The sequence below is a fragment of the Streptomyces sp. NPDC048442 genome (assembly GCF_040651475.1).
Classification (GTDB): Bacteria; Actinomycetota; Actinomycetes; order Streptomycetales; family Streptomycetaceae; genus Streptomyces.
Window position 1 is genome coordinate 1 of sequence record NZ_JBEZKB010000007.1, and the last position, 57,671, is coordinate 57,671.

Here is a 57,671-nt window from a genome sequence, read left to right on the forward strand (position 1 = left end):
GCAGGGGGGACCCTGTGGGAGAGTAGGACGCCGCCGAACAATTATTGTGGGATTGCCCCGCACCAGGAAACTGGTGCGGGGCTTTTCTGCGTTCACGGGCCTTTCTCCTATGAGCTCGTCACAGGATCTTGCTGAACGGCCCCGGTCGGGCGCGAGTGTTGTGACGACGGGGAGCAGGAGTACCCCGAGCATGTGCGGGCCGCCGGCGCGGAAACATCCCCGCGTGCGCGGGGATGGACCCGACCAGATCGGAAAGGCGTACGAGGTGTCCAACTGCTCCCCGCGCACGCGGGGATGGACCCACTCCCCAGGCGGCGGGATAGCGCTCCTCGTCCTGTCTCCCCGCCACGCGGGAATGGGGACCAGCTTTACGCTGCCCGAGGCCGTGGAGAGCGTCTGCTGTCCGCGCACGCGGGGGCCCTCCCGCGTGTGGAGGCTGCTGCGTGTCCCGGACAGCGTGGTCTTCGCGTATTAGGGAGAAGGCGGGGCGCGTGGTCCCTGCGGATGTGAAGTGCGACGGGGGAGCCTGATCGGAGCGGTGTTCCTTGGTGTTCCATGGGAACACCAAGGTCAAGGGCGGTGTGTCAGCACTCGATGACGTTCACCGCGAGCCCGCCCCGGGCTGTTTCCTTGTACTTGACCTTCATGTCTGCGCCGGTCTCCTTCATGGTCTTGATGACCTTGTCGAGGGAGACCTTGTGGTTGCCGTCGCCGCGCATTGCCATCTTCGCGGCGGTGACGGCCTTGACGCCCGCCATGCCGTTGCGTTCGATGCACGGGATCTGGACGAGGCCGCCGACCGGGTCGCAGGTGAGGCCGAGGTTGTGTTCCATGCCGATCTCGGCGGCGTTCTCGACCTGTTCCGGGGTGCCGCCGAGGACCTCGGCGAGGGCGCCGGCGGCCATCGAGCAGGCGGAGCCGACCTCGCCCTGGCAGCCGACCTCGGCGCCGGAGATGGAGGCGTTCTCCTTGAAGAGCATGCCGATGGCGCCCGCGGCGAGGAGGAAGCGGACGACGCCGTCCTCGTCGGCGTTCGGCACGAAGTTCATGTAGAAGTGCAGGACGGCGGGGATGATGCCGGCCGCGCCGTTGGTGGGGGCGGTGACCACTCGGCCGCCGGCGGCGTTCTCCTCGTTGACGGCCATCGCGTAGAGGGTGACCCACTCCATGGCGTGTGCCTTGGGGTCGCCGTCGGCGCGCAGCTGGCGGGCCGAATTGGCGGCGCGGCGGCGGACCTTGAGGCCGCCGGGGAGGATGCCCTCGCGGGACATGCCGCGCGAGACGCAGGCCTGCATGACGCGCCAGATTTCGAGGAGGCCCTCGCGGATTTCCTCTTCGGTGCGCCAGGACTTCTCGTTCTCCAGCATGAGGGAGGAGATGGAGAGGCCGGTTTCGCGGGCGAGGCGCAGCAGTTCGTCGCCGGTGCGGAAGGGGTACTTGAGGGCCGTGTCGTCGGGGACGATCGGGTTCTCGCCCGCCACCGCGTCCTCGTCGACGACGAAGCCGCCGCCCACGGAGTAGTAGGTCTTCTCCAGGAGGGGCGCGCCCTGGGCGTCGTACGCGAAGAGGGTCATTCCGTTCGCGTGGTAGGGGAGGGAGCGGCGGCGGTGGAGGATGAGCTGGTTGGGTTCGTCGAAGTCGATCTCGTGGGCGGAGCCGATCTCCGTGCCCAGCAGGCGCAGGCGCCGGGTGGCGCGTATGCGCTCGACCTCGGCGTCGGCGGTCTCGACGTTGACGGTGCGCGGCGAGTGGCCCTCCAGGCCGAGCAGGACGGCCTTCGGGGTGCCGTGGCCGTGGCCGGTGGCGCCGAGCGAGCCGAAGAGCTCCGCCCGTACGGAAGTGGTCTGGGCGAGCAGGCCGTCCTTCTTGAGGCGTCCCACGAACATCCGGGCGGCCCGCATCGGGCCCACCGTGTGGGAGCTGGACGGGCCGATGCCGATCGAGAACAGGTCGAAGACCGAGATGGCCACAGCAAAAACTCCTCAGAAGGGTGGCGGACGCCGTTGTCCGTCGGGCAGAACAAGTGCGACAGATCAGGTGCGGGGGTGCCTCCTGCCGCGGGCCAGGTGAAAAAGAGGCCCGGGGCACGGGGCGGGGCACCGCACTCACTGTCCAGTGTGCGCGATGCCCCGTTTTTACGTATTGCTGGATTTGGAACTGCAGGTGAAGCCTACGGAACTACTTCAGTCCGGGGTAAAGCGGGTGCTTGTCGGCGAGCGCCGAGACGCGGGCCGACAGGTCCTTGACGTCGTACGAGGGCTTCAGGGCCTCCGCGATGATGTCGGCGACCTCGGTGAAGTCCTCGGCCTGGAAGCCACGGGTGGCCAGGGCCGGGGTGCCGATGCGGAGACCGGAGGTCACCATCGGCGGGCGCGGGTCGTTCGGGATGGCGTTGCGGTTGACCGTGATGCCGACCTCGTGGAGGCGGTCCTCGGCCTGCTGGCCGTCCAGCTCCGAGTTGCGCAGGTCGACGAGGACCAGGTGGACGTCCGTACCGCCGGAGAGGACGGAGACGCCGTGCTCGGTGACGTCGGACTGCACCAGGCGCTCGGCGAGGATGCGGGCGCCGTCCAGGGTGCGCTGCTGGCGCTCCTTGAACTCCTCGGAGGCCGCGACCTTGAAGGAGACGGCCTTGGCCGCGATGACGTGCTCCAGCGGGCCGCCCTGCTGACCGGGGAAGACCGCGGAGTTGATCTTCTTGGCCAGTTCGGCCGTGGAGAGGATCACGCCGCCGCGGGGGCCGCCGAGGGTCTTGTGCGTGGTGGTGGTGACCACGTGGGCGTGCGGGACCGGGTTGGGGTGCAGCCCGGCCGCGACGAGGCCCGCGAAGTGCGCCATGTCGACCATGAGGTACGCGCCGACCTCGTCCGCGATCTTGCGGAAGGCGGCGAAGTCCAGCTGGCGCGGGTAGGCGGACCAGCCGGCCACGATCAGCTTCGGCTGGGTCTCCCTGGCGAGGCGGGCGACCTCTTCCATGTCCACGACGCCGGTCTCGTCGACGTGGTACGGGACCACGTGGTAGAGCCTGCCGGAGAAGTTGATCTTCATGCCGTGGGTCAGGTGACCGCCGTGGGCCAGGCTGAGACCCATGATCGTGTCGCCCGGCTTGATCAGCGCGTGCATCGCCGCGGCGTTGGCCTGCGCGCCCGAGTGCGGCTGGACGTTCGCGTGCTCGGCACCGAACAGCGCCTTGATGCGGTCGATCGCGATCTGCTCGACGACATCGACGTGCTCGCAGCCGCCGTAGTAGCGGCGGCCCGGGTAGCCCTCGGCGTACTTGTTGGTGAGGACCGAGCCCTGGGCCTCCATGACCGCGACCGGAGCGAAGTTCTCCGAGGCGATCATTTCGAGGGTGGACTGCTGGCGGTGGAGCTCGGCGTCGACGGCTGCGGCGACGTCCGGGTCCAGCTCGTGGAGGGAGGAGTTGAGAAGCGACATCAGGCGAGTCCCTAGGGGGTTCAGGCGTTGTCAGTTGCCGGAGAGCGCGGAGTACTCGTCGGCGGAGAGCAGGTCGGCCGGCTCCTCCGTGACGCGCACCTTGAACAGCCAGCCGCCCTCGAAGGGGGCGGAGTTCACCAGCGAGGGGTCGTCCACGACGTCCTGGTTGGCCGCGACGACCTCACCGGTCACCGGGGAGTACAGGTCGCTGACGGACTTGGTCGACTCCAGCTCGCCACAGGTCTCGCCCGCGGTCACCGTGTCGCCGACCTCGGGGAGCTGGGCGTAGACGACGTCACCGAGCGCGTTGGCCGCGTACTCGGTGATGCCGACCGTCGCCACGTTCTCGGACGTCGCGAGCCACTCGTGCTCCTTGCTGTACCGCAGCTGCTGGGGGTTGCTCATGACTGAATTCTCCTGGATGCGGGGGAGTGCTGATGAACCGGGTCTTGAGAGGTGAGACAGAGGTACGCCGCCAAGCTTGCGGCGTTCGTCACTTCTGGCGCTTGTAGAACGGCAGGGCGACGACCTCGTACGGCTCGTGGCTGCCGCGGATGTCGACACCGACGCCCGCCGTGCCGGGGGCCGCGAAGGCCGCGTCGACGTACGCCATCGCGATCGGCTTGCCGAGCGTGGGGGAGGGTGCACCCGAGGTGACCTCGCCGACGACCTGACCGTCGACGACGACCTCGTAGCCGGAGCGCGGGACGCGGCGGCCCTCGGCGATCAGGCCGACGAGCTTGCGCGGCGGGGCGCTCTCGGCGCGTGCGGCGGCCGCCTCCAGGGACGTACGACCGACGAAGTCTGCTTCGTGGGAGGACTTCTCGAACTTGACGACCCTCCCGAGGCCGGCGTCGAAGGGGGTGAGCTTCGTCGTCAGCTCGTTGCCGTACAGCGGCATGCCCGCCTCCAGGCGCAGCGTGTCGCGGCAGGACAGGCCGCACGGGATGAGGCCGACGCCCGCGCCCGCCTCGGTCAGCGCCTGCCAGAGCTGCTCCGCGTGCTGCGGCTCGACGAACAGCTCGAAGCCGTCCTCGCCGGTGTAGCCGGTACGGGCGATCAGCGCCGGGACTCCGGCGACGGTGCCGGGCAGGCCCGCGTAGTACTTGAGGCCGTCCAGGTCGGCGTCCGTGACGGACTTGAGGATGCCGGGGGACTCGGGGCCCTGCACGGCGATCAGGGCGTACGCGTCGCGGTCGTCCCGTACGACGGCGTCGAAGCCCTCGGCGCGGGCGAGCAGTGCGTCCAGGACGACCTGGGCGTTGCCTGCGTTGGCGACCACCATGTACTCGGTTTCGGCGAGGCGGTAGACGATCAGGTCGTCGACGATGCCGCCGTCCTCCTGGCAGATCATCGTGTACCTGGCGCGGCCGAGGCCGACGGTGCCGATGTTGCCGACGAGGGCGAAGTTGAGGAGGTCGACGGCCTGCGGGCCGCTCACCGTGATCTCGCCCATGTGGGAGAGGTCGAAGAGCCCCGCCCTGGTGCGTACGGCGTTGTGCTCGTCGCGCTCCGACGCGTACCGCAGCGGCATGTCCCAGCCCGCGAAGTCGGTCATGGTCGCGCCGAGCGAGCGATGCAGGGCATCGAGGGCGGTCAGACGGGGTGCGTTGCTCATGACGAAAGACTCCCAGGGCATGACGACGGGGACTGTCCTCCCCATCTGTCATCGGAACCTGAGAGGTTCGCCGGGGCAACTGCGACCGGCTTGCACCTTGGGTGGGACCACCATCCGTGACGGGTGGTGATCCGCTTTTCAGATCTGCCTCGCCCGCGCGGTACGGGGCCTGAGAGATTCAAGGGAGGAGCTTGCTCCTTCGGCGTCCGGGACACTGCTGCCCCGGACTCTCCCGCGCGGATTCATGCGGCCGTTGTGAAGTTTGGGTGTGCGCAGGGGGTGCCTGGCGCGGACATCATTGCACGCCCCCTCCGGTCGGCAAATCGCTTGTCCCGCATTACCTTCTCTTTACACTTCTTGGGCAAGGGTGAGTCGTACCCACAGGGGGAGGGGTGAGGACGTTGCAGCAGTCCAGTGCATGTGCCGCTACGGCAGGCGTGGGGGCGAAGCCAGGCGTGAGGGCGGTGAGGCCCGTGCCGGTGCCGGTCGTGCGCGATCTGCGGGAGCGGGCGGGGCGGAGCCCGCGTCTGCTGATGTTCGCCGCGGGAGATGTGGTGGTGGTGTCCGGGTTGCCGGGCAGCGGGAAGTCCACCCTGATCCGCAGGGCGGTGGCGGGGGTCCGCACGATCGACTCGCAGGACGTGCGCGAGCGGTGGGAGCGGAGAATGCCGCGCGCACTGCCGTACGCCCTCTACCGCCCGCTGGTGCGGATCGCCCACTACGCCGGGCTGCGGCGGGCGCTGCGCTCGGGCGAGAGCGTGGTCGTGCACGACTGCGGTACGCAGGCGTGGGTGCGGCGCTGGCTGGCGCGCGAGGCGCGCAGGCGCGGGCGCGGGCTGCGGCTGGTGCTGCTCGACGTGACGCCGGAGGTGGCCAGGGACGGCCAGCGCGAGCGCGGACGCGGAGTCTCCGGTTACGCCTTCGCACGGCACCGGCGGGCCGTCGGCACGCTGGTCCGCGAGGCGGAGGGCGAGCGGCTGCCCGCCGGGTGCGCCTCGGCGGTGCTCCTGGACCGGGAGGCGGCCGGGGTGCTGCGGGAGATCGGCTTCGAGGCGGGCTGATCCGCGCCGGCCGGGTGTGCGGGCCCTCGCTGCCCGGGAAGCGGCCCGGCGATAGGGTCGTTGCGCAGGGTGGGAGCAGCGAGAAGGAGCGGGGTCCGTGGACATTCCGGAGACGACGGGGCAGTACGACGCGGAAGGCGTGGGCCCGGTCGCGGGCCAGGGCTCCGGCCACGGCGCGGGGCAGGGGCTGGGGCACGGTGCGGGCCAGGGGTTGGGTCACGGGCCGGGCCAGGGGCTGGGTCACGGTGCGGGCCAGGAGCTGGGGCACGGCGTAGGCCAGGAGCTCGGTCGCGGCGCGGGCCAGGAGCTGGGTCACGGCGGCGGCCAGGAGTTGGGTCACGGTGCCGGTCAGGAGCTGGGCCACGGCGCGGGCCAGGAGCTTGGTCTCGGGGCCGGGGCCGGGTGGCCGGGGAATGAGCTCGAAGAGGTGCTGGCCGCTTCCCTCGGCAGTCCCGGCACGGGCGCCCGCCTCGTCGAGACGATCGGCCGCAGCCCCCTGTGGATCCCGCTTCCGAACGGCGGCAGCCCCGGCCAGGGGCCGCTCGACCTGCCCACCACGGAGATCGACGGCCAGGCGTACGTCCCCGTCTTCAGCTCCGAGCAGCAGTTCCTGCAGTGCGTGGGCAGCCACATGTCCTTCGCCGTCGCGCCCGCCGTGGAGTTCGCCCGCGGGCTGCCGCCGCAGCTGGGCATCGTCGTGAACCCGGGCGGCAACGTCGGCGCACCGCTGCCGCCGCCCGCCGTCGCCGAGCTGTGCCGCACCGGCCGCTCCCCGCTGGACGGGCCCGCGAGCGGCGGTCGGGTGCGGCTGTTCGAGCCGGACTGGCAGGAGGAGCCGGTCGACTTCCTCGCCGCCGCCGCGGGCGAGTTCCAGCAGAGCGGCGTGGTCGTCACCGCCCGCCGTGCGCTGGCCAGCATCGAGGGCGACGACCCGGTGCTGTTCGTCGGCGTACAGCTGTCGTCGTGGGAGGGCGCGGACCGCAACGCGCCGATGGACGCGCTCGGCCGGGCGCTCGGCCGCGAGTCGGTTCCGTGGCCGGTGCACCTGCTGCTGCTCGACATGGCGCAGCAGGACCCCGTGGCCGACTGGATGCTGGAGCGCGTACGGCCCTTCTACCAACGCGAACACTGAGATCCGCCCACGGGAACCACGGGAACCACAGGGGCACCCGGGATCCGGCCACGGGAACACGGAACCCCGGTCCTTCGGGGAGACTGTCGAAACCGACACCGACGCGGTGTCACCAGTGCCGCTTAAGCTGGTTGGATGACCTCGCCACACGGGGGCGGATTGGTCGACTCGGTGGACTCGGTGGATCGAAGAGGGGCGGGACCCAGGGTGAGCGCGTCAGGCACCGCGGCGGCCGGACAGGTCGAGCACATGCTGCGCCAGGTGACGCCCGGACGGTTCGACGCGTACGAGGCACTGCTGCACGCCCTCGCGGACGGCCGGCTGTGGATGCTGCTGTGGCACGGCACCGCCGGATCCCCCGACGCCCAGTACGGGAACATGGAGGTCGACGGCTTCGGCTACGCGCCGTGCGTGACCTCCGCGCAGGAGCTCGCCGCGAGCGGCTGGAACCGGGCGTACGAAGTGGGCACCGGCGTCGACCTGGCCCGCGCCCTCTACCCCGACCGCTGGGGCATCTGGCTGAACCCGCACGCCCCGGGCGGCGGCGTCGGCATCCCCTGGCTCGATCTGCGGCGCATCGCCACAGGTCTGGGCCGGATGCCCGCGGGCCCGCTGCGGATGTCCGAACCGGCGCTGGAAATTCCGCAGTTCTACGCCCAGCTGTCCCAGAACGCCCATCGCACCCCGGCCGTCCGCGCGCTCAGCCGTGCCTGGGTGCAGCCGGCGCTGGGCGCTCCGTACCTCGCCATCGGTCTCGACCTGTACGACACCAGCCGGCAGTCGGTCGAGGCGGTGCGGGCGATGATGCAGCAGTCCATCGGTGTCGTCCCCGACGGGCTGCCGGTGTCCACGGTCGCGATGACCGACGAGCACGACCCGGTCGGCATGTGGCTGCGCGCCAATGCCCGCCCGTTCTACGACCGCGATGCGCACGCGCCCGCACCGACCGGTGCGCCGGGATACGGCTACCCCCCGTCACGCGCGTACTGACACGCCTGCCCGCACTCACACACCTGCCCACACCGACGCGCCCGCGCGCCCGCGCAGGTGCACCCGAGCGTGCATCGGCAGGCCTGCCTCGCGCTGAGCAAATGCCTCTCTCCGGCACAATTCCCCTGTCTGCGTGCCGAGTTCGCGGGGTATGAGCGGGCCGTGCGGGTCTCGGTAAGGGTATGTCCCAATTTAGAGGCTATGAAGGCCAGTTGGGGCGTACTGCTGGACCTTGCTCCCCATTGCCCCCTGTTCGGCACTCGTTAAGCCCCGTCCGGATACCGGAACACCCCTGAAAGCGTCACGTTTGCGCATCCTTTGGCCGGGGGGTCTGGCGGGGTGCGGCTCCGGCATTGAAGACTCCCCGAATCAAGGGGCGTTCGCCCTGTGTTCGACAAGCTCCAAGCCGCCACAGCGGCGGGCAAGGGCCGACCACCGTCGGCCGAGAGGGGTCCCCACCACGATGACGGCACCATTGCACGACACCTCGCCGGACGCGGACAAGGCCGCTGCCGCCGACGTCGCCGCCGATGTTGCAAGGAAGTCGGTCGAGGGGCGATCGCTGCGCCAGATCGCCTGGACCAGACTCAAGCGCGACAAACTCGCGTTGGCCGGCGGCGTGGTCGTCGTTCTCCTGGTGCTGACGGCCATCTTCGCTCCGTTGATCGTGAGCGTGCTCGGCCACCCGCCCGAGGAATTCCACCAGGACCGGATCGACCCGCTGTTCGGCGTCGCGAAGGGCGTGGAGGACAGCGTCTTCGGCGGCTTCAGCTCGGACTTCCTGCTCGGTCTCGAACCGGGCAACGGCCGCGACGTGTTCAGCCGCGTCGTCTACGGCGCCCGGATCTCACTCCTGGTGGCCTTCCTCGCCGCGATGGTGGCCGTCGTCATCGGCACGGTGCTGGGCATCATCGCCGGTTACTTCGGCGGCTGGATCGACGCGGTCATCAGCCGTGTGATGGACATGCTGCTGGCCTTCCCGCAGCTGCTCTTCATCATCTCGCTGGTGTCGGTGCTGCCGGGCAACCTGCTCGGAATGACGGGCAGTTCGGTCCGCATCTTCATCCTGATCATGGTCATCGGCTTCTTCGGCTGGCCGTACATCGGACGTATCGTGCGAGGCCAGACGCTGTCGCTGCGCGAGAAGGAGTACGTCGAGGCCTCACGCAGCCTCGGTGCCGGTCGTGCGTACATCCTGTTCAAGGAACTGCTGCCCAACCTGGTGGCGCCGATCACCGTCTACACGACGCTGATGATCCCCACCAACATCCTCACCGAGGCGGCACTCTCCTTCCTGAACGCCGGGGTGAAGCCGCCGACCGCGTCCTGGGGGCAGATGCTCGACAAGGCCGTGGACACCTACCAGAGCGACCCGATGTTCATGATCGTGCCCGGTCTGGCGATCTTCATCACGGTGCTCGCCTTCAATCTCTTCGGTGACGGGGTGCGCGACGCGCTCGACCCGAAGGGCACCCGTTGATCACGGGGCCCGTGGCCCGCTCGGGCCGCACCTCTTCCGTATCGCCCCTGCCACAACGGCCAGGCGGCTCCCCGCAGGTTCCCGGGCTTCGTGCCGGTAACCGCACTCTTCCGGAGGTTGCAGAACCCATGAACACCCAACGTTCGTCGGCGAGGATCAGGCAGGTCGCCGGAGCAGCGCTCGTAGTGACCGCCCTCATGACCACCGCGGCGTGCGGTGGTGGCGGTGGCAAGGGCGGCGAGGGCAGTGGCAAGCCGGGCAAGGGCGCGGGCTTCAACGCCGCGACCGCGGCAGTCGCCAACGCTTCGACGAAGAAGGGCGGCACGCTCAAGTTCATCGGCAAGCAGGACTTCGACTCGACCGACCCGACGCGTCAGTACTACGGCTTCACGTGGGACCTCGCCCGCTTCTACTCCCGCCAGCTGGTCTCGTACGCGCCCAAGCCGGGTGCGGCGGGCGCCGAGCTGGTGCCCGACCTCGCCAAGGCGAACGGCAAGATCTCCAACGGGGGCAAGACCTACACGTACGAGCTGCGTGACGGGATCACCTGGCAGGACGGCTCGCCGATCACCTCCAAGGACATCAAGTACGGCATCGAGCGCGTGTGGGCCGACAAGGTCCTGCCCGGCGGTCCGATCTACCTCCAGAAGGCCCTTGACCCCAAGAAGGAGTACAAGGGTCCCTACGAGGACAAGGACCCGGAGAAGCTCGGTCTGAAGGCGATCCAGACGCCCGACGACAAGACCATCGTCTTCAACCTGGCGACGCCCAACGTCGACTTCGAGCAGATGCTGGCGATGCCGGCCGGCTCCCCGGTGAAGCGCGAGAAGGACACGGGCGCCAAGTACCAGCTGATGCCGTTCTCCTCGGGCCCGTACAAGTTCGAGTCGTACACGCCCAAGCAGGGCGCGGTGCTGGTGCGCAACGACAAGTGGAAGAAGGAGTCGGACCCGATCCGGCCGGCCCTTCCCGACAAGGTCACCATCACGGTCAACACCAACTTGGAAGCGATCGACAAGCTTCTGATGAAGGGTGACTACGACATCGACATGAACGGCACGGGCATGACCCAGGCCGGTCGTACCGAGGCGCTCAAGAAGTACAAGGACAACCTGGACAACATCCAGACCTCCTTCACGCGCTACGTCGACTTCACCCCGGTGGCGCCGATGAACAACGTGCACTGCCGCAAGGCCGTCATGTACGCGACCGACTACAAGTCGCTCCAGGACGTGCGCGGCGGCGAAGAGGCCGGCGGCCCCCTCGCCACCAACATGCTGCCGACCACCATCAAGGGCTCGGACGACTACGACCCGTACGGCGTCAAGACCCGCGCGGGCAAGCCGGACGTGGCCAAGGCCAAGGAAGAGCTGAAGCTCTGCAACAAGCCGGACGGCTTCAGCACCGTCGTCAGCGCCCGCAGCAACAACCCGGGTGAGAAGGAGACCGCCGAGGCGCTTCAGCAGGCCCTCAGCAAGGTCAACATCAAGCTTGAGGTCGACACGATCGACGGCGCCGAGTCGTCGTCCATCACCGGCTCGCCCGACCAGGTCAAGAAGCGCGGCTACGGCATGATCATGACCGGCTGGGGTCCCGACTTCCCGACCGGCCAGGGCTTCTCGCAGCCGCTGATCGACGGCCGTTTCATCACGCCCAACGGTAACTACAACGGTTCCGAGACGAACGACCCGAAGATCAACAAGCTCTTCGACGACGCGCTCAAGGCGACCGACCCGGCCAAGGCCGCGGAGTACTACAAGGGCATCAACCACGCGACCGCCGACATCGCCGCCCAGATGCCGTTCCTGTACGAGAAGAACTTCTCGTGGCGCAGCTCGCGGGTGACGAACGTCTACTCCTCCGTCGCCTTCAACGGCCGCTTCGACTACGTCTCCCTCGGCGTCGTCAAGTAACGCCGCACCAGGACACGCTGACCCCCACCATCGCCAACCCGCCAAGCCCGAAGGGCAGGTGAGGGCCGCAGGCAGTGGCCGGGAGATTCCGTAATCCGGACTCTCCCGGCCACCGCCGGGCCGCGCACAGTGCTTGCTTACGTCATCCGGCGCTTGTTCGCCGTCGCCATGATGCTGCTGGTCGTCACACTGACGACCTTCGTCATCTTCTTCGTTCTCCCGAAATGGGCGGGGCAGGACATCGCGCTCCTGTTCGTCGGAAAGAACACCGATCCCGCGTCCGTCGAGGGCATCCGGGAGAAGCTGGGTCTCGCCGACCCGGTCCTCGTGCAGTTCTGGAACTTCGTCCAGGCGCTGTTCGTCGGCCGGGACTACTCCAGCGGCGTGGACGTCACGCACTGCGCGGCCCCCTGCTTCGGCTACTCCTTCCGTACCGAGCAGGAGGTGTGGCCGCAGCTCACCGCGGCCATGCCGGTCACGCTCTCCCTCGCGGGCGGCGCGTGCCTGCTGTGGGTCACCGGCGGCGTCGCCGCAGGAGTGATCTCCGCGCTGCGCCGGGGCACCATCTGGGACCGTACGGCGATGACCGTCGCCCTCGCCGGTGTCTCCCTCCCCATCTACTTCACCGGTCTGCTTTCGCTGGCCGTCTTCAGCTTCCAACTGGAATGGATCGAGGGAGAGTTCACGCCCTTCTCCGACGATCCGGCGCTGTGGTTCCAGAGCCTGCTGCTGCCCTGGATCACCCTCGCCTTCCTGTACGCCGCCATGTACGCCCGGCTCACCAGGGCGACCATGCTGGAGATCCTCGGCGAGGACTACATCCGTACCGCCAGGGCCAAGGGACTCACCGAGCGGGCCGTCATCGGCAAGCACGCGATGCGCTCCACCTGGACCCCGGTGATCACCCTCCTCGGCCTGGACCTCGGCGCCCTGCTCGGCGGCGCGATCCTGACCGAGAGCACGTACAACCTGCCGGGTCTCGGACGGCTCGCGGTCGACGCGATCACCCAGAAGGACCTGCCGATCATCCTCGGCGTCACGCTGATCGCGGCGATCTTCATCTGCGTCGCCAACCTCCTCGTGGACATGCTGTACGCCGTGATCGACCCGCGAGTGAGGCTCGGATGACCGACTTCGACAAGTCCGGCAAGGCCGGCAAGGCCGAGAAGGCAAGCAAGGCCGAGAAGGCCGGCGCGACCGCCAAGGCCGGCGCGACCGCCAAGGCTGAAAAGGCCGGCACCCCCGTCGCCGGAACGACGTCCGAGGCCGCCGTGGGCGTGCCCCAGGCCGTCGGCTCCGCGCCCTCCACCTCCTTCCTGGAGGTACGGGACCTGCGCGTGCACTTCCCCACCGACGACGGCGTGGTCAAGTCCGTCGACGGCCTCAGCTTCCAGCTGGAGAAGGGGCAGACCCTCGGCATCGTCGGCGAGTCGGGATCCGGCAAGTCGGTCACCTCGCTCGGCATCATGGGACTGCACACCACGGGCCAGTACGGTCGCAGCAAGGCCCGCGTCACCGGCGAGATCTGGTTCGACGGGCAGGAACTGCTCGGCGCCGACCCGGACGAGGTGCGCAAGCTCCGCGGTCGTGAGATGGCGATGATCTTCCAGGACCCGCTGTCCGCGATGCACCCGTACTACACCGTCGGCAAGCAGATCGTGGAGGCCTACCGGGTCCACCACAAGGTCGACAAGAAGACCGCGCGCAAGCGGGCCATCGAGATGCTCGACCTGGTCGGCATCCCGCAGCCGGACAAGCGGGTGGACTCCTACCCGCACGAGTTCTCCGGCGGAATGCGCCAGCGCGCGATGATCGCGATGTCGCTGGTCAACAACCCCAACCTGCTGATCGCCGACGAGCCGACGACCGCCCTGGACGTCACTGTCCAGGCGCAGATCCTCGACCTGATCCGCGACCTGCAGAAGGAGTTCGGCTCGGCGGTCATCATGATCACGCACGACCTGGGCGTCGTCGCGGAGATGGCCGACCAGCTCCTGGTGATGTACGGCGGGCGCTGCGTCGAGCGGGGCAGCGCGCACGAGGTCTTCTACGAGCCGCAGCACCCGTACACCTGGGGCCTGCTGGGTTCGATGCCGCGCATCGACCGCGAGCAGACGGAACGGCTCATCCCGGTCAAGGGCCAGCCGCCGTCGCTGATCAACATCCCGGACGGCTGTGCCTTCAACCCGCGCTGCCCGTACGCCGACGTGCCCAAGGACAACGTCACCCGGACCGTGCGGCCGGAGCTGCAGCAGGTCAACAGCGGTCACTACTCGGCCTGCCACCTCTCGGCCGAGCAGCGGAGCCGGATCTGGACCGAAGAGATTGCGCCGAAGCTGTGAGCGATGAAGCTGTGAGCGAGAACGAAGTGAAGACGCAGGAGCAGCCGCCGTCCGCCGCCGCGCCCAAGGGCGAGCCGCTGCTCAGGGTCGAGAACCTGGTCAAGCACTTCCCGATCAAGTCGGGGCTGATGCAGCGTCAGACCGGCGCGGTCAAGGCCGTCGACGGGCTGTCCTTCGAGGTGTTCCCCGGCGAGACCCTGGGTGTCGTCGGCGAGTCCGGCTGCGGCAAGTCGACCATGGGCCGGCTGATCACCCGGCTCCTTGAGCCGACCGGCGGCAAGATCGAGTTCCAGGGCCATGACGTCACGCACATGTCGACGGGGAAGATGCGTCCGCTCCGCCGCGACGTGCAGATGATCTTCCAGGACCCGTACTCCTCGCTGAACCCGCGGCACACGATCGGCACGATCGTCAGCGCGCCGTTCAAGCTCCAGGGCATCAAGCCCGAGGGCGGGATCAAGAAGGAAGTGCAGCGGCTGATGTCGCTCGTGGGCCTCAACCCCGAGCACTACAACCGTTACCCGCACGAGTTCTCCGGCGGCCAGCGCCAGCGCATCGGCATCGCCCGCGCGCTCGCGCTCAGCCCCAAGCTGGTGGTCGCGGACGAGCCGGTCTCGGCCCTCGACGTGTCGATCCAGGCCCAGGTGGTCAACCTGCTGGACGACCTCCAGCAGGAGATGGGCCTGACGTACGTGATCATCGCGCACGACCTGTCGGTCATCCGGCACGTCTCCGACCGGATCGCGGTGATGTACCTCGGCAAGATCGTCGAGCTGGCGGACCGCAACTCGCTCTACAAGGCGCCGATGCATCCGTACACCAAGGCGCTCATGTCGGCGGTGCCGGTGCCCGACCCGAAGCGGCGCGGCGTCAAGAGCGAGCGCATCCTGCTCAAGGGCGACGTGCCCTCGCCGATCTCGCCGCCGAGCGGCTGCCGGTTCCACACCCGGTGCTGGAAGGCGACGGAGATCTGCCTGACGCAGGACCCGCCGTTGCTCGAACTGAAGCCGGGGCAGCAGGTGGCCTGCCACCACCCGGAGAACGCGGCGGACCAGGCGCCGGGCGAGCAGATAGTGGCGGAGGCGAAGGACGCGGTGAAGGTCGTGGACGTCGCCAAGGACGCCTGATTTCAAGGGAGTTGAGCCGTTGGAATCCGGACGTACGGGTTCCAACCGGCCGGTAGGGCACGGCTTGGTAAAGTCATGTACATGTCGGCCGCATCCCGGAACGGGAGAGTGCAGAGTCAGCGCGTCTGCTTCAACTGAGCAATGCGTTCGAAGGGAAGACTCATGGCACTCTCCCGTTCGGCACGACTGGCGGCCGTCGCACTCGCGGCCTCCTCCTTCTGTCTGGTCGCCGCGGCCCCCGGTCCGAAACCCGGCTCGCCCGGGGTGGACGATCCGTACTTCCCCAACCTCGGCAACGGCGGTTTCGACGTCCGGCACTACGACCTGGGCCTCGACTACAACCCCGACACCGACCGGCTCGACGGCCGCGCCACGATCACCGCGAAGGCACTGAAGAACCTCTCGTCCTTCCATCTCGACCTGCAGAAGCTCACCGTCGACTCGATCTCGGTGAACGGCAGACGCGCCGACTTCAGCCGCAAGGGCGACGACATCCGCATCACGCCGCGCCACTGGCTGGAGAAGGGCGACAAATTCACCGTCGAGGTGAAGTACGGCGGTGTCCCCGAGGCGCTGTCGGGGCCCATAGTCTTCGGCTCCGACTACGGCTGGATGAAGACGACCGACGGCGTCTTCGTCGCCTGCGAGCCGAACGCCGCCTCCACCTGGTTCCCGGGCAGCGACCACCCCTCCGACAAGGCGACCTTCGACATCAGGATCAAGGCGCCCAAGGGACTCAAGGGCGTCTCCAACGGCCGGCTGGTGTCCACCGACACCCAGGGCGACAAGACCACCACCCACTGGCGCACCACCAAGCCCATGGCGACCTATCTGGCCACCGCCACCATCGGCAAGTTCGACGTCAAGCAGGGCGTCACCCCCGGCGGCACCCCGATCTACGTCGCCATCGACCCCGTACTGCAGAACAGCAGCAACGTCGACGTGTACGGGCTGACCGCCGAGGTCACCGACTACTGGTCCAAGCTCTTCGGCCCGTACCCCTTCGAGGAGACGGGCGCGATCGTCGACGACATGCCGCAGGCCGGGTTCTCCCTGGAGACCCAGACCAAGCCGGTCTACTCGGCGGTCCGCAGCGAGGGCACCATCGCGCACGAGCTGGCCCACCAGTGGTTCGGCGACTCGGTCTCGGTCGAGGAGTGGCAGAACATCTGGCTCAACGAGGGCTTCGCGACGTACAGCCAGTGGCTGTGGGAGGAGCACAAGGGCCGCGGCAACGCCCACGACCTGATGCGCGCCGGGTACAACGCACGGCCCGCCGAATCGCCCTTCTGGCAGACGGTGGTCGGTGACCCGCAGCGCGACACGATGTTCGCCTCGGCGGTCTACCAGCGGGGTGCGATGACGCTCCAGGTGCTGCGCGAGAAGATCGGCGACAAGGCGTTCTTCAAGCTGCTGCGCACCTGGGTGGACGACTACAAGTACGCCAACGCGACCACCGGGGAGTTCATCAAGTACGCGGAGCGGATCTCGGGGCAGCAGCTCGACGGGCTGTTCCAGACTTGGCTGTTCACGAAGGGCAAGCCCGCGCTGTAGGTCCGCGGGGGAGCCATGCCCCTGCGGGGAGGCCGGCCGGTGCCCGCCGGTAGGTAAGAATGTCGGGTGCTCCTGGAACTCTTCAGCCCCTCCGTCCAACATGTGCTCGACCTCGTCGGGATCTTCGTCTTCGCGATCTCCGGCGCGCTGCTCGCCGTCCGCAAGAACTTCGACGTCTTCGGCATGGCGGTTCTCGCGGAGGTCACGGCGCTGGGCGGGGGGCTGTTCCGCGACCTCATCATCGGCGCGGTGCCGCCCGCCGCCTTCAGCGACCTCGGGTACTTCATCACCCCGCTGGTGGCGACGGTGCTGGTGTTCTTCCTGCACCCCGAGGTCGAGCGGATCCAGCTCGGCGTGAACGTCTTCGACGCGGCGGGGCTCGGACTGTTCTGTGTGAGCGGCACGGCCAAGGCGTACGACTACGGGCTCGGCCTGACCGCCTCCGCGACGCTCGGCCTCGCCTCGGCGGTCGGCGGCGGCGTGCTCCGCGACGTACTGGCGAACGAAGTGCCGTCGCTGCTGCGGTGGGACCGGGACCTGTACGCGGTGCCCGCGATCGTCGGGGCGGCGATGGTCGCGCTGTGCATCCGCTTCGACGTGCTGAACCCCTACACGAGTGCGCTCGCGGTGATCACCGCGTTCTCGCTGCGGCTGCTGGCGCTGAAGTTCCACTGGCGGGCGCCGCGGGCGTGGCACCGGTCGTCGGTGAAGGCGGATGAGCCGGATCAGGTGGGGTGAGGTTGCGTGCGGGGGCAGGGTGAGGTCGCGTACGGAGGCTGGAGTGAGGTTTCGTACGGGGGCAGGGTGAGGTTCCGTACGGGAAAAGCTACCGCTTAGTAATGGGTGCGGTGTAGCGTGCGAGCCATGGCACAGACAACCATCGGGTCCACCCCGGTAACCATCGGGGACAGCGAGTTCGACCGTGACACGGCGGTCGTACGGCGCGAGGGCGAGCCCGGCGTGTACGACGCGGAGCTCTCCGCCGGCTGGACGATCTTCGACGCCGTCAACGGCGGCTACCTCCTGGCGGTCATCGGCCGCGCGCTCTCCGACGCCCTGGCGCACCCGGACCCGTTCACACTCTCCGCGTACTACTTCACGCCGTCCCGGCCAGGACCCGCCGTGGTCCGCACCGAGGCCGTGCGCACCGGCCGCACTCTCTCCTCGGGCCAGGCCTCCCTCTTCCAGTACGACGAGGAGGGCCGGGAGGTCGAGCGGATCCGTGTCCTCGCCTCCTACGGCGACCTCGACTCCCTCTCCGACGACGTGCGTACGACGGCGAGGCCGCCCGTCATCCCGCCGCGCGAGCAGTGCTTCGGCGCCTCCGACGGGCCCGCCCCGAAGATCCCGGGCAACTCCATCACCGACCGGCTCGACCTCAAGCTGGACCCGGCGACGATCGGCTGGGCGGTCGGCGCACCGTCGGGCAGGGGTGAGATGCGTGCCTGGTTCGGTCTTGCGGACGGCCGCGACGCCGATCCGCTGTCGCTGCTGCTCGCCGTCGACGCACTGCCCCCGACCAGCTTCGAGCTGGGCATCAAGGGCTGGACGCCGACCGTCGAACTGACCACCCATGTGCGCTGCCGCCCGGCGCCGGGACCGGTGCGCGTCTCCATCGTCACCCGCAATCTGGCGGGCGGCTTCCTGGAGGAGGACGCGGAGGTCTGGGACAGCGCGGACCGGCTCGTCGCACAGTCGCGGCAGTTGGCGCGGGCGCCGCGTCCGTATGCGTTTCCTTGATGTCTCCCTGTCTCCCTGGTACGGAGTCGGTTCCGCAGGTCAGCGGCGCCGGCTCCGTCCCGCGCTCCAGCCGGAGCCGATGCCCGCCACGTGCAGGGCGAGGAGGGCGAGACCGAGCAGCATGAGGCTGGTCGGCATGAAGATCTCGTTCGCCGAAATGTCGGCCGCGTTGATGATGAACGCGATGACGAAGAGCACGGCTCCTGCGATTGCCAGCATCTGAAGTCCCCTTCCGTACCTGCCAGTTGACTGGCCGAGTGACCCCTTACGGGATCCTTATGTGCCGGGTGCCCGCTCGCGGGGCGGTCATGCGGGAGAGGCTGGCCGCAGTGGAGTCCGACCGAGTGGCGGGTGGGCAACTGGCCGGTGGGCATTGTGCGGGTGCGTCATGGCTGATCGCGCAGTTCCCCGCGCCCCTAACGTCAGCCTCCTTGGGCAGCGGGGCCGCCCCCGGGGGGCAGTGGGGTCTCCCCTGCTCGAGCGAAGCCGAGAGCTTGGCGGGGGTCCCTCCCTGCTCGAGCGAAGCCGAGAGCTTGGGGGCGGGTGGGCAAGGGGGCGGCCCCCCTGCGGAGCCCCGCCCGCCGACCGCACGCCCCCCGCCCCGGTAGGGCCTTGCCGCCCCGTAGGACCCCGCCGCCCCGCCGCCCGCCCGAGGGCCTCGTACAATCGCCCCACCATGGCTTACCTCGACCACGCCGCGACCACGCCCATGCTGCCGGAGGCGGTCGAGGCGATGACCGCCCAGTTGACCGTCACCGGCAACGCCTCCTCCCTGCACGCCGCCGGGCGCCGAGCCCGTCGTACCGTCGAAGAGGGTCGCGAGGCCCTCGCCGCGTCCCTCGGGGCGCGCCCCAGCGAGGTGGTCTTCACCGCCGGCGGCACCGAGGCCGACAACCTCGCCGTCAAGGGGCTGTACTGGGCGCGCCGGGCCGCAGACCCGCGCCGTACCCGCGTACTGGCCAGCCCCGTCGAGCACCACGCGGTGCTCGACGCCGTCGACTGGCTCGCCACCCACGAGGGCGCCCGCGTCGAGTACCTCGCCGTCGACCCGTACGGGCGCGTGCACCCGGACACCCTCCGCGAAGCGATCTCGCGCGACCCGGGTGACGTCGCCCTCGCCACCGTCATGTGGGCGAACAACGAGATCGGGACCGTCATGCCGGTCCGTGAACTCGCCGATGTGGCAGCGGAGTTCGACGTTCCGCTGCATGCGGACGCCGTCCAGGCGTACGGCCAGCTCGATGTGGACTTCGCGGCCTCCGGACTCGCCGCGATGACCGTCTCCGGGCACAAGATCGGTGGTCCCTACGGCATCGGCGCCCTGCTCCTCGGCCGCCAGTACACCCCCGTTCCCGTCCTGCACGGCGGCGGCCAGGAGCGGCATGTGCGCTCCGGCACCCTCGACGTGCCCGCGATCGCGTCCTTCGCGGTGGCGGGCGTGCTCGCCGCGGAACGCCGTGCGGATTTCGTACGTACGGTCGGCGGACTGCGCGACGATCTGGTGAAGGCGGTACAGGGCGCCGTGCCCGACGCCGTCCTCGGCGGAGACCCGGCCCCCGGCGGGCGGCTTCCCGCCAACGCGCACTTCACCTTCCCCGGCTGCGAGGGCGATTCGCTGCTGCTGCTGCTCGATGCCCAGGGCATCGAGTGCTCCACGGGGTCCGCCTGCACGGCGGGCGTGGCCCAGCCCAGCCATGTCCTGCTCGCCACCGGCACCGATCCCGACCTGGCACGCGGCACCCTGCGGTTCACCCTGGGGCACACGTCCACGGCGGCGGACGTGGCGGCGGTGGCCACCGCGATCGGCCCGGCCGTGCAGCGGGCCCGTACCGCAGGACTGACTTGAGAGTCAGTAAGAAAGCGGCTTGCGGACGGCTCGCGGACAGGGCGAGACCTGCGGCGAAAGCTGAAGCGGAGGGTGACTCTGCTTTGTGTAACCCTGGTCACGCTCAACCCTGAGGGCCCAGAATCGCTCTTTATACTTGAGACCTCTGAAGCCCTCAGAAGTCGCAGAAGTCCGCGCCGCACATTTGGGCCGCACGACGACCCATGGAGTTCACGTTGAAGGCGACCCTCCGTTCCCGCATCACCGCGAGGATCGGGCGCATGTACTTTGCCAGGATCCAGAAGCACGGCATCAGCTCCTCGCTGATATCACGGCTTCCCGAGAACCTGCTCCTCCCCATGCGCCGAGACGGTCTCGACCCGGTGGCCAAGCTGGCCGCCAGGCAGGCGCAGTCGCCGATCTACCAGGTGCCGCTGCCCTTCGGCATGGACGCCTGGGTCGTGACGGGGTACGACGAGGTGAAGGCCGTACTCGGCTCCACCGACGGCTTCAGCAGCGACTTCACCAACATCGCGGGCAACGCGGGCGTGGTCGCCGAGCACAACCCGGGCGGCCTCGGCTTCAGCGATCCGCCGGTCCACACCCACCTGCGCCGGATACTCACCCCGGAATTCACGATGCGCAGGCTGCGGCGGCTCACCCCGCGCATCGAGGTGCTCATCGAGGAGCAGCTCGACGCGATGGAGGCCGCGGGCGCCGCCGGCGACCCCGTCGACCTCGTGCAGCACTTCGCGCTGCCGATACCCTCGCTCACCATCTGCGAACTGCTCGGCGTGCCCTACGAGGACCGCCACGACTTCCAGCAGCTGGCGATGGAGCGCTTCGACCTGTTCGGCGGTGCGACGGCTCCCTTCGGCGCGATGTCGGAGTCGCTCTCGTACTTCCGCGACGTGGTGAAGAAGCAGCGGGAGAACCCGGGCGACGGCCTCATCGGCATGATCATCCGGGACCACGGCGACACCGTCGGCGACGAGGAGCTGGCCGGTCTCGCCGACGGCGTCCTCACCGGCGGCTTCGAGACCACCGCGAGCATGCTGGCGCTGGGCTCGCTGCTCCTCCTGCAGAACCCCGAGGCCTTCGCACGGCTGAAGGACGACGACGCGGCGGCGACGCCCTTCGTGGAGGAGGCGCTGCGCTACCTCACCGTCGTGCAGGTGGCCTTCCCGCGGTTCGCCCGGGAGGACACCGAGATAGCCGGTGTGCGGATTCCCAAGGGGGACCTGGTGCTGTGCTCCCTGGCGGGGGGCAACCGGGATGTCTCGTACACCCCGGACAAGGGGGGCTTTGATCCGGACCGGAAGGCTTCAGGACACCTGGCCTTCGGGTACGGGATCCATCGGTGCATCGGCGCGGAGCTGGCGCGGATGGAGCTGCGGGCGGCTTATCCGGCGCTTGTGCGACGTTTCCCGGGGATGAGGTTGGCGGTTGGGGCGGAGGAGCTGGACTTCCGCAAGCTTTCGATTGTTTACGGGGTGGATTCGTTGCCGGTTCACCTGCGCTGAGGGCTGGGCGCTTCGCGTCTTCGTGCGGGTGCGTCGTGGCTGGTCGCGCAGTTCCCCGCGCCCCTAAAGGCATGCTCCCGTCAGGTGTGGGTCGTTGAGGCGGCCTTCACCAGGCGTAGGTAGTGGTTCCAGTTCCAGTACGGGCCCGGGTCCGTGTGGTCCGTGCCGGGGACTTCTATGTGGCCGACTATGTGGTCGCGGTCGATCGGGATGTGGTAGCGGGCGCAGATTCCAGCGGCGAGGCGGGCCGAGGACCGGTACATCACGTCGGTCAGGGTGCCTTTCCGATGTGCGTACGCCTCGTGCTCTATCCCGATGCTGCGTTCGTTGAAGCGGCGGTTGCCCGCGTGGTACGCCACGTCCAGCTCGCGGGCCATCTGTGTGATGTGCCCGTCCTTCGCCCGCACCACGTAGTGGGCGGACGCGGCGTGCAGCGGGTCGCGGAAGACCCGTATCGCCGTGTCGTAGCTGCCCTCCGTGGTGTGGATCACGATGCGGTCGATGGTGTAGTCGTCCGGGCGGTCCGCCGTCCGGAGATTTCCCGCCGAGGCGGCCACCCACTGGGCGCCCTTCTGGTCCACCACCCCGTCCGTGCGCTGCTTGTCGACGCCCGGCACCTTCCACCACAGCCGGGACGCCTCGTCGCCCCACACCACGGCCGCGCCGGTCACCACCAGCCCCGTACCGATCAGGAAACCCCGTCTGCTGGGCTTCTTTTTGGCCGCACCGCTCACCTGCTGAACCCCCTGTCCCCGTCCTGTACGGCTAACGCTTGGGAGTCCCGGGATGGTTCCGATTACCCTGGACGAGCTATGACCGATACCCCGCGCCCCCTCCGCGTCCTCGCCGCCATGTCCGGCGGGGTCGACTCCGCCGTTGCCGCCGCCCGAGCCGTCGAGGCCGGGCACGACGTGACCGGTGTCCACCTCGCGCTCTCCGCCAACCCGCAGTCCTTCCGGACCGGTGCGCGCGGCTGTTGCACCATCGAGGACTCCCGGGACGCCCGCCGGGCCGCCGACGTCATCGGCATCCCGTTCTACGTGTGGGACCTCGCCGAGCGCTTCCGCGAGGACGTCGTCGAGGACTTCGTCGCCGAGTACGAGGCCGGGCGCACGCCCAACCCGTGCCTGCGCTGCAACGAGAAGATCAAGTTCGCGGCGCTCCTCGACAAGGCCCTCGCCCTGGGCTTCGACGCCGTGTGCACCGGCCACTACGCCACCGTCGTCGTCAACGAGGACGGTGGCCGCGAGCTGCACCGGGCCTCCGACATGGCCAAGGACCAGTCGTACGTCCTCGGTGTCCTCGACGACAAGCAGCTCGCGCACGCGATGTTCCCGCTCGGCGACACCCTCACCACCAAGGAAGAGATCCGCGCCGAGGCCGAGCGCCGCGACCTGGCCGTCGCGAAGAAGCCCGACAGCCACGACATCTGCTTCATCGCCGACGGCGACACCCAGGGCTTCCTCGCCTCCCGCCTCGGCGGCAAGGCCGAGGGCGACATCCTCGACGAGGAGGGCGCCAAGCTCGGCACCCACGACGGCGCCTTCGGCTTCACCATCGGCCAGCGCAAGGGCCTGCGCATCGGCCACCCCGCCCCCGACGGCAAGCCGCGCTACGTCCTGGACATCTCCCCGGTCAACAACACGGTGACGGTCGGCCCCGCCGAAGCCCTCGACGTCACCGCCCTGACCGCGATCCGCCCCCGCTGGTGCGGCACCGAGCCGGCCGCCCCCGGCACGTACACCGCCCAGCTGCGCGCCCACGGCGGCGAGACGGAAGTCGACGCGGAACTCGTCGGCGGTGAGCTCCGCGTCACCTTCAAGGAGCCGGTGCGCGGCGTCGCCCCCGGACAGGCGATCGTGCTGTACGACGGCACACGCGTGGTCGGCTCGGCGACGATCGCGACGACGTCGCGGCGTACCGGAGCCGCTGTCTGACCTCACCGCCCGCAGAGGTGCGCGCCCCACCCCCGTGGGAGCGCGCACCCGCTATGCGGTGGTGAGGAACTCCGCCAGCACCGGCGCCAGCGCCCGAGGGTCCACGTCGTGGGTCTGCCGGGGCAGGGTGCGGTGGCGGCCGTCCGGTACCGCTTCGGAGGTGCGTACGGCGGCGTCGCGCATCACCGCGGGGCTGGCCCCGCCGGACACCACCAGGACCGGCTGCGCCACCGAGGCCAGCCGGTCCGCCGGGACCGTGCCGTCGCCCATGACCGCGTCGTCGTACGCCAGGGTCGGCGCGAGGGCCTCGAAGGAGCGCCACACCGGGGCCTGCTTCATCTGGGCGATGAACTCGGTGGGCATCCCGACGACGGACAGGAACAGCTCCACCGCCTCGCCCTTGTGCCCCTCGCCGAGGAGCGCGTTCAGACGTTCCGTGTACGCCGCCTTCTCGGCCCGCGTCTCCTCCAGGACCGTGAACGGCGGCTCGTACACCGCGACGCGCGGCACGTTCAGCCCGGCCGCAGCAGCACGCAGCACCAGGGCGCCGCCCGACGACATCCCGTACAGACAGGCGCTGCCGCCGACCTCCTCGACCAGCGCCGCCAGGTCCTCCACCTCGCGGGCCACCGCATAGGGGGCGGTGTCGCCACTGTCGCCGCGGCCCCTGCGGTCGTACGTGACGACGCTGAAGCGCGGGGCGAGCAGGCCCGCGAGGGGGCCCTCCGCCGTACCCGTGCTGAAGGCACCGCCCACCAGGATCAGCGGCTCGCCCTCGCCCGTGCGCTCGTACGCCAGGGGGGTGCCGTCACGCGAAATCACTTTGCTCATACCGACTTGGACTGCGGGCGTGCACGGAACTCATCGCTCGGAGCGGGAAGTTTTTTCGGCGAGTTATCCGGCGAGTTTTTCGGCGACATTCTCGGGGTCCACCGGGGAGTTCTGCGCCGCCGGGCCCGGCGTTAGGTTGGACGCCATGAACATCTGTGTCTTCCTCTCCGCCGCCGACCTCGACGACCGCTACACGCGCCCCGCCCGGGAGTTCGCCGAACTGCTCGGCAAGGGCGGTCACACCCTGGTCTGGGGCGGCTCCGACGTCGGCCTGATGAAGGTCGTCGCCGACGGCGTCGAGCAGGCCGGCGGCAGGCTCGTGGGGGTATCCGTCGACTTCCTCCAGGCGAAGGCGCGCCCGCGGGCCGACGAAATGGTCGTCGCCAAGGACCTCGCGGAGCGCAAGGCGCTGCTGCTCGGCAAGTCCGACGCCGTCGTGATCATGGTCGGCGGTACGGGCACCCTCGACGAGGCCACCGAGATCCTGGAGCTGAAGAAGCACGGGCTGACCGACAAGCCGGTGGTGCTGCTCAACACCGAGGGCTTCTACGACGGGCTGAAGCAGCAGTTCCAGCGCATGGACGAGGAGGGCTTCCTGCCGGTGCCCCTCACTGACCTGGTGTTCTTCGCGGAGGACGGGGTGGCGGCGCTCGCCTACCTGGAGGAGTCCGCCGGGGTCCAGTAGCCCCCGCAAGGGTGCGAGCATGGGGCACATGGCTACTCATGTGATCACCGGGGCGGGGTCGGGCATCGGCGCCGCCGTCGCCCGCCGCCTCCACGCGCGTGGCGACGACGTCGTCCTCATGGCCCGCGACGCGGGCCGCGCCAAGGAACTCGCGGCGGGCCTGCCCGGCGCCCACACCCTCGTCGGCGACCTGTCCAACCCGGACAAGCTGTCCTGGGCGTTCTCCCACCAGCCGATGCCCGAGCGCGTCGACACCCTGCTGCACATCGCGGGCGTCGTCGACCTCGGCAAGGTCGGCGAACTGGGCGTACGCGCCTGGCACAGCCAGCTCAACGCCAACCTGATCGCCCCCGCCGAACTCACCCGGCTCTTCCTGCCCCAACTCCGGCTGGACAAGGGCCATGTGGTCTTCGTGAACTCCGGCGCCGGACTCGCCGCGCACGCCGAGTGGAGCGCGTACGCCGCCAGCAAGCACGGTCTGAAGGCCCTCGCCGACTCGCTGCGCCACGAGGAGCACGAGAACGGGGTGCGGGTCACCTCCGTGTACCCCGGGCGCACCGCGAGCCCCATGCAGGAGAGGGTGCACTCGCAGGAGGGCAAGGCGTACGACCCGTCGAAGTTCATCGACCCCGAGTCGGTCGCCACGACCATCCTGATGGCCCTCGACCTGCCCCGCGACGCCGAGGTCAACGACCTGACGGTGCGGCCCGGACGATGACCGAGAACACCGAGAACACCGAGAACACCGAGAACACTGCGAAGAAGTGGTGGGGGCCCGCCACCGGCGTCGGCTCCATGCCCGGCGGCGACGCCCGGGAGACCGCCAGGGCCGTCACCGGCAGCTTCGAGGACTTCCCGTACCTCGCGGAGCTGCCCGCGCGCGGTCCCGGCGCCGACATGATCGGCCGCACCGCCGGAATGCTCGCCGAGATGTACGTCCACCTGGAGCCCAGCGGCTGGCGGTTCAGCGACCGGCCCGGCCGCGACACCCGGCGGGCCCGCTCCTGGCTCGGCGAGGACCTCGACGCCCTGGAGGAGTTCACCCAGGGGTACGAAGGGCCGGTCAAGGTACAGGCGGTGGGCCCCTGGACGCTCGCCGCAGCACTGGAACTGCGCGGCGGCGAGGCCTCGCTCGGCGACCCCGGCGCCTGCCGCGACCTGGCCTCCTCGCTCGCCGAAGGGCTGCGCGAACACCTCGCGGAGGTACGGCGGCGGATCCCCGGCGGGCAGGTGGTGCTCCAGCTCGACGAGCCCTCGCTGATCGCCGTACTGCGCGGGCACGTGCGGAGCGCCAGCGGGTACCGCACCTACCGGGCCCCGGACCGGCAGGTCGTGGAGGGCGCGCTGCGGGACGTGCTCGGCGTGCACGACGGGCCGTCCGTCGTGCACTCCTGCGCGCCCGACGTGCCGTTCGCGCTGCTGCGCAGGACGGGGGTGGCCGGGATCTCCTTCGACTTCACCCTGCTCACCGAGCGTGACGACGACGCGATCGGCGAAGCGGTCGAAGGCGGCACGAAACTCTTCGCGGGCGTCGTGCCGAGCGTGGAAGGACCATTGTCAGACCCGGGCGGTAGCGTCATGGGTGTCAGGCAGTTGTGGCGCAGGCTGGGGCTGAATCCCGGACTTCTGTACGAGTCCGTGGTGATCACTCCGACGTGCGGGCTGGCCGGGGCCTCCCCGGCGTACGCCCGTGCGGCGCTCGCCCACAGCAGCCGGGCAGCACGGTCGCTCGCGGACAACCCTGAGTGACGGCGGAGTAGGAATCTGCTCGGGGCGCAGGGCCCCGACAGGTGAACGGGAGGAAACGACGGTGGCTGGCGGACAGCACGCAGCGGTACCCGCAGAAGCACGGGAGAAGCACGCGCGGCTCGCTGAGCAGATCGAAGAGCACCGCTTCCGGTACTACGTGAACGACCAACCGGTCGTCAGCGACGCCGAGTTCGACAAGCAGCTCCGCTCCCTTCAGGCGCTGGAGGAGGAGTACTCCGAGCTGCGCACGCCCGACTCGCCGACCCAGAAGGTCGCCGGGGCGTACGAGACGGAGTTCACGGCCGTCCAGCACCGCGAGCGGATGCTCTCCCTCGACAACGCCTTCGACGACGAGGAGCTGGCGGCCTGGGCGGAGCGCGTCGCGGGCGAGCTGACCGGCATCGAGTACCACCTGCTGTGCGAGCTCAAGGTCGACGGGCTCGCCGTCAACCTCACGTACGAGAAGGGGCGGCTGACCCGGGCCGCGACCCGTGGCGACGGGCGCACCGGCGAGGACATCACGCCCAACGTGCGGACGATCTCCCAGATCCCGCAGCGCCTGTCGGGCGACCGCATCCCGGACCTGGTGGAGATCCGGGGCGAGGTCTACTTCCCGATGGAGGCCTTCGGCGAGCTCAACGCCCGGCTCGTGGAGTCGGGCGACAAGCCGTTCGCCAACCCTCGCAACGCGGCCGCGGGTTCGCTGCGCCAGAAGGACCCCCGGGTCACCGCGAGCCGCCCGCTGCGCATGGTGGTGCACGGCATCGGCGCCCGCGAGGGCTTCGACATCGACCGCCTGTCGCACGCGTACGAACTGCTGAAGGAGTGGGGCCTGCCCACCGCCGGGCAGAACCGGGTGGTCGATTCCCTCGACGGCGTACGGGAGTTCATCGCGTACATCGGCAAGAACCGGCACTCCGTCGTGGAGCACGAGATCGACGGCGTCGTGATCAAGCTCGACGAGATCCCGCTCCAGGGCCGCCTCGGCTCGACCTCGCGGGCGCCGCGCTGGGCGATCGCCTGGAAGTTCGCTCCGGAAGAGGTCAACTCCAAGCTGATCAACATTCGGGTCGGCGTCGGGCGGACCGGCCGCGTCACCCCGTACGCACAGGTCGAGCCGGTGACGGTGGCCGGTTCCGAGGTCGAGTTCGCGACCCTTCACAACCAGGAAGTGGTGAAGAAGAAGGGCGTCCTCATCGGCGACACCGTCGTCCTGCGCAAGGCGGGCGACGTCATTCCGGAGATCCTCGGCCCGGTCGTGGACCTGCGGGACGGCACCGAGCGCGAGTTCGTGATGCCCGCCGAATGCCCCGAGTGCGGGACGGCGCTGCGCCCCATGAAGGAGGGCGACATCGACCTGCGCTGCCCCAACGCCCGTTCTTGCCCTGCGCAGTTGAGGGAGCGGCTCTTCTATCTGGCGGGGCGCAAGTGCCTGGACATCGAGGCGCTGGGGGAGGAGTCGGTGCGGGCGCTCACCCAGCCCGACGAGGGGCCTCGGGCGCTGACCAGCGAGGCCGACTTGTTCGACCTCAAGGCCGAGGACCTCAAGGGCGTTCGCATGTGGCGTACGGACACACGCAAGGGCGCCGCGGAAGGGGACCGCGTGCTCGCCCCGTACTTCTACGCGCAAGAGAAGCAGAAGCAGCCGAAGAAGGGCGAGCCCGTCCCGCCGAGGGAGATGCGGCCCAAGGAGTTGGACAGCCTCAAGGAGAACACCCGCAAGCTCCTGGACGAGCTGGAGAAGGCCAAGTCGATGCCGCTCGCGCGGGTGATCACCGGGCTGTCCATCCGGCACGTGGGCCCGGTGGCGGCGGAGGCGCTGGCCCGCGAGTTCCGTTCGCTCCAGCGCATCCAGGACGCCTCCGAGGAAGAGTTGTCGGGGGTTGACGGTGTTGGTGGGACCATCGCCGCTTCGCTCAGGGAGTGGTTCTCCGTGGACTGGCACCAGGAGATCCTTGCCAAGTGGCGCAAGGCCGGCGTCCGCATGGAGGAGGAGGGTGCCGACGAGGACCGGGGCCCGCGCCCGCTGGAGGGCCTGACCGTCGTTGTCACCGGGACGCTGGAGAAGTACACCCGGGATGGCGCAAAAGAGTCCCTCCAGAATCTCGGAGCGAAAGTGACCGGTTCCGTTTCGAAGAAGACGTCCTTCGTGGTGGTCGGCGACAGCCCGGGGTCGAAGTACGACAAGGCGATGCAGCTGAAGGTGCCGGTGCTCAACGAGGAGGGCTTCGGCGTACTGCTCGCGGAAGGACCGGAAGCCGCACGTGAAGCTGCGGTTCCGGTGGTGGAGTAACGGGAAGAACAGGCCCCACAGGACCACCCGTTCGGCGCATAGCAGACGTTGCCGGGTGGTCGGGTCGCATTCGGGCAACAGCGGTCGACCGCTGCCCGGGAGAGCCTGCTGCGGCCTACTGTTGGGATGTGCGCCTGTCGTGCACGGCTGTGGAACCGCTCCCCGTTCCGGAGGAGTCTGCTTCAGGAGAAGCGGGCTCCGGAGGAATCTGCTCCTGAGGAGACCGCTCCTGAGGAGACCGGGGAGGCGGGACGAGCCGTGAGGGCATGACAACGGGGCCATCTCGCGTGACACGGGCACCGCCGGCTGTGAGAGGGACGGGAATGAAACCGACCGAGAGTGCCGATCCGGCCTCGCGGCTGAGCAGTCGGTCGGCTCTGGCCGCCGGACTGGCCGGGCTGTTCGGCCGCCGGGCAGCCGGCCCCCGGCCGCGGCAGAGTGCCCCGCACCCGCCGCATCAGCCGTACGACCCGCATCAGCCGTACCAGGCACACCAGTCGTACGACCCGTACCGGTTGCAGCAGCCGCCGCTCGCGGCAAGACAGGGCGCGCCCCAGGGGCAGCCAGGAGAGTCCGGCCGGGGAGGCTGGGCGCACCTCCTGGGGCCGGTGCTTCCCGCGGTGCTCACGGGGCTGGCCGCCGTCGTTCTCGGCACGGGCCTCGTCCAGGACCTCAGTCTGCATCGCGCGGTGTTTCCCGGCGGCACCACCGGATGGTCCCTCGCCGTCCTGACAGGGGTCATTGTCGGCCACCTGGTCGCGCTCGGCCGGGACCGGTGGTGGGGTGGCACCGGTTCCGGGGCGGCGCTCACCCTCGCCGTCCTGCTGCTGTACGGATGGGTCCCGGCCGGGCTGGTCAGCCTGGCCGTTGTCGTGCTGGTCGGAACTGCGCGCAGGCGCCGCTGGCGGCAGGGCGTGCTGCACGGCTCCGCCGACATCCTCGGCATCGCCGCCGCCGCCTTCACCCTGGGCGTCTTCGGCGACGTACCGACGGTCGAGACGCCCTGGCAGCCGCTCGGCTGGGACTGGGGCGTGCTGCCCGAAGTGGTGCTCGCGGCAGGCACGTACCTCGTTGTCACCCGGCTGCTGCTGTGGTGCGCGCAGGCCCCGCAGCACGGCGGGCTGCCGTCCGTGGCCCGAACGGCTCTGGTACGGCAGGGACTTGTGGCCGGTGCGTTACTCGGCATCGCCCCCCTCATCTGTGTCGTCGCGGTCGTGCTGCCGGTGCTGCTGCCGCTGTTCGCCGTACCGCTGATCGCGCTGGACTCCACGCTCTGGATAGCCAGGGCGCGCGCCGAGGAGCAGCTGCGCGACCCGCTGACCGGGCTGCCCAACCGGCAGTGGCTGCTGGAGCGCGCCAGGCCCGCGCTGGAAGAGGCCGAGAGCCAGGGCTCCCGCGCCGCGCTCGTCCTCATCGACATGGACCGCTTCCGGTCCGTGAACGACACCCTCGGACACCTCGCCGGAGACCGGCTGCTGCTCCAGATAGCCGACCGGCTGCGCAAGGCGCTCCCCAAGGGGGCGGAGGCCGCACGGCTCGGCGGCGACGAGTTCGCTGTACTGCTGCCGCGCACCGAGTCCGCGACGAGCGCCCAGCGCATCGCCCGCCACCTGGTCGCCGAGCTGGGCTCCCCGCTCGACCTGGACGGTCTCTCCCTGGTCCTTGAGGCCAGTGCGGGCGTCGCCGTCTTCCCCGACCACGCGCTGGACGCGGAGGGGCTGCTGCGGCGGGCGGACGTGGCGATGTACCAGGCGAAGCGGGACCGCAGCGGGGTGGAGGTCTACGAGTCCAAGCGGGACTCCAACACCCCCGACCGGCTGGGCCTGTTGGGAGACCTGCGGCGGGCGCTGGACGCGGGGGACGTCGAGCTCCACTACCAGCCCAAGGTGCAGTTCGACGGGCAGGTCGCCGGACTTGAGGCACTGGTGCGGTGGGTGCACCCGGAGCGCGGACGGGTCCCTCCGGACGAGTTCATCGCGATCGCCGAGTCGTCGGGGCTGATGCCGCACCTGACGGAGTACGTACTGGAGACCGCGCTCGCGCAGGTCGCGCGGTGGCGGGCGCAGGGGCTGTTCGTGCCGGTCGCGGTGAACGTCTCGCCGCGCGACGTGCACACGCCCGGCTTCGCGGGGGCGGTCGCGGCACGGCTGGCCAGGCACGGAGTACCGGCCGGGTCGTTGCAGCTGGAGATAACCGAGCATGTGCTCCTGGAGGACCCACAGCGTGCCGCGGACACTCTCGCCGGGCTGACCGGGCACGGAGTGAAGATGTCGCTCGACGACTTCGGGACGGGCTACTCGTCGCTGGTGCATCTGCGGCGGCTGCCGGTGAGCGAGCTGAAGATCGACAGGTCGTTCGTGGCACGGCTGGCCGTGGACACGGAGGACGCCTCGATCGTCCGGTGCACCGTCGATCTGGCGCACTCGCTGGGACTTCTCGTCGTCGCGGAGGGCGTCGAGGACGACGAGACGTGGGAGCGGCTGCGGGACCTGGGGTGCGACGCGGTGCAGGGGTGGCTGGTGGCGGCGGCGATGCCGCCGGAGGAGGCCACGGCGTGGCTGCTGGCGCGGGGGTCGCGGGGGTGGCAGCGCCCGGCGGAGTTGGCAGCGGCGGCGGCTGCGGCGGCGAGGGAGTCGGCGGGGGCGGGAGCGGGAGCGGTGGAGGCCGGGGAGTAGGGCGAGTGCGGTCGCGGAGGGGTTGCGCTCCGCGTGGGGCCGCCCCCTTGCCCACCCGTTCCGCCCCCGGGGGGCGGCCCCGCTGCCCAAGGCGGCGGTGGTAACGGGCGGCCCCGCTGCCCAAGGGGGCTGGGGGAGCGGGTGGCGGGCGGCTCCGCGGCCCCCAGCTGGGGGTGGTGGGGAAGTGTTTCGCGGGCAGGGGAGTGGGACCCATAGGATTGGGGGCAATAACCACACCGCACACCAACCCCTGAGGATCGCTGCATGCCTGGCATCACGCGCGAGGAGGTCGCACACCTCGCACGGCTGGCGCGTCTGGAGCTGAAGCCCGAAGAGCTTGAGCACTTCGCCGGTCAGCTCGACGACATCATCGGCGCGGTCGCCCGCGTCTCCGAGGTCGCCGACCAAGACGTACCGCCGACCTCCCACCCGCTGCCGCTGACGAACGTCATGCGCGCGGACGAGGTACGCCCGTCGCTCACCCCCGAGCAGGCGCTTTCCGGCGCCCCGGCCCAGGAGCAGCAGCGTTTCAAGGTGCCGCAGATCCTGGGGGAGGACTAAAACAGCATGACGATCGACATCATCAAGCTCACCGCGGCCGCGACCGCCGAGAAGATCGCCTCAGGCGAGCTCACGGCCGTCGAGGTCACCGAGGCCCACCTGGCCCGGATCGAGGCCGTGGACGAAAAGGTCCACGCCTTCCTGCACGTGGACAGGGACGGCGCGCTCGCGCAGGCCCGTGCCGTCGACGCCAAGCGCGAGGCCGGCGAGAAGCTGGGCCCGCTGGCCGGCGTTCCGCTCGCGCTCAAGGACATCTTCACGACGGAGGGGATCCCCACCACCGTCGGCTCGAAGATCCTGGAGGGCTGGATCCCGCCGTACGACGCGACGCTGACGAAGCGCCTCAAGGCCGCTGACATCGTCATCCTCGGCAAGACCAACATGGACGAGTTCGCCATGGGGTCCTCGACCGAGAACAGTGCGTACGGGCCGACCGGCAACCCGTGGGACCTCACCAAGGTCCCCGGCGGTTCGGGCGGCGGCTCCTCCGCGGCCCTCGCCGCGTACGAGGCCCCGCTCGCCATCGGCACGGACACCGGCGGCTCCGTCCGCCAGCCCGCCGCCGTCACCGGCACCGTCGGCGTCAAGCCGACGTACGGGGCGGTGTCCCGTTACGGCATGGTGGCGTTCTCGTCCTCCCTGGACCAGGGCGGGCCCTGCGCCCGTACGGTCCTGGACGCCGCGCTCCTGCACGAGGTCATCGCCGGGCACGACCCGCTCGACTCGACGTCCATCGACGCCCCGGTCCCGCCGGTCGTCGAGGCCGCCCGCAACGGCAGCGTCGAGGGCATGCGCGTCGGCGTCGTCAAGCAGTTCCGCGGCGACGGCTACCAGGCCGGTGTCCTCCAGCGCTTCGATGAGTCCGTCGAGCTGCTGACGAAGCTCGGCGCCGAGATCGTCGAGCTGGACTGCCCGTCCTTCGACCTGGCGCTCTCCGCGTACTACCTGATCGCCCCCTCGGAGTGCTCCTCCAACCTGGCCCGCTTCGACGCCATGCGCTACGGCCTGCGCGTCGGCGACGACGGCACCCGCTCCGCCGAGGACGTCACCGCCCTCACCCGCGAGGCCGGGTTCGGCGACGAGGTCAAGCGCCGCATCATCCTCGGCACGTACGCACTGTCGAGCGGCTACTACGACGCCTACTACGGCAGCGCCCAGAAGGTCCGTACGCTCATCACCCAGGACTTCGAGAAGGCCTTCGAGCAGGTCGACGTCATCGTCTCGCCGACGACGCCGACCACCGCCTTCCCGATCGGCGAGCGTGCCGACGACCCGATGGCGATGTACCTCGCCGACCTGTGCACCATCCCGACGAACATGGCGGGCAACGCCGCCATGTCGCTGCCCTGCGGCCTCGCGCCGGAGGACGGCATGCCGGTCGGGCTCCAGATCATCGCCCCCGCCCTGAAGGACGACCGCCTTTACAAGGTGGGCGCCGCCGTTGAGGCCGCCTTCGTGGAAAAGTGGGGGCACCCGCTGCTTGAGGAGGCACCGTCGCTATGAGCCCCATGCCCATCAAGGCCAAGGGATTCAAGAATTCCAAGGCCGGTACGTACCTGTCGATCGGCTCCACCGCCTTCGGCGCGATCAGCGTCGCCAAGCAGGCCCGGATGGCCCGCAAGGACAATGACACGCTCCGTCTCGTCGACGCCGTTGTCTCCGCCGCCGCCATCGTCACCGGCCTCGCTCTGCTCTACCGCGAGCTGAAGAAGCTCGGCGACGACGACGTCCTGCTGGGCTGAGAGGGAAAGTTTCACCGTGACTGTCACCACCGACCTCGTGTCGTACGAGGACGCCCTCGCGACGTACGACCCCGTCATGGGTCTTGAGGTCCACGTCGAGCTCGGCACCAAGACCAAGATGTTCTGCGGTTGCTCCACGGAGCTCGGCCAGGACGCGAACACCCAGACCTGCCCCACCTGTCTCGGGCTGCCCGGCGCACTGCCGGTCGTCAACGAGATCGGCGTGGAGTCGGCCATCAAGATCGGCCTGGCGCTGAACTGCGACATCGCCGAGTGGTGCCGCTTCGCCCGGAAGAACTACTTCTATCCGGACATGCCGAAGAACTTCCAGACCTCCCAGTACGACGAGCCGATCGCCTTCAACGGCTACCTCGACGTACAGCTGGAGGACGGCGAGATCTTCCGGGTGCAGATCGAGCGCGCCCACATGGAGGAGGACACCGGCAAGTCCACGCACGTCGGTGGCGCGACGGGCCGTATCCACGGCGCCTCGCACTCGCTCCTGGACTACAACCGCGCGGGCATCCCGCTCATCGAGATCGTCACCAAGCCGATCGAGGGTGCGGGCGCGCGCGCTCCCGAGGTCGCCAAGGCGTACGTGGCCGAGCTGCGCGAGGTCATCAAGGCGCTCGGCGTCTCCGAGGCCCGCATGGACAAGGGCCAGATGCGCTGCGACGTGAACCTCTCGCTGCGCCCGCACGGGCGCGAGGAGTTCGGCACCCGGAGCGAGACGAAGAACGTCAACTCGCTGCGTTCCGTGGAGCGTGCGGCGCGCTTCGAGATCCAGCGCCACGCCGCCGTCCTCAACGGCGGCGGCACGATCCTCCAGGAGACCCGGCACTTCCACGAGGAAGACGGCTCGACGACGTCCGGTCGTATCAAGGACAACGCCGAGGACTACCGCTACTTCCCCGAGCCGGACCTGGTGCCGGTCGCCCCGGCCCGCGAGTGGGTCGAGGAGCTGCGCGCCGCTCTCCCCGAGATGCCGCGCGTGCGCCGCAACCGGCTCCGCGAGGAGTGGGGGGTCAATGAGCACGACATGCAGTCGATGCTCAACGCCGGTGCGGTCGACCCGATCGTCGCCACCATCGAGGCCGGCGCGGACTCCGCGTCCGCCCGCAAGTGGTGGATGGGCGAGCTGGCGCGCAACGCCAACGAGACCGGCCGGGCGATCGACGAACTGCCGATCACGCCCGAGCAGGTCGCCCGCCTCACCGCTCTAGTCGCTGCCGGCGACCTGAACGACAAACTGGCCCGCCAGGTCATCGAGGGCGTTCTCGCAGGTGAGGGCGGTCCGGACGAGGTCGTCGAGAAGCGCGGCCTGAAGGTCGTCTCGGACGACGGCGCACTGGGTGCGGCGGTCGACGAGGCCATCGCCGCCAACGCGGCCATCGCGGACAAGATCCGCGGCGGCAAGGTCGCTGCGGCGGGTGCTCTCGTCGGCGCGGTCATGAAGACCACCCGGGGCCAGGCGGACGCGGCACGCGTGCGCGAACTGATTCTCGAACGGCTTGCCGTGAGCGAATGATCAAGCACGGCCTGGAGAAGCTGGGCGTCGAGGGCTGACACCCGGTCGGGTCGTACGAGTGGAGGGGCCCCGGTCGAGATCCTGCGACCGGGGCCCCTCGGCGTACCCCGTGGTGAACCATCGGCTTCGCTGCGGCGTCCTCACCAAGATGACCAGTACGTACGAGAACGACCAGCGAGAAACCCCGGCGCGCGGCGCCTGGCCCGACGGTCGGCACTGGGGGGAGGACGAGAAGGGGCGCAACACCTGGCGGCGGGGCCGGCTCGTCGGCCTGGCGGCGGTACTGCTGGGGCTGCTGCCGGTCTTCCACGGGTACGTGCCGGACGCGCGCGGCGTCGGCAGCCTCGCGGAAACCTTCCTGCCCTGGCTGGGGCTGCTGATCCTGCCGCTGCTGATGCTCGCGCGGCGGCGCCGTTCGGCGCTCGCCCTGGTGGCGCTGGTGGTGCCGGTCGGGGCGTACGGCGGGCTGGTCGGCGGGGCGGTCGTCGGCGGCGGGGGCGGCGCCTCGTACGACTTCAGCGTGGTGCAGCACAACATCGCCGACGACAATCCCGATCCGGCGGGCGCGGTACGGGCGCTGGCGGCGGCCGGCCCGAAGCTCATCGCGCTGGAGGAGGTCACGGCGGGTGCCGCGGTGAAGATCTCGGGCGTGCTCGGGGCGGAATACCCGCATCACGCGGTGGTGGGAACCGTGGGGCTCTGGTCGGTGTATCCCCTGCGGGACGTCACCGAGGTGGACCTCAAGCCGGAGGGGATCAAGGAGCCCTGGAAGCGTGGGATGCGGGCGACGGCGCTCACGCCGAAGGGGCACGTCGCGGTGCATGTCGCCCACCTCCCCTCGGTACGGGCGACCTGGCCGCAGGGTCTGAAGACGGGATGGCGCAACGAGGCGGCCGTCCGGCTCGGGGCCGCGCTGAAGGCGGAGCGGACCGACCGGGTGATCCTGCTGGGCGACCTCAACGCGACGGCGGACGACCGGGGGCTGGATCCGGTGGTCTCCGAAGTGAACGACACGGGCGGCAGGTTCGGCTTCAGCTGGCCGCAGCGGTTCCCGGTGGCGCGGCTGGACCACGTGATGGTGCGGGGCGGCGAGGTCGTCCGGTTCGAGAAGCTGGCGGCGACGGGCAGCGATCATGTGCCGGTGCTGGCACGGGTGAGGTTCTAGCGAGGGCATACGGGGGCTGCTCGGGGCGGGCTCGTACGGCCGCCGCTTGGACTCGCGAAGCGGCTGCTTGGACGTTCACCGGTGATCTTGTCCAGGGACTTCTCCAGTCCATCCGGTCCCAGTACTTTCCCGGCATCACCACTGATTCGGGAGGACCCCCTCATGGCCACTGACCTCACCCGGCGCCGGCTGTTCGCGATCGGCGGCGGAGCGCTCGGTGCCGCTGCCGCGGGCTCGATGCTGCCGCCCTCGCTGCAGGCCGCCATCGCCGCGGAGCGTCCCGCGTCCGGCGGGCTGCGTGCGATAAAGCACGTCGTCGTGCTGATGCAGGAGAACAGATCCTTCGACCACTACTTCGGCACCCTGCGCGGCGTGCGCGGCTTCGGGGACCGCAACGCCATCGAACTGCCCGGCGGGAAGCCGGTGTTCGAGCAGCCGGGGCCGCTGAAGAGCGTGCTGCCGTTCCCGGTGCGGGGCGCGGCGGCGGCGCAGAAGAAGGATCTCCAGTACATCGGCGACCTCGACCACTCGTGGGACGGCGGCTCGAAGGCCTGGAACCAGGGCTGGATGAACGGGTGGGTGACCGCCAAGACCGGCGCCACCATGGCGTACTACGACCGCCGCGACCTGCCCCTGCACTACGAGCTCGCCGACACCTTCACCATCTGCGACGCCTACCACTCGTCCATCCACACGTCGACGAGCCCCAACCGCAACCACCTGTGGAGCGGCTGGACGGGGTACGAGGCCGACGGCAGCCGGGCCGTCACCAATGCCGCGTACGGGGAGGGCACCCACCCCGGCTACCCGTGGCCGACGTACGCCGAGCGGCTGGAGAAGGCGGGCCGCAGCTGGCAGACGTACACCGAGTGGGAGAACTTCACCGACAACAACATCGAGTTCTTCACCAGCTTCAAGCAGATCGCGCGCAAGGCGCTCGCCAAGACCGGCGGGCACACCTTCATGGAGTCCTTCTACGCGGCCGTACGGGACACCAAGGACGCCGCCGAGCGCACGCGCCTGCTCGGCCTCCTGGAGGAGGGCGTGGCGACCCTGAACAAGAGCGAGCGTTCGCTCTTCGAGCGGGGTCTGCGCCGCGGCGAGACCGGCAGCCTGGCCAAGAACTTCCGCGCCGATGTCGCTGCCGGAAAGCTGCCCGAGGTCTCCTACCTGGTCCCCTCGGCCATCGACTCCGAGCACCCCGGCGCCTCGTCCCCGGTCGCCAGCGCCTCGCTCGTCTACCAGGTGCTCGACGCCCTCGGCTCGCACCCCGACGTGTGGCGGCACACCGCCGTGCTCATCAACTACGACGAGAACGACGGCTTCTTCGACCACGTGCCGCCGCCGGTGCCGCCGACCGACAACACCGACGAGCGCTGGAAGGGACGGCCGACCGGCCTCGGTATCCGCGTCCCGATGCTGATCGTCTCGCCGTGGACCGTGGGCGGCTACGTCTGCTCCGAGACCTTCGACCACACCTCGGTGATCCGCTTCCTGGAGCAGTGGACGGGCATCCGCGAGCCCAACATCACCCCGTGGCGCAGGCAGGTCACCGGCGACCTGACCTCCGCGTTCGACTTCAAGCGGACGCACCGGCAGCCCGCGGTGGACCGGCCGGGCGAGATCCCGCCGTTCACCGGGCGCTGGCGTCCCGTGCCGCCGCAGGAGCAGCACATGCCGAAGCAGGAGCACGGGGTGCGGCGGGCGAGGGCCCTGCCGTACCAGCCGGACGTGCACGGCCGGATCGCCCCGGGCGGCGGCTCCCTGCGGCTGGCGGTCAGCAACTCGGGCCGGGCGAGCGCGCACTTCGCGCTGTATCCGTACGCCGGTGAGTTCGCCGTACCGCAGCACCTGGACGTACGGGGCCGGACGGACTGGTCCGTGCCGCTGGCCGGGGACGCGTACCGCTTCACCGTCACCGGGCCGAACGGCTTCCGCCGGGAGTTCGCCGGTACAGCCGCCGGTACGGCGGAGGTGTCCAGCCGCATCGAGGCCCGCGACCGGGACCTGCATCTGACCCTGACCAACCGGGGCCGCAAGCCCGTCACCTTCACCGTGCAGCCGCTCGCGTACGCCGACGAGGACGACCTCGACGTGCGGCGGCCCCGCCGGGTCACCGTCCGGCCGGGACGCAGCCGCAGCATCGTCCATTCCGCGGACGACGCGCACGGCTGGTACGACCTGGCGGTCACCGTCGAGGGCGAGCCTGCCTTCCGGCGGCGGCTGATGGGGCACATCGAGAACGGGCGGGCGAGCGTCTCCGGCTGACGGGAGCCTCCGGCCGACGGGCGTCCTTCCGTACGTGCGAAGATCCCGATTGCGTGCCGTGGGAACGGCGCGCAATCGGGATCGAGGAGCGGGGAGCGGGATGTTCGGCATCAACCTGAACGAGAACGGCACGGCGGTACTGCGGCCGCTGGAACCGTGGCGGGCCGAGGAGTTCCTGGCCCACATCGACCGGGGCCGGGACTTCATCGGCCAGTACATCGGGATGCCCGACATCAACAAGGACCTCGCCTCCGCGCGCGGCTTCCTCCAGAACTACGCGGAGAAGAGCGCCGCCGACGCCGGCCAGATCTTCGGGATCTGGCTGGACGGGACGCTCGTCGGCGGGGTCATGTTCCGGCTCTTCGACGCCAAGGCGGGCACCTGTGAGATCGGCTGCTGGCTGGAGCCGTCGGCAGCCGGTCGCGGGCTGATCACCAAGGCGTGCGCCGTGCTGATCGACTGGGCGGTGGACGAGCGCGGCATCCACCGCGTCGAGTGGGTCGCCGCCTCGGAGAACACCGCCAGCATCAACGTCGCCAAGCGGCTGGGCATGCAGAAGGACGGCGTACTGCGGGAGCTGTACCTCTACCGGGGAAAGCGGCACGACGAGGAGGTCTGGTCGGTACTGGCGCCGGAGTGGCGTGCGGGCCGGGAGGGGCGGGAGACGCGTTAAGAGGTCTCTCAGATACGACGCCTAGCGTGCGGCGCATGAACTCCACCCCCCGCACCGAGGCCAAGAACGACGCCGCTGCCGAGGCCTCCGCCGAGGCGGAAGGCAAGAACGAAACGAAGGACGTCAAGGCCACGAAGGCTGTTGAGGACGTCAAGGAGGCCAAGGAGGCCAAGGAGGCTAAGGCCACGGAGGACGTGGCCGGGGCTTCCGACTCCTCCGGCGAGGAGACGGCCGCCGCCGTGGCGGACGCAGATGACGATGACGACGACTTCCTCGACCTCGACGAGGAGCCGGCCCGGCCCGTCTCCGCCGCGGCGGGCGCCGGAGCGATCGTCTCCGCCGGACTCGCCCTCTCCGCGCTCACCGGCACCTGGACCAGCCGGGTCCTCTCCGAGCGCGAGACTCTGGTCGGCCAGCTCACCCTTTCCAAGACCAGTGACTCCGCCACCCAGATCGAAGGCCTCTACGGCAACGGCTGGCACATGACGGCCCTGGTCAACGGCGGGTTCGCGCTGCTGGCGCTGCTGGTCGGGGCCGGCGTCCTGCTGGCCCTGCGGTCCTCGTCCTCGTCCGCGTCCTCCGCGCTCACGGCCGCCGCACCGCGCCCGGTCTGGATGCGCGCGGTCGCGTGGGGCGGTGTGGTCCTGGCGATCCTGGGCCTGCTCGTCTCGGCCGGAATGTACTTCGACCTGTTCGCGGCCATGCCGGCGGCCCCGGCGGCCCCGGTTTCCTAGGCACCACCCCTGGCGGCGGGGCGGCCTAAGGCCCCCGTACCCCCGTCTAAGGCCCCCCGCCGGCCCCGAACATGCGGCACACTCCCGATGTGCCGGCACCCCCTGGGAAGCGAGAGTTGAGGCATCGCAAGACGCCACAACAACCCACTGGGGAGCACAAGATGTTCGAGTACGAGATCCAGCAGAGCCGTCACGCCGAGCTCGTCCAGGAGGCCGCGCAGGCCCGCCTGGCACGCCAGGCCAGCAAGGCCGCCAAGAGCGCCGGCGGCCGGCGCGGGGACAAGAAGCAGGTCGGAGCGGCCCGTTCGCTCCGCGGCCACTTCACCCGCGCCGCCTGACGGGCCGCCCGCTATGCGGACAGCGGGTGACGCCGCCCCGAATGGCTGTGCGATGCTCGGCGACGTGGAGACCAGGTCCGTCAGTCCCGTGTTCGTCGGCCGCAGCAGCGAACTGAGCACCCTCACCGATGCGCTCGCCCGCGCCACCGCGGGCGAGCCGCAGGCGTTGCTGCTCGGCGGCGAGGCCGGGGTCGGCAAGACCAGGCTCGTCGAGGAGTTCCTGGCCGAAGCGGCATCCTCCGCTCAGGCCCCGGCCGAAGCCCCCGTCGTCGCCGTCGGTGGCTGCGTCGAGATCGGTGCCGACGGCCTGCCGTTCGCCCCCTTCTCCGCCGCCCTGCGCACCCTGCACCGTCTCCTCCCCGGCGAGCTGGCCGCCGCGGCCGCCGGCCAGGAGGAGGAACTCGCCCGCCTGCTACCCGAGTTGAGCGAAACCCCTTACGCCCCGTACGGCCTGCCCACGACGCCGGGCCGCAGCGGCAGCGAGGACGCCACCGCCCGCCTCTTCGAGCTCACCGTCCGCCTCCTGGAGCGCATCGCCGCGACGCGCACCGTGATCCTCGTACTCGAAGACCTGCACTGGGCCGACGCCTCCACCCGGCACCTGCTCTCCTACCTCCTGCGCACCCTGCGCAGCGGCCGGCTCGTCGTCCTCGGCACCTACCGCGCCGACGACATCCACCGCCGCCACCCGCTGCGCCCGCTGCTCGCCGAACTCGACCGGCTGCGCACCGTGCAGCGCATCGAGCTGCCCCGCTTCAACCGCGACGAAGTGCACCGCCAACTCGCCGGAATCCTCGGCTCCGAGCCCGCTCCTGTCCTCGCCGACGAGGTGTTCGGCCGCTCCGACGGCAATGCCTTCTTCGTCGAGGAGCTCGCCGTCTCGATGGGCAGCGGCTGCCGGACCTCCCTCACCGACTCCCTCCGCGACCTCCTTCTCGTACGCGTCGAAGCGCTCCCCGACGACGCCCAGAAGGTGGTGCGGATCGTCGCCGAGGGCGGCTCCACCGTCGAGTACCGGCTGCTGCTCGCCGTCGCCAGGCTCACCGAGGACGACCTGATCGAGGCGCTGCGGGCCGCCGTCGGCGCGAACCTGCTGCTGGCCGCACCAGGAGACGACGGCTACCGGTTCCGGCACTCCCTGGTCCGCGAGGCGGTCAGCGACGACCTGCTGCCCGGCGAGCGCTCCCGGCTCAACCGCCGGTACGCCGAGGTCCTGGAGGCCGACCCCACGCTCGTCTGCACCGAGCAGCGGGCCGCCCGCCTCGCCAGCTACTGGTACGCGGCCCACGACGCGGCGAAGGCCCTGCCCGCCGTACTGGGCGCGGCCGTCGAGGCCCGCAAGCGGCACGCGCGCTCCGAGCAGCTGAAGCTCCTGGAGCGGGCGCTGGAGCTCTGGGACGACGCACCCGCGGCGGTACGGGCCACCCTGCGGCCCATCGACTTCGCCGAGGTCTACCCGCCCTGCGGCTGCGACCCGGCCACCACCCCGCTGCGCTACCTCGACGTGATGGCCGAGGCCACCGTCGCGGCCCGCCTCGGCGGCGAACGCGAACGCGGCCTGAAGCTCGCCAAGCGCGCGCTGCGGATCCTCGACGAGGACACCGGGCCCGGCTCGTACTCGCAGTCCGACGCGCTGCGCGCCGCCTGGTTCTGGGTCCAGCGCTCCAAGGCTGTGATGGGCCTTGCCCGCGGCGACGGCTGGGAGGAGCTGGCCACCGCCCAGGAACTGCTGCGCGGCCTGCCGCCGTCCGCCGTGCACGCCGACATCCTGTCGCTGGTCGCGGGCTGGGCCATGCTGAACGAGCCGGGACCCGAGGCCATCGCCACCGCCGAACGGGCCGTCGAGTACGCCCAGATGGTCGGCGCCCAGGACACCGAACTCAACGCCCGGGTCACCCTCGGCGGTCTGATGGTCGACGCAGGGGAGGTCGAGAAGGGCCTCGCCGAGATGTACGAGGTGCGCGAGCGCGCCCTCGCCGAGAACATGATCACCGTGGTGAACCGCTGCCACACCAACCTGCCCTCCCTCCTGGAGTCCGTCGGCCGCTCCCGCGAATCCGTCGAGCTGTGCGAGGAGGGGATCGCCTACGCGCGGGCGCACGGCCTGCAGGACGCCGAGCACTGGGTGCGCGGCAACCAGTCCGAGTCCTTCTTCTCGCTCGGCCGCTGGGACGAGGTCGCCGCGAACTCCCTGCTGACCGAGCGGGCCCTGTCTCCCACCGTCAAACCGCGCGCCGCCGCAGCCCTCTGGCAGTCCTCACTGGCCCTCGCCCGAGGCGAACTCGCCGAGGCGGCCGAGCAGTTGCGGACCGGGGCGCAGCGCTACGGTCCGCACGACCGGATGCCCCAGCACCAACTGCCGATCCAGCGGCTGGCCCTCGCCATCGCCGCCCACGAGGGCCGCGTCCCGGACGCCCGCGCCGAACTGGAACGCGCCGGGTCCGGCGGCTTCCGGCTCGGCATCCACCGCTACGTCTGGCCGCTGCTCCTGGACGCCGCCGTCATGGAGGCCGACGCCCGTGGACTGCCGGCCGCCGACGCAGGCCGCACCGAGGCCCTCGGCCTGATCCGTCACCATACGGAGCACCTGGCGACCGGAGTGCCGCTCTGGAGTGCGTACGAGTGCTGGGTACGGGCGGAACTCCTGCGTGCCGAAGGCCGGGACACCCCGGCCGACTGGGCCGCCGCCGTCACCGCCTTCGAGCCCCTGGAGCGCCCCTACGACCTGGCCCGGGTCCGGCTGCGCCAGGCGGCAGCCCTCCTCGCCACCACCACCCTTTCGGACGCCGCCCACCGCGCCGCCGACCGGGAACGCGCCGCCGAGCTCCTCCGGCTGGCAGGTGCCGTCGCCGACCGGCTCGGTGCCCGCCCGCTGGCCGGCCAGGTGGCCGAACTCGCCCGGCGGACCCGGCTCGCCCCGGCCCCGGCCCCGTCGGAGGGCCAGGAATTCCACCTCACCCCGCGCGAGCACGACGTCCTGCGCCTGGTCGCGGACGGCCGCAGCAACCGGCAGATCGCCGAGACGCTCTTCATCTCGCCCAAGACGGCGAGCGTCCACGTCTCCAACATCCTCGCCAAGCTGGAGGTGACCGGCCGGGGCGAAGCCGCCGCCGTGGCCCACCGCCTGGACCTCTTCCGCGAGGAGGCCGTGGGGTAGCGCCCCCGGACACTGCGGGCCGACACTGCGGGCCGACACTGCGGGCGGACGCTGCGGGCTACGTCACCTTCACCTTCAGGATCCGGTCGTCGCCCGGCTCCGGCGTGCCCCGGGAGTCCGTCTCGCTGGTGACCACCAGCAACTCGTCTCCGCCCAGGGCGAGTACGGTCCGCAGTCTCCCGTACTTCTCCGCGAAGAACGCCTGCGGCGGCGCCACCGGATTCGCCCCGTCCAGCGGGATCCGCCACAGCCGCTCGCCCTTCAGCCCCGCCATCCACACCGACCCCTCGGCGACGGCGATCCCGCTGGGGGAGGCCTCGGAGGTCTTCCACTGGGCGACCGGGTCGACGAACCCGGCCCGGTTCGCCTTCCCCTCCACCTCGGGCCAGCCGTAGTTCTTCCCCGGCTCGACGAGGTTCAGCTCGTCCCAGGTGTCCTGGCCGAACTCCGCCGCCCACAGCCGCCGGTCCTTGTCCCAGGCCAGGCCCTGCACATTGCGGTGGCCCAGCGAGTACACCACCGAGTCCGCCTCCGGATTGCCGTGCACCGGCTCGCCGTCCGGCGTCATCCGCAGGATCTTGCCCGCGAGGGACTTCGGGTCCTGGGCGAGACCCCGCTCTCCGGTCTCGCCCGTGCCCGCGTAGAGCATCTTGTCCGGGCCGAAGGCGATCCGCCCGCCGTTGTGCACGACGCCCTTCGGGATGCCCTTGAACACCGTGTCCGCCGCGCCCAGTTGCTGCCCGGCCGGACGCTTGTCGTCGTACAGCATGCGGGCGATGCGGTTGTCGGACTCGGTCGTGAAGTACGCGTAGACCTGGTGGTCGGTGGCGTACGAGGGGGACAGCGCCAGCCCCATCAGGCCGCCCTCGCCCGCGGGGGCCGCCCCCGCCACCTTCCCCACCGCGGTCGCCTTCCCGGTCTCCGCGTCGACCCGGGTGAGAGTCCCCTCGTCCCGGGAGGAGACCAGCAGGTCGCCGTCCGGCAGCGCGGCCAGCCCCCAGGGGGACTTGAGGCCCTTGGCGAGGGTCCCCGTCACCGTCGCCGACCCCTTCGCGGGCGCGGCCTTCGTACCGGGCGTGCCCGACGGGGCCGCGCTCCCGGCCGGTCTGCCCGACGGGGCCGAACTCCCCTTCTCCGAGGGCAGCTTGCCCGCGGGCCCGCCCTCCGAGCACCCCGCCACGAGCAGGAGCGCCGCAGCGGTCAACACGGCTGTCACAGCAGGACGTCGCACGGTGAGGATCCCTTCGATCGAGTGGCTCGTACCGTTAATACACCGCTCGGGCCCCCGGAGTTCCCGGACCTGGGCCGAAAGAGCGCCGTCAGTCCCAGGAGCCCTGCGCCGCAGGCAGCCCGCCGATCTCCGCCAGGTCGGCCGCGGTCAGCCGCAGGTCCGCAGCCGCCGCGTTCTCCGCCACCCACCGGGCCCGCTTCGCCCCCGGCACCGGGACCACGCTCCGCCCCCGGGACAGCACCCACGCCAGCGCGACCTGCGCCGGAGTGACCTCGGGGCCGTGCCGCCGCGCGACCCGCCGCAGTCCCGCCACCACCGGCTGGTTCGCCGCCATCATCTCCGCCGTGAACCTCGGGTGCCTGGCCCGTACGTCGTCCGGCTCGAAGCCCTCGCCGGGCGTCAGGGTCCCCGTCAGGAACCCGTTGCCCAGCGGCATCGCCGCCAGGAACCCCACGCCCCGCGCCTCGCACCACGGCAGCAGCCCCTCCAGCGCCTCCGGCGACCACACCGAGAGCTCGGCCTGCACCGCGCTCACCGGGAACACCTGCTGCACCCGCTCCAGCTGACGGACCGTTCCTTCGTGCAGCCCGCCGAGCACCGGCCGCCCCACCCCCGTACCGGACCGCCGTGAGGCCCGCGCCCCCACCGCGCACAGCCCCAACGCCCGTACCTTTCCGGCCCGTACGAGATCGGCCATCGCGCCCCACGTCTCCTCGACCGGTATCTCCGGGTCGGCCCGGTGCAGTTGGTACAGGTCGATCACATCGGTCTGCAACCGCCTCAAAGAGGCGTCGCACGCGCGGCGCACATAGCCGGGCCTTCCGTTCGCCACGATGTGCTGATCACCCACCAGGAGCCCGCACTTCGTGGAGACGAAGGCCTCCGACCGCCGCTCCTTCAGCACCCGCCCGAGCAGCAGCTCATTGGTGAACGGCCCGTACATGTCAGCGGTGTCGAGCAGATTCGTCCCCCGGTCGAGCGCCATGTGCAGCGCGCGCACCGACTCCTCGCCGAGCTGCCGGGACCCGGTGTACGCCCAGCTCATCGGCATACAGCCGAGCCCGATCGCGCCCACTTCGAGTGCCGTCGCCCCGATTGTCCTGCGCTCCACCTTGCCCGTACCCCTCCGTCTTGCCGCACCCCCAAACTAGCCGTTGCTGGTCAGACGGTTTCGCATAGCCTCCTGACCATGACTTCGTACGACAGCGACACCCGCCCCGCCGACGTCTGGCTGCCGATGGAACCGGCCGGGATCGACGGCCTCCCGGAGCCCGCCGCGAGCGGCCTGCGCTACCGCGTCTGGGACGGGCTCACCGACTTCCCCGCCGACCCGGCCGACTGCGCCTTCTACGTCGTCCCGTACATGCTGGCGCCCGACACCGTGAGGGGCCCGCTGCCGAGGATGACCTCGCTGCGCGCCGTCCAGACCCTCACCGCCGGCGTCGACAGCATCCAGGACGGCCTGCGCCCCGGCCTCCACACGGGCGTGGAACTGTGCAACGCCCGCGGCGTCCACGAGGCCAGCACCGCCGAGCTCGCCCTCGCCCTGACCCTCGCCTCGCTGCGCGGCATCCCCGGCTTCGTACAGGGGCAGCAGCAGGAGGAATGGCGGTCGGGCTTCTACCCGGCGCTCGCCGACAAGTCCGTCCTGATCGTCGGGTACGGGTCCATCGGCGCGGCCGTCGAGGACCGGCTCGCCCCCTTCGAGTGTGCGCGGGTGGCGCGCGTCGCGCGCTCCGCACGCACCACGGAGCGCGGCGCCGTGCACGCGTTCACCGATCTGCCGACGCTGCTCCCCGCGGCGGACGTGGTGATCCTCTGCACGCCCCTCACCGAGAGCACCGCCAAAATGGTCAACTCCGGCTTTCTGTCCCGGATGCGGGACGGCGCCCTCCTGGTGAACGTCGCGCGCGGCCCCGTCGTCGACACCCCGGCCCTCCTCAAAGAGGTGGAGTCGGGCCGCCTGCGCGCCGCACTCGACGTCACGGACCCCGAACCGCTGCCGGCCGGCCATCCGCTGTGGCACGCACCGGGCGTCCTGATCAGTCCGCACGTGGGCGGCAGCACCTCCGCCTTCCTGCCCCGCGCCAAGCGCCTGCTGGCCCGCCAGCTGACCCGGTACGCCGCCGGAGAGCCCCTCGACAACGTCGTCCACAACGTCGGCTGACGGCCTCCCGCCGGACCGCCGCACGCCCGAAAAATCCCCGGACGAATACGCTCCGGAGCGGACTGAATGCACCCAGTTCCAGTAATTCCCCTGGTAGTTACGGAGCGTAGAGGAAGTATGTCCCTGAGTGACGGTACTGGTGTATCGTCCCGACCTAGGGGCTGCGCCGTGCACCACACCCACGGCGCCGGGGAGCACGACGGACACTGCAAGGGGGGCGACGGGTGATGCACGGCCAGTGGAGAGACGATCCGACGCGGCAAAGTCACCGACGGCCGATAGGCCAAGGGCGTCGACGGCCGGTACGGCAGAGTCACCGACGGAGGCCCGGCCCTGCGGCCGCTGGCCGCCCCGGGCACCTGAAACCCCCGAACAGGGAGGCTCCGTGAGTGCCCCGGGGGCCGTGCTGACCCACCGGCTGCTCGCCGGCAAGGGCAGCGGTGCCGGCCTGATGCCCCAGATCCTGCTCGCCGTTACCTGCGGAGGATACGCCGCCGGTTCGGCGCTCGGCTGGGGGTCGCCCCAACTGGCCCGCATCATGGGCGACTTCGGTCTCGCCGCAGCGGCCTTCGTCGCCGCGGTCTCCTGCTACGTCTACGCGCGGACCAGGGAGAGCCGCTTCCGGCCCGCCTGGCTGCTGTTCTCCGCCTCCTCTCTGATGGCGGCGGGCGGGAACGCGGTCTGGGGCTGGTACGAGGTGGTGCTGAGGCGCCCCGTACCGGCCCCTTCGCTTGCCGACTTCTTCTTCCTCCTCTTCGGACCGCCCGCCATCGTGGGCCTCCTGGTCCTCGCCAAGCGCCCCGTCACCAGGGCCGGCTGGGTCTGTCTGGCCCTCGACTCCTGGCTGATCGCGGGCTCGCTGCTCACGCTCTCGTGGAGCCTCGCCCTCGCGGCGGACTTCAAGGGGGCCAATACGGCGTACGCGGCGCTCAAGCTCGCGTATCCGCTCCTCGACATCGCACTCGTCAGCATGGTCCTGGCACTGCACTTCCGCCGCTCGTCGGTCAACCGGGCCGCGATCAACACCGCGATCGCGGCACTCGCGATGACCGTGCTGTGCGACGCCCTGTTCACCTCACCGCTGCTGCGCGACAACTACCGCTCCGGGCAGATCCTCGACGCGGGCTGGTTCGCCGGTTCACTGCTCCTGGCGTACGCCCCGTGGGGAGTGGGCCGCGCCACCCACCTGCGCGACATGGCCTGGCGGAACATACAGAACGGCGGGAGCGCACAGAACGGCCGCCCTGCGCAGAACGGCAAGAGCGCACAGAGTCCCCAGAGCTCACGGAGTCCCCAGAGCCCTCAGGGTGCACAGAGTCCCCAGGGCCCACAGCGCGGACAGAGCCCACAGAACAGCAAGAGCGGCACCCCGGGCGGTCAGAGCGCGCACCGCCCGTCCCGTGGTGCCCCGCACCCGCCCCGCGGGCAGCGCGTCCCGCAGGGCCCCGGCGTCCGGACCCCGCAGGGCCGGGCGGCGGCCGGCCGGGTGCACAGCCGGCCCATCGCCGGTTCGCTGGCCGCCCTCACCCCGTACCTCGCGGCGGCCGTCTGCGTGCTCGGCATCCTCTACAACGTCATGGACGGCCACAAGCTCGACCGGGTGGTCCTCTTCACGGGCTGCACGGTGGTGCTGGCCCTGGTGGTCCGCCAGGGCATCATGCTCGTCGACAACATCTCCCTCACCCAGGAACTGGCCCAGAAGGAGAACCACTTCCGCTCCCTGGTGCAGGGCTCCAGCGACGTCATCATGATCGCCGCCCCCACCGGCATACTGCGGTACGTCAGCCCGGCCGCCTCCGGTGTCTACGGCCGCGACGCGGAGGAGCTGGTCGGCTCCGAACTGGCCTCGATCATCCACCCCGCCGACCTCGGCTCCGTCGTCCACGAGGTCCGCCGCTTCCTCGCCGCCTCCCCCTTCGAAGAGCCCACCACCCGCATCGAGTGCCGCTTCAAGTCCGGCACGGGCGACTGGCTCAACGTCGAATCGACCGTCAACCGGCACCAGGGCGGCCTGATCTTCAACAGCCGCGACGTCACCGAACGGGTCCGCCTGCAGGCCCAGTTGCAGCACAACGCCGAGCACGACCCGCTCACCGACCTGCCCAACCGTGCCCTGTTCACCAAACGGGTCAGGCTCGCCCTCGCGGGCCGCCGTGCCACCGACATCGGCACGGCCGTCCTCTTCATCGACCTCGACGGCTTCAAGGCGGTGAACGACCGGCTGGGCCATCAAGCCGGCGACGAGCTGCTGATCCAGGCGGCCCGCCGCCTCCAGGACTCGGTTCGGGCCGGCGACACCGCCGCCCGGCTCGGCGGCGACGAGTTTGCCGCACTGATCCTCGGCGACGGCACCCGCGACCACGCCGCCCGCGAGTACCAGGTCCACGAGATCGCCGACCGGCTCCGCCTCACCCTCTCCCAGCCGTACAAGGTGGACGGCAACGATGTCCGGGTCGCCGCCTCCATCGGCGTCGCCTTCGCCGAGCCCGGCATCACCCCCACCGACCTCATGCGCAACGCGGACCTCGCCATGTACCGCGCCAAGGCGGCGGGCAAGGACCGCGTCGAGCTGTACGCCCCACAGATGCAGGCCGAGGTCGTCCGGCGCACGGAGCTCGCCACCCGGCTGCGCACCGCCCTGCACGACGGCGAGTTCGCCCTGCTGCACCAGCCCGTCGTCAACCTCGCCACCGGCCGGGTCGCCGCCGTCGCCGCCCAGGCCCGCTGGCGCTCCGCGCAGGGCATCCTCTTCACCCCGGCCGAGTTCCTGCGCGTCGCCGACGACAGCGACCGCACCGCCGAACTGGGCCGCTGGCTGCTGGAAGAAGCCGTCGAGCAGGCCGCCGAGCGCAACCGGGCCGGCCACCCCGTCCCCGTCACCGTCCGTCTCACCGCCCGCCGCCTGCTCGACCGGTCCCTGCCGCTCGGTTCCATCGAGGCCCTCCTCACCCGGCACGGGCTGGCGTCCGGGGCGCTGGTCGTCGAGATCACCGACAGCGACTCCCGGGCCTCCTTCGACGAGCTCGAACACCGGCTGTCCGTACTGCGCCGGCTCGGCGTGCGGATCGCACTCGACGGATTCGGCAGCGGGTACGCGGCCATCAACGCACTGCGCCGCCTCCCCATCGACGTACTGAAACTCGACCGGGGTCTGGTCGAGGGCGTCGTCGAGTCGGCCCGGCTCCACAAGATCACCAGCGGGCTGCTGCGGATCGCCACCGACCTCGGCATGCAGTCCGTCGCGGACGGCGTCGACGTTCCCGAGCAGGTGCAGGTCCTGCGCGCGATGGGCTGTACGCACGGCCAGGGAATGGCGTTCTCCGGCCCGCTCGACGAGTACCGGCTGCGCCGCGCCCTGGTGCGCGGGGACTTCCCGGTGCCGGGCGGCGAGGGCAGCGCACTGCCCGTCCTGGCCGGGGGTCCGGCCGCAGGTCCGCTTCCCGTACGGCACGTCGGAGCGCCCTGCGCGGACGCGTTCACACATCCGCCATTGTGCTCAAATGCTGAGACGTCCGTCCCACCTACTTGACACATCTGGTGCGCCGGAGGGAGGGTCAATGCCATGCGCACCCGAATTCTCGTACTTGGAAAGCGCGTCGGCTGAAGCAGGTTCACCGCTGAACCTGCTTGTCTCCCCCCGACGCGCTCCCCTCGCTTGCCTGACGGCACGGGGGGTTTTTTGTTGCACCAACACCTTGCAGAACCACGCAAAACCCTCAGCTTCCATCCTCAGCTCACACCCCCAGCTCACACCCTCAGCTTCGAGAAGAGAATGCCGATGACCGAGCAGGCCACCGGGGCCCACCATCCGCAGCCGCGGCCCCGAAACACCGGACCCCGCACCAGTCCGATCGAGTACGTGACGGGCGCGAAGTCGCTCATCCGGTCGCTCGAAGAGGTCGGGGCCGACACGGTATTCGGCATTCCGGGCGGAGCGATCCTGCCGGCGTACGACCCGATGATGGACTCCACCCGGGTCCGTCACGTCCTGGTCCGGCACGAGCAGGGCGCGGGTCACGCGGCCACCGGTTACGCCCAGGCCACCGGCAAGGTCGGCGTCTGCATGGCGACCAGCGGCCCCGGCGCCACCAACCTGGTCACCCCGATCGCCGACGCGCACATGGACTCCGTGCCGATGGTCGCGATCACCGGCCAGGTCGCCTCCAAGGCGATCGGCACGGACGCCTTCCAGGAAGCGGACATCTGCGGCATCACGATGCCGATCACCAAGCACAACTTCCTGGTCACCGACCCGGCCGACATCCCGCGCACCATCGCCGAGGCCTTCCACATCGCCTCGACCGGCCGCCCGGGTCCCGTGCTCGTCGACATCGCCAAGGACGCCCTCCAGGCCCAGACCACCTTCTCCTGGCCGCCCACCAACGACCTGCCCGGCTACCGGCCCGTCACCAAGCCGCACGCCAAGCAGATCCGCGAGGCCGCCAAGCTGATCTCCGCCGCCAAGCGGCCCGTGCTGTACGTCGGCGGCGGCGTCCTCAAGGCGCAGGCCACCGCCGAGCTGAAGGTCCTCGCAGAGCTCACCGGAGCGCCCGTCACCACCACACTGATGGCGCTCGGCGCATTCCCCGACAGCCACCCGCTGCACGTCGGAATGCCGGGCATGCACGGTGCGGTCACCGCCGTCACCGCGCTCCAGAAGGCCGACCTGATCGTCGCCCTCGGCGCCCGCTTCGACGACCGCGTCACCGGCAAGCTGGACAGCTTCGCCCCGTACGCCAAGATCGTCCACGCCGACATCGACCCGGCCGAGATCGGCAAGAACCGTGCCGCGGACGTGCCGATCGTCGGCGACGCCCGCGAGGTCATCGCCGACCTGGTGCAGGCCGTCCAGGCCGAGCACACCGAGGGCAACACCGGTGACTACACCGCCTGGTGGAACGACCTCAGCCGCTGGCGGGACACCTACCCGCTGGGCTACGACCTCCCGGAGAACGGCCAGCTGTCCCCGCAGCAGGTCATCCAGCGGATCGGTGAACTCGCCCCCCAGGACACGATCTTCGCGGCGGGCGTGGGCCAGCACCAGATGTGGGCCTCGCACTTCATCCAGTACGAGAAGCCCGCGACCTGGCTCAACTCCGGTGGCGCGGGGACGATGGGCTACGCGGTCCCGGCCGCCATGGGCGCGAAGGCCGGCATGCCGGAGCGCACCGTCTGGGCGATCGACGGCGACGGCTGTTTCCAGATGACCAATCAGGAACTCACCACCTGCGCCCTGAACAACATCCCGATCAAGGTCGCCATCATCAACAACGGCGTCCTCGGCATGGTCCGCCAGTGGCAGACGCTGTTCTACAACCAGCGGTACTCCAACACCGTGCTGCACAGCAGCGAGGCCCCGGAGGACATGCAGCCGAACGCGGGCACCCGCATCCCCGACTTCGTCAAGCTGTCGGAGGCGATGGGCTGTTACGCGATCCGCTGCGAGCGTCCCGAGGACCTCGACAAGTGCATCGAAGAGGCCAACTCCATCAACGACCGCCCGGTCGTCGTCGACTTCATCGTCCACGAGGACGCCATGGTGTGGCCGATGGTCGCCGCCGGCACCTCCAACGACGAGGTCATGGCCGCCCGGGGCGTCCGCCCCGACTTCGGCGACAACGAAGACGACTGAGTGAGCGACAAGAACAGAGAGAGCAGAGAGAGAATCATGTCCAAGCACACGCTCTCCGTCCTGGTGGAGAACAAGCCCGGCGTCCTCGCCCGCATCACCGCCCTCTTCTCCCGGCGCGGCTTCAACATCGACTCGCTCGCCGTCGGGACCACCGAACACCCCGAGATCTCGCGCATCACCATCGTGGTGAACGTGATCGAGGCCCTGCCGCTGGAGCAGGTGACGAAGCAGCTCAACAAGCTCGTCAACGTACTGAAGATCGTCGAACTCGAGCCCGCCGCTGCGATCCAGCGGGAGCTCGTCCTGGTGAAGGTCCGCGCCGACAACGAGACGCGCTCCCAGGTCACCGAGATCGTCCAGCTGTTCCGCGCCAAGACCGTGGACGTGTCGCCCGACGCCGTGACCATCGAGGCCACGGGCGGCGCGGACAAGCTCGAAGCGATGCTGAAGATGCTGGAGCAGTTCGGCATCAAGGAGCTGGTGCAGTCGGGGACGATTGCCATAGGGCGTGGGGCGCGGTCGATCACGGACCGGTCGCTGCGCGCGCTGGACCGTTCCGCCTAGGAGCTGCGAGGCCGGTTGCTCACCTGCGGATGCGTTGTGGCTGGTCGCGCCGTTCCCCGCGCCCCTGTCGGGGCGCCCCTTCCGAGGCTCGTTCATATGGCGAGACCCGAAAACTTACTTTCCGACGCCCGCCGTACGGTGGGTCGCACAACCCGCACACATAGGAGAAACCCAGTGGCCGAGCTGTTCTACGACGCCGACGCAGACCTGTCCATCATCCAGGGCCGCAAGGTCGCGGTTCTCGGTTACGGCAGCCAGGGCCACGCCCACGCGCTGTCGCTCCGCGACTCGGGCGTCGACGTGCGCGTCGGCCTGCACGAGGGCTCCAAGTCCAAGGCCAAGGCCGAGGAGCAGGGCCTGCGCGTCGTCACCCCGGCCGAGGCTTCGGCCGAGGCCGACGTCATCATGATCCTCGTCCCGGACCCGATCCAGGCGCAGGTCTACGAGGAGTCCGTCAAGGACAACCTCAAGGACGGCGACGCCCTCTTCTTCGGCCACGGCCTGAACATCCGCTTCGGCTTCATCAAGGCCCCCGCGGGCGTCGACGTCTGCATGGTCGCCCCGAAGGGCCCGGGTCACCTGGTCCGCCGCCAGTACGAGGAGGGCCGCGGCGTTCCGTGTATCGCGGCCGTCGAGCAGGACGCCACGGGCAAGGGCTTCGAGCTGGCCCTGTCGTACGCGAAGGCCATCGGCGGCACCCGCGCCGGCGTCATCAAGACGACCTTCACCGAGGAGACCGAGACCGACCTGTTCGGTGAGCAGGCCGTTCTCTGCGGTGGTACGGCCGCCCTGGTCAAGGCCGGTTTCGAGACCCTGACCGAGGCCGGTTACCAGCCGGAGATCGCCTACTTCGAGTGCCTCCACGAGCTGAAGCTCATCGTCGACCTGATGTACGAGGGCGGCCTGGAGAAGATGCGCTGGTCGGTCTCCGAGACCGCCGAGTGGGGCGACTACATCACCGGTCCCCGCATCATCACCGCCGACACCAAGGCCGAGATGAAGAAGATCCTGGGCGAGATCCAGGACGGCACCTTCGCCAAGCAGTGGATGGACGAGTACCACGGCGGCCTCAAGAAGTACTCCGAGTACAAGAAGGCCGACGAGAACCACCTGCTGGAGACCACGGGCAAGGAGCTCCGCAAGCTCATGAGCTGGGTGAACGACGAAGAGGCGTAAGCCTCAGGGGGAGGAGGGGTCGCAGCTTCGGGCTGCGGCCCCTCCTCGCCACCCGGCCCGGACTGGACACCACGTCCACCCACGGACGAGTGATCCTTACGAACGGGCGGAGAATGCACTCGCCCGCAGCACTACACTTCTGAACCACATCCACGCGTCAGGCCCACAGCGTCGTGCGTCTTCCACGCGGTAGCCACCTCCACCGCTGCGGCCGTCGGGACGGCCGTCCGCAAAGGATCCAGTGAGGACTCACGTGAGCACTGCCAAGCCTGTCGTACTCATCGCTGAAGAGCTGTCGCCCGCGACCGTCGACGCCCTGGGGCCGGACTTCGAGATCCGGCACTGCAACGGAGCCGACCGCGCCGAACTCCTGCCCGCCATCGCCGACGCGGACGCGATTCTCGTCCGCTCCGCGACGAAGGTGGACGCGGAGGCCATCGCCGCCGCCAAGAAGCTGCGGGTGGTCGCCCGCGCCGGTGTCGGCCTCGACAACGTCGACGTCTCCGCCGCCACCAAGTCCGGCGTGATGGTCGTCAACGCGCCGACCTCCAACATCGTCACCGCCGCCGAGCTCGCCTGCGGTCTCATCCTCGCCACGGCCCGCAACATCCCGCAGGCCAACTCCGCGCTCAAGAACGGCGAGTGGAAGCGCTCGAAGTACAGCGGCGTCGAGCTGGCCGAGAAGACCCTCGGTGTCGTCGGCCTCGGTCGCATCGGCGCGCTGGTCGCCCAGCGGATGTCCGCGTTCGGCATGAAGGTCGTCGCCTACGACCCGTACGTGCAGCCCGCGCGCGCCGCCCAGATGGGCGTCAAGGTCCTCACCCTGGACGAGCTGCTCGAAGTCTCCGACTTCATCACCGTGCACCTCCCCAAGACGCCCGAGACCCTCGGTCTGATCGGCGACGACGCCCTGCACAAGGTCAAGCCGGCGGTACGGATCGTGAACGCGGCCCGCGGCGGCATCGTCGACGAGGCCGCGCTGTACTCGGCGCTCAAGGAGGGCCGCGTCGCCGGCGCCGGCCTCGACGTGTACGCGAAGGAGCCCTGCACGGACTCCCCGCTCTTCGAGCTCGACCAGGTCGTCTGCACCCCGCACCTGGGTGCTTCGACCGACGAGGCGCAGGAGAAGGCGGGCGTCGCCGTCGCCAGGTCCGTCCGTCTCGCGCTCGCCGGTGAGCTGGTTCCGGACGCGGTCAACGTCCAGGGCGGCGTCATCGCCGAGGACGTACGCCCGGGTCTGCCGCTCGCCGAGAAGCTCGGCCGGATCTTCACCGCGCTGGCGGGCGAGGTCGCGGCCCGCCTCGACGTCGAGGTGTACGGCGAGATCACCCAGCACGATGTGAAGGTGCTCGAACTCTCCGCGCTCAAGGGCGTGTTCGAGGACGTCGTCGAGGAGACGGTGTCGTACGTCAACGCGCCGCTCTTCGCGCAGGAGCGCGGTGTCGAGGTCCGCCTCACCACCAGCAGCGAGTCCCCCGAGCACCGCAACGTGGTGACGGTGCGCGGCACCCTCACCGGCGGCGAGGAGGTCTCGGTCTCGGGCACGCTGGCCGGTCCGAAGAACCTCAAGAAGATCGTCGCCATCGGTGAGTACGACGTGGACCTGGCGCTCGCCGACCACATGGTCGTCCTGCGCTACCAGGACCGTCCGGGCGTCGTCGGCACCGTCGGCCGCGTCCTCGGCGAGGCCGGACTGAACATCGCGGGCATGCAGGTCGCCCGCGCCGACGTGGGTGGCGAGGCCCTCGCGGTCCTGACCGTCGACGACACCGTCCCGCAGAACGTACTCAACGAGCTGGCCGAGGAGATCGGCGCGGCTTCGGCCCGCTCGGTCAACCTGACCGACTAGTACGGCAGTCGTTCCCCGCGTACCCCCGTTTTAGACGCCCGTCTTACACAAGCGTCTAGGCCGGGGGTACGCTGCGTTCATGGGACATCGTGAGGATCTGCTCGAAGGCGCCAAGCAGTGCCTGCTGGACAAGGGGTACGCCCGGACCACCGCCCGCGACATCGTCGCCGCGTCCGGCACCAATCTCGCCTCCATCGGCTACCACTACGGCTCCAAGGAGGCCCTGCTCAACCAGGCCTTCCTGGCGCTGACCGAGGAGTGGGGCAATGCGGTCGGCCCGGCGGGGCGGGAGGGCGCGGCACCGCTGCCGGCCGATCCGTACGCCCGTTTCGAAGCGGTCTGGGGTCAGGTCATCGACTCCTTCGAGATCAGCCGCAAGGTGTGGAAGCTCCAGCTGGAGGTCGTCACGCGCCTTGAGTACGACGAAGCGCTGCGCGAGGCGATCAAGGGGCCGCAGGAGGAGGGGCGTACCGGGATGGCGGAGGCCTTCCTCGGCATGGACCCCGAGGCCGACCCGGAGAAGGCGCGGGTCGCGGGCATGCTCACGCAGGCGCTGATGGCGGGCGTGATGATGCAGTGGATGACCGACCCCGAGACCGCGCCGTCCGCGAAGGACCTGACGGCGGGGCTGCGGGCGTTCATGGAACAGGGGCCCACGGCCTGAGGCCGCGGGGCCGCGCTGTGCTGTGCCGCCCGTACCCGTACCACCTCAACCAGCCGCCACGCGCGCCCCATTGACGACACGTCAGGTGTTGAATGCGGTGCGCGCGTGCTCATCGCGATGAAGTCGGAAGGGCGTGAACTGCTCACTTCCGGGCCGGAGTTGGACGTCTGGCGCAACTCGATCAGCAACGAACGCTCCGACTGGGACACCACAGGAGTGGGGGACACCCCGACCCGTTTCAGAGCCGTGCGGCCTTCAGCGACATGTGCAGCAGCAGCCGGTCCTCGCCCTCGTGGAGGTCGAGGCCGG

General features: G+C 70.2%; 46 protein-coding genes and 1 riboswitch (1 of these 47 running past the window's edge). Of the genes, 36 read left to right on the plus strand and 10 right to left on the minus strand.

The window, feature by feature from the left end; genetic code table 11:
* Window positions 1-584: 584 nt before the first annotated feature.
* From AB0D18_RS12805 to gcvT, 4 genes are all read right to left on the minus strand, one after another.
* The gene (locus AB0D18_RS12805; protein ID WP_362415976.1) at window positions 585-1,970 is read right to left on the minus strand and encodes an L-serine ammonia-lyase; all 1,386 of its coding nucleotides are present in this window, start codon (window positions 1,968-1,970) and stop codon (window positions 585-587) included.
* Window positions 1,971-2,178: 208 nt separating this feature from the next.
* The gene (glyA, locus tag AB0D18_RS12810; RefSeq protein ID WP_362415978.1) at window positions 2,179-3,438 is read right to left on the minus strand and encodes a serine hydroxymethyltransferase; all 1,260 of its coding nucleotides are present in this window, start codon (window positions 3,436-3,438) and stop codon (window positions 2,179-2,181) included.
* Window positions 3,439-3,468: 30 nt separating this feature from the next.
* Window positions 3,469-3,843, minus strand: coding sequence for a glycine cleavage system protein GcvH (gene gcvH / locus AB0D18_RS12815; protein WP_362415980.1), 375 nt, complete (start codon window positions 3,841-3,843; stop codon window positions 3,469-3,471).
* An 88-nt stretch (window positions 3,844-3,931) separates the two neighbouring features.
* Entirely contained in the window at window positions 3,932-5,056 is a 1,125-nt protein-coding gene (gcvT, locus tag AB0D18_RS12820; RefSeq protein ID WP_362415982.1) for a glycine cleavage system aminomethyltransferase GcvT, read from the minus strand.
* 148 nt (window positions 5,057-5,204) lie between these two features.
* Window positions 5,205-5,301: riboswitch (glycine riboswitch) on the minus strand.
* Between the two features lie 288 nt (window positions 5,302-5,589).
* On the opposite strand from gcvT, the gene AB0D18_RS12825 reads away from it, so the two are divergent.
* The 11 genes from AB0D18_RS12825 to AB0D18_RS12875 all read left to right on the plus strand — a co-directional run bounded on the left by AB0D18_RS12825 (window position 5,590) and on the right by AB0D18_RS12875 (window position 18,395).
* The gene (locus tag AB0D18_RS12825; RefSeq protein ID WP_362416684.1) at window positions 5,590-6,117 is read left to right on the plus strand and encodes an AAA family ATPase; all 528 of its coding nucleotides are present in this window, start codon (window positions 5,590-5,592) and stop codon (window positions 6,115-6,117) included.
* Window positions 6,118-6,472: 355 nt separating this feature from the next.
* The gene (locus AB0D18_RS12830) at window positions 6,473-7,249 is read left to right on the plus strand and encodes an enhanced serine sensitivity protein SseB (protein ID WP_362416687.1); all 777 of its coding nucleotides are present in this window, start codon (window positions 6,473-6,475) and stop codon (window positions 7,247-7,249) included.
* A gap of 207 nt (window positions 7,250-7,456) precedes the next feature.
* Window positions 7,457-8,239 (plus strand): enhanced serine sensitivity protein SseB C-terminal domain-containing protein, encoded by a 783-nt coding sequence (locus AB0D18_RS12835; RefSeq protein WP_362415984.1) that lies wholly within the window; start codon window positions 7,457-7,459, stop codon window positions 8,237-8,239.
* A 463-nt stretch (window positions 8,240-8,702) separates the two neighbouring features.
* Window positions 8,703-9,719, plus strand: coding sequence for an ABC transporter permease (locus AB0D18_RS12840; protein WP_362415986.1), 1,017 nt, complete (start codon window positions 8,703-8,705; stop codon window positions 9,717-9,719).
* A 128-nt stretch (window positions 9,720-9,847) separates the two neighbouring features.
* Window positions 9,848-11,632: an ABC transporter substrate-binding protein gene (locus AB0D18_RS12845; RefSeq protein ID WP_362415988.1), complete on the plus strand. Its 1,785-nt coding sequence runs from the start codon at window positions 9,848-9,850 to the stop codon at window positions 11,630-11,632.
* 129 nt (window positions 11,633-11,761) lie between these two features.
* The gene (locus AB0D18_RS12850; RefSeq protein ID WP_362415990.1) at window positions 11,762-12,760 is read left to right on the plus strand and encodes an ABC transporter permease; all 999 of its coding nucleotides are present in this window, start codon (window positions 11,762-11,764) and stop codon (window positions 12,758-12,760) included.
* Complete coding sequence (locus AB0D18_RS12855) at window positions 12,757-13,974, plus strand: ABC transporter ATP-binding protein (protein ID WP_362415992.1); 1,218 nt, start codon at window positions 12,757-12,759, stop codon at window positions 13,972-13,974. Before AB0D18_RS12850 ends, AB0D18_RS12855 begins: the two co-directional genes overlap by 4 nt.
* 26 nt (window positions 13,975-14,000) lie before the next feature.
* Window positions 14,001-15,101: a dipeptide ABC transporter ATP-binding protein gene (locus AB0D18_RS12860; RefSeq protein ID WP_362416690.1), complete on the plus strand. Its 1,101-nt coding sequence runs from the start codon at window positions 14,001-14,003 to the stop codon at window positions 15,099-15,101.
* Between the two features lie 162 nt (window positions 15,102-15,263).
* Window positions 15,264-16,655 carry a M1 family metallopeptidase gene (locus tag AB0D18_RS12865; RefSeq protein WP_362415994.1) on the plus strand — a complete coding sequence of 464 codons (1,392 nt, stop codon included), beginning with the start codon at window positions 15,264-15,266 and terminating at the stop codon, window positions 16,653-16,655.
* 66 nt (window positions 16,656-16,721) lie between these two features.
* Window positions 16,722-17,393 carry a trimeric intracellular cation channel family protein gene (locus AB0D18_RS12870; protein WP_362415996.1) on the plus strand — a complete coding sequence of 224 codons (672 nt, stop codon included), beginning with the start codon at window positions 16,722-16,724 and terminating at the stop codon, window positions 17,391-17,393.
* Window positions 17,394-17,519: 126 nt separating this feature from the next.
* Window positions 17,520-18,395 (plus strand): thioesterase family protein, encoded by an 876-nt coding sequence (locus AB0D18_RS12875; RefSeq protein ID WP_362415997.1) that lies wholly within the window; start codon window positions 17,520-17,522, stop codon window positions 18,393-18,395.
* A gap of 39 nt (window positions 18,396-18,434) precedes the next feature.
* Here the strand turns inward: AB0D18_RS12875 and AB0D18_RS12880 are convergent, their stop codons facing one another.
* Window positions 18,435-18,614, minus strand: coding sequence for a hypothetical protein (locus tag AB0D18_RS12880; protein ID WP_362415999.1), 180 nt, complete (start codon window positions 18,612-18,614; stop codon window positions 18,435-18,437).
* Between the two features lie 457 nt (window positions 18,615-19,071).
* Here AB0D18_RS12880 and AB0D18_RS12885 point away from each other — a divergent pair, with 457 nt between their 5' ends.
* Window positions 19,072-20,241 carry a cysteine desulfurase family protein gene (locus tag AB0D18_RS12885; RefSeq protein ID WP_362416001.1) on the plus strand — a complete coding sequence of 390 codons (1,170 nt, stop codon included), beginning with the start codon at window positions 19,072-19,074 and terminating at the stop codon, window positions 20,239-20,241.
* Between the two features lie 260 nt (window positions 20,242-20,501).
* The gene (locus AB0D18_RS12890; protein WP_362416003.1) at window positions 20,502-21,743 is read left to right on the plus strand and encodes a cytochrome P450; all 1,242 of its coding nucleotides are present in this window, start codon (window positions 20,502-20,504) and stop codon (window positions 21,741-21,743) included.
* Window positions 21,744-21,823: 80 nt separating this feature from the next.
* Here AB0D18_RS12890 and AB0D18_RS12895 read toward each other — a convergent pair whose 3' ends face one another.
* A complete protein-coding gene (locus AB0D18_RS12895; protein WP_362416005.1) occupies window positions 21,824-22,477 on the minus strand; it encodes an N-acetylmuramoyl-L-alanine amidase in 654 nt (217 codons plus the stop codon).
* A 78-nt stretch (window positions 22,478-22,555) separates the two neighbouring features.
* Here AB0D18_RS12895 and mnmA point away from each other — a divergent pair, with 78 nt between their 5' ends.
* Window positions 22,556-23,680, plus strand: coding sequence for a tRNA 2-thiouridine(34) synthase MnmA (mnmA, locus tag AB0D18_RS12900; protein WP_362416007.1), 1,125 nt, complete (start codon window positions 22,556-22,558; stop codon window positions 23,678-23,680).
* A 51-nt stretch (window positions 23,681-23,731) separates the two neighbouring features.
* Here mnmA and AB0D18_RS12905 read toward each other — a convergent pair whose 3' ends face one another.
* Window positions 23,732-24,511: an alpha/beta hydrolase gene (locus AB0D18_RS12905; protein WP_362416009.1), complete on the minus strand. Its 780-nt coding sequence runs from the start codon at window positions 24,509-24,511 to the stop codon at window positions 23,732-23,734.
* 145 nt (window positions 24,512-24,656) lie between these two features.
* Here AB0D18_RS12905 and AB0D18_RS12910 point away from each other — a divergent pair, with 145 nt between their 5' ends.
* The 15 genes from AB0D18_RS12910 to AB0D18_RS12980 all read left to right on the plus strand — a co-directional run bounded on the left by AB0D18_RS12910 (window position 24,657) and on the right by AB0D18_RS12980 (window position 44,079).
* Window positions 24,657-25,196 carry a TIGR00730 family Rossman fold protein gene (locus AB0D18_RS12910; RefSeq protein WP_362416011.1) on the plus strand — a complete coding sequence of 180 codons (540 nt, stop codon included), beginning with the start codon at window positions 24,657-24,659 and terminating at the stop codon, window positions 25,194-25,196.
* A gap of 19 nt (window positions 25,197-25,215) precedes the next feature.
* The gene (locus AB0D18_RS12915) at window positions 25,216-25,914 is read left to right on the plus strand and encodes an SDR family oxidoreductase (protein ID WP_362416013.1); all 699 of its coding nucleotides are present in this window, start codon (window positions 25,216-25,218) and stop codon (window positions 25,912-25,914) included.
* The gene (locus tag AB0D18_RS12920) at window positions 25,911-26,945 is read left to right on the plus strand and encodes a methionine synthase (RefSeq protein ID WP_362416015.1); all 1,035 of its coding nucleotides are present in this window, start codon (window positions 25,911-25,913) and stop codon (window positions 26,943-26,945) included. Before AB0D18_RS12915 ends, AB0D18_RS12920 begins: the two co-directional genes overlap by 4 nt.
* 61 nt (window positions 26,946-27,006) lie before the next feature.
* Window positions 27,007-29,238, plus strand: a complete 2,232-nt coding sequence (gene ligA / locus AB0D18_RS12925; protein ID WP_362416017.1) for an NAD-dependent DNA ligase LigA — start codon at window positions 27,007-27,009, stop codon at window positions 29,236-29,238.
* A gap of 323 nt (window positions 29,239-29,561) precedes the next feature.
* On the plus strand, window positions 29,562-31,913 hold the full coding sequence (locus tag AB0D18_RS12930) for an EAL domain-containing protein (RefSeq protein ID WP_362416019.1): 2,352 nt from the start codon (window positions 29,562-29,564) through the stop codon (window positions 31,911-31,913).
* A gap of 264 nt (window positions 31,914-32,177) precedes the next feature.
* Window positions 32,178-32,474 carry an Asp-tRNA(Asn)/Glu-tRNA(Gln) amidotransferase subunit GatC gene (gene gatC, locus AB0D18_RS12935; RefSeq protein WP_007384860.1) on the plus strand — a complete coding sequence of 99 codons (297 nt, stop codon included), beginning with the start codon at window positions 32,178-32,180 and terminating at the stop codon, window positions 32,472-32,474.
* Between the two features lie 6 nt (window positions 32,475-32,480).
* On the plus strand, window positions 32,481-33,977 hold the full coding sequence (gene gatA, locus AB0D18_RS12940) for an Asp-tRNA(Asn)/Glu-tRNA(Gln) amidotransferase subunit GatA (protein WP_362416021.1): 1,497 nt from the start codon (window positions 32,481-32,483) through the stop codon (window positions 33,975-33,977).
* Complete coding sequence (locus AB0D18_RS12945; protein ID WP_362416023.1) at window positions 33,974-34,216, plus strand: hypothetical protein; 243 nt, start codon at window positions 33,974-33,976, stop codon at window positions 34,214-34,216. Before gatA ends, AB0D18_RS12945 begins: the two co-directional genes overlap by 4 nt.
* Window positions 34,217-34,232: 16 nt before the next feature.
* Window positions 34,233-35,744, plus strand: a complete 1,512-nt coding sequence (gene gatB, locus AB0D18_RS12950) for an Asp-tRNA(Asn)/Glu-tRNA(Gln) amidotransferase subunit GatB (RefSeq protein ID WP_362416025.1) — start codon at window positions 34,233-34,235, stop codon at window positions 35,742-35,744.
* A 148-nt stretch (window positions 35,745-35,892) separates the two neighbouring features.
* On the plus strand, window positions 35,893-36,909 hold the full coding sequence (locus AB0D18_RS12955; protein WP_362416027.1) for an endonuclease/exonuclease/phosphatase family protein: 1,017 nt from the start codon (window positions 35,893-35,895) through the stop codon (window positions 36,907-36,909).
* A gap of 162 nt (window positions 36,910-37,071) precedes the next feature.
* The gene (locus AB0D18_RS12960) at window positions 37,072-39,177 is read left to right on the plus strand and encodes a phosphocholine-specific phospholipase C (RefSeq protein ID WP_362416029.1); all 2,106 of its coding nucleotides are present in this window, start codon (window positions 37,072-37,074) and stop codon (window positions 39,175-39,177) included.
* A 100-nt stretch (window positions 39,178-39,277) separates the two neighbouring features.
* Complete coding sequence (locus AB0D18_RS12965) at window positions 39,278-39,850, plus strand: GNAT family protein (RefSeq protein ID WP_362416031.1); 573 nt, start codon at window positions 39,278-39,280, stop codon at window positions 39,848-39,850.
* Between the two features lie 35 nt (window positions 39,851-39,885).
* On the plus strand, window positions 39,886-40,584 hold the full coding sequence (locus AB0D18_RS12970; RefSeq protein ID WP_362416033.1) for a hypothetical protein: 699 nt from the start codon (window positions 39,886-39,888) through the stop codon (window positions 40,582-40,584).
* 161 nt (window positions 40,585-40,745) lie between these two features.
* Window positions 40,746-40,922 carry a hypothetical protein gene (locus tag AB0D18_RS12975; protein WP_362416035.1) on the plus strand — a complete coding sequence of 59 codons (177 nt, stop codon included), beginning with the start codon at window positions 40,746-40,748 and terminating at the stop codon, window positions 40,920-40,922.
* A 52-nt stretch (window positions 40,923-40,974) separates the two neighbouring features.
* Complete coding sequence (locus AB0D18_RS12980) at window positions 40,975-44,079, plus strand: AAA family ATPase (protein ID WP_362416693.1); 3,105 nt, start codon at window positions 40,975-40,977, stop codon at window positions 44,077-44,079.
* 58 nt (window positions 44,080-44,137) lie between these two features.
* On the opposite strand, the gene AB0D18_RS12985 is transcribed toward AB0D18_RS12980, so the two are convergent.
* Together AB0D18_RS12985 and AB0D18_RS12990 are read right to left on the minus strand one after the other, a co-directional pair.
* Entirely contained in the window at window positions 44,138-45,295 is a 1,158-nt protein-coding gene (locus AB0D18_RS12985; RefSeq protein ID WP_362416696.1) for a PQQ-dependent sugar dehydrogenase, read from the minus strand.
* A gap of 103 nt (window positions 45,296-45,398) precedes the next feature.
* Window positions 45,399-46,421 (minus strand): aldo/keto reductase, encoded by a 1,023-nt coding sequence (locus AB0D18_RS12990; protein WP_362416037.1) that lies wholly within the window; start codon window positions 46,419-46,421, stop codon window positions 45,399-45,401.
* A 78-nt stretch (window positions 46,422-46,499) separates the two neighbouring features.
* On the opposite strand from AB0D18_RS12990, the gene AB0D18_RS12995 reads away from it, so the two are divergent.
* The 7 genes from AB0D18_RS12995 (at window position 46,500) to AB0D18_RS13025 (ending at window position 57,362) form a co-directional block, all read left to right on the plus strand.
* Window positions 46,500-47,477, plus strand: coding sequence for a 2-hydroxyacid dehydrogenase (locus AB0D18_RS12995; protein ID WP_362416039.1), 978 nt, complete (start codon window positions 46,500-46,502; stop codon window positions 47,475-47,477).
* Between the two features lie 385 nt (window positions 47,478-47,862).
* A complete protein-coding gene (locus tag AB0D18_RS13000; RefSeq protein WP_362416041.1) occupies window positions 47,863-51,006 on the plus strand; it encodes an EAL domain-containing protein in 3,144 nt (1,047 codons plus the stop codon).
* A gap of 243 nt (window positions 51,007-51,249) precedes the next feature.
* Window positions 51,250-53,109: an acetolactate synthase large subunit gene (locus AB0D18_RS13005; RefSeq protein ID WP_362416043.1), complete on the plus strand. Its 1,860-nt coding sequence runs from the start codon at window positions 51,250-51,252 to the stop codon at window positions 53,107-53,109.
* Window positions 53,110-53,145: 36 nt separating this feature from the next.
* Window positions 53,146-53,673 carry an acetolactate synthase small subunit gene (gene ilvN / locus AB0D18_RS13010; RefSeq protein ID WP_362416045.1) on the plus strand — a complete coding sequence of 176 codons (528 nt, stop codon included), beginning with the start codon at window positions 53,146-53,148 and terminating at the stop codon, window positions 53,671-53,673.
* Window positions 53,674-53,847: 174 nt separating this feature from the next.
* Window positions 53,848-54,849 carry a ketol-acid reductoisomerase gene (gene ilvC / locus AB0D18_RS13015; protein ID WP_362416047.1) on the plus strand — a complete coding sequence of 334 codons (1,002 nt, stop codon included), beginning with the start codon at window positions 53,848-53,850 and terminating at the stop codon, window positions 54,847-54,849.
* A 253-nt stretch (window positions 54,850-55,102) separates the two neighbouring features.
* Entirely contained in the window at window positions 55,103-56,698 is a 1,596-nt protein-coding gene (serA, locus tag AB0D18_RS13020) for a phosphoglycerate dehydrogenase (protein ID WP_362416049.1), read from the plus strand.
* Between the two features lie 79 nt (window positions 56,699-56,777).
* On the plus strand, window positions 56,778-57,362 hold the full coding sequence (locus AB0D18_RS13025) for a TetR/AcrR family transcriptional regulator (protein ID WP_362416051.1): 585 nt from the start codon (window positions 56,778-56,780) through the stop codon (window positions 57,360-57,362).
* A 238-nt stretch (window positions 57,363-57,600) separates the two neighbouring features.
* On the opposite strand, the gene AB0D18_RS13030 is transcribed toward AB0D18_RS13025, so the two are convergent.
* A protein-coding gene (locus AB0D18_RS13030; protein ID WP_362416053.1) for a helix-turn-helix domain-containing protein crosses the window boundary here: on the minus strand, window positions 57,601-57,671 show its end. It continues 1,165 nt past the right edge of the window; 71 of the gene's 1,236 nt are visible here — the last part of the coding sequence; the start codon falls outside the window, past its right edge; the stop codon is at window positions 57,601-57,603.

What these genes read in the sequence shown, in the direction of transcription:
- glyA (WP_362415978.1), bottom strand. Translation starts at nt 3,438, where the DNA reads ATGTCGCTTCTCAACTCCTCCCTCCACGAGCTGGACCCGGACGTCGCC.
- gcvH (WP_362415980.1), bottom strand. Translation starts at nt 3,843, where the DNA reads ATGAGCAACCCCCAGCAGCTGCGGTACAGCAAGGAGCACGAGTGGCTC.
- gcvT (WP_362415982.1), bottom strand. Translation starts at nt 5,056, where the DNA reads ATGAGCAACGCACCCCGTCTGACCGCCCTCGATGCCCTGCATCGCTCG.
- AB0D18_RS12825 (WP_362416684.1), top strand. Translation starts at nt 5,590, where the DNA reads ATGTTCGCCGCGGGAGATGTGGTGGTGGTGTCCGGGTTGCCGGGCAGC.
- AB0D18_RS12840 (WP_362415986.1), top strand. Translation starts at nt 8,703, where the DNA reads ATGACGGCACCATTGCACGACACCTCGCCGGACGCGGACAAGGCCGCT.
- AB0D18_RS12845 (WP_362415988.1), top strand. Translation starts at nt 9,848, where the DNA reads ATGAACACCCAACGTTCGTCGGCGAGGATCAGGCAGGTCGCCGGAGCA.
- AB0D18_RS12855 (WP_362415992.1), top strand. Translation starts at nt 12,757, where the DNA reads ATGACCGACTTCGACAAGTCCGGCAAGGCCGGCAAGGCCGAGAAGGCA.
- AB0D18_RS12865 (WP_362415994.1), top strand. Translation starts at nt 15,264, where the DNA reads ATGGCACTCTCCCGTTCGGCACGACTGGCGGCCGTCGCACTCGCGGCC.
- AB0D18_RS12875 (WP_362415997.1), top strand. Translation starts at nt 17,520, where the DNA reads ATGGCACAGACAACCATCGGGTCCACCCCGGTAACCATCGGGGACAGC.
- AB0D18_RS12880 (WP_362415999.1), bottom strand. Translation starts at nt 18,614, where the DNA reads ATGCTGGCAATCGCAGGAGCCGTGCTCTTCGTCATCGCGTTCATCATC.
- AB0D18_RS12885 (WP_362416001.1), top strand. Translation starts at nt 19,072, where the DNA reads ATGGCTTACCTCGACCACGCCGCGACCACGCCCATGCTGCCGGAGGCG.
- AB0D18_RS12890 (WP_362416003.1), top strand. Translation starts at nt 20,502, where the DNA reads ATGTACTTTGCCAGGATCCAGAAGCACGGCATCAGCTCCTCGCTGATA.
- mnmA (WP_362416007.1), top strand. Translation starts at nt 22,556, where the DNA reads ATGACCGATACCCCGCGCCCCCTCCGCGTCCTCGCCGCCATGTCCGGC.
- AB0D18_RS12905 (WP_362416009.1), bottom strand. Translation starts at nt 24,511, where the DNA reads ATGAGCAAAGTGATTTCGCGTGACGGCACCCCCCTGGCGTACGAGCGC.
- AB0D18_RS12910 (WP_362416011.1), top strand. Translation starts at nt 24,657, where the DNA reads ATGAACATCTGTGTCTTCCTCTCCGCCGCCGACCTCGACGACCGCTAC.
- AB0D18_RS12915 (WP_362416013.1), top strand. Translation starts at nt 25,216, where the DNA reads ATGGGGCACATGGCTACTCATGTGATCACCGGGGCGGGGTCGGGCATC.
- AB0D18_RS12920 (WP_362416015.1), top strand. Translation starts at nt 25,911, where the DNA reads ATGACCGAGAACACCGAGAACACCGAGAACACCGAGAACACTGCGAAG.
- AB0D18_RS12930 (WP_362416019.1), top strand. Translation starts at nt 29,562, where the DNA reads ATGAAACCGACCGAGAGTGCCGATCCGGCCTCGCGGCTGAGCAGTCGG.
- gatC (WP_007384860.1), top strand. Translation starts at nt 32,178, where the DNA reads ATGCCTGGCATCACGCGCGAGGAGGTCGCACACCTCGCACGGCTGGCG.
- gatA (WP_362416021.1), top strand. Translation starts at nt 32,481, where the DNA reads ATGACGATCGACATCATCAAGCTCACCGCGGCCGCGACCGCCGAGAAG.
- AB0D18_RS12945 (WP_362416023.1), top strand. Translation starts at nt 33,974, where the DNA reads ATGAGCCCCATGCCCATCAAGGCCAAGGGATTCAAGAATTCCAAGGCC.
- AB0D18_RS12955 (WP_362416027.1), top strand. Translation starts at nt 35,893, where the DNA reads ATGACCAGTACGTACGAGAACGACCAGCGAGAAACCCCGGCGCGCGGC.
- AB0D18_RS12960 (WP_362416029.1), top strand. Translation starts at nt 37,072, where the DNA reads ATGGCCACTGACCTCACCCGGCGCCGGCTGTTCGCGATCGGCGGCGGA.
- AB0D18_RS12965 (WP_362416031.1), top strand. Translation starts at nt 39,278, where the DNA reads ATGTTCGGCATCAACCTGAACGAGAACGGCACGGCGGTACTGCGGCCG.
- AB0D18_RS12970 (WP_362416033.1), top strand. Translation starts at nt 39,886, where the DNA reads ATGAACTCCACCCCCCGCACCGAGGCCAAGAACGACGCCGCTGCCGAG.
- AB0D18_RS12975 (WP_362416035.1), top strand. Translation starts at nt 40,746, where the DNA reads ATGTTCGAGTACGAGATCCAGCAGAGCCGTCACGCCGAGCTCGTCCAG.
- AB0D18_RS12980 (WP_362416693.1), top strand. Translation starts at nt 40,975, where the DNA reads ATGCTCGGCGACGTGGAGACCAGGTCCGTCAGTCCCGTGTTCGTCGGC.
- AB0D18_RS12995 (WP_362416039.1), top strand. Translation starts at nt 46,500, where the DNA reads ATGACTTCGTACGACAGCGACACCCGCCCCGCCGACGTCTGGCTGCCG.
- AB0D18_RS13005 (WP_362416043.1), top strand. Translation starts at nt 51,250, where the DNA reads ATGCCGATGACCGAGCAGGCCACCGGGGCCCACCATCCGCAGCCGCGG.
- ilvN (WP_362416045.1), top strand. Translation starts at nt 53,146, where the DNA reads ATGTCCAAGCACACGCTCTCCGTCCTGGTGGAGAACAAGCCCGGCGTC.
- AB0D18_RS13025 (WP_362416051.1), top strand. Translation starts at nt 56,778, where the DNA reads ATGGGACATCGTGAGGATCTGCTCGAAGGCGCCAAGCAGTGCCTGCTG.